The organism is Neobacillus drentensis, assembly GCF_036965245.1.
GTDB classification, from domain to species: Bacteria; Bacillota; Bacilli; order Bacillales; family Cytobacillaceae; genus Neobacillus; species Neobacillus drentensis_G.
Window position 1 is genome coordinate 1 of sequence record NZ_JBALPG010000041.1, and the last position, 42522, is coordinate 42522.

General features: G+C 38.3%; 43 protein-coding genes and 1 pseudogene. 30 read left to right on the plus strand and 14 right to left on the minus strand.

Annotation, left to right across the window (positions count from 1 at the left end):
* Positions 1 to 192: 192 nt before the first annotated feature.
* The 3 genes from V7150_RS10245 to opuFB all read left to right on the plus strand — a co-directional run bounded on the left by V7150_RS10245 (position 193) and on the right by opuFB (position 3239).
* Complete coding sequence (locus V7150_RS10245; RefSeq protein WP_335517182.1) at positions 193 to 507, plus strand: thioredoxin family protein; 315 nt, start codon at positions 193 to 195, stop codon at positions 505 to 507.
* Positions 508 to 760: 253 nt separating this feature from the next.
* The gene (locus V7150_RS10250; protein ID WP_335517185.1) at positions 761 to 1729 is read left to right on the plus strand and encodes an ABC transporter ATP-binding protein; all 969 of its coding nucleotides are present in this window, start codon (positions 761 to 763) and stop codon (positions 1727 to 1729) included.
* Positions 1722 to 3239, plus strand: a complete 1518-nt coding sequence (opuFB, locus tag V7150_RS10255) for an osmoprotectant update ABC transporter permease/substrate-binding subunit OpuFB (protein ID WP_335517188.1) — start codon at positions 1722 to 1724, stop codon at positions 3237 to 3239. Before V7150_RS10250 ends, opuFB begins: the two co-directional genes overlap by 8 nt.
* A gap of 141 nt (positions 3240 to 3380) precedes the next feature.
* Here opuFB and V7150_RS10260 read toward each other — a convergent pair whose 3' ends face one another.
* From V7150_RS10260 to guaC, 3 genes are all read right to left on the minus strand, one after another.
* Positions 3381 to 4064 carry a diphthine--ammonia ligase gene (locus tag V7150_RS10260; RefSeq protein ID WP_335517192.1) on the minus strand — a complete coding sequence of 228 codons (684 nt, stop codon included), beginning with the start codon at positions 4062 to 4064 and terminating at the stop codon, positions 3381 to 3383.
* A gap of 209 nt (positions 4065 to 4273) precedes the next feature.
* Positions 4274 to 5257: a ring-cleaving dioxygenase gene (locus tag V7150_RS10265; RefSeq protein WP_335517195.1), complete on the minus strand. Its 984-nt coding sequence runs from the start codon at positions 5255 to 5257 to the stop codon at positions 4274 to 4276.
* A gap of 299 nt (positions 5258 to 5556) precedes the next feature.
* Positions 5557 to 6540 (minus strand): GMP reductase, encoded by a 984-nt coding sequence (gene guaC / locus V7150_RS10270; RefSeq protein WP_335517198.1) that lies wholly within the window; start codon positions 6538 to 6540, stop codon positions 5557 to 5559.
* A gap of 247 nt (positions 6541 to 6787) precedes the next feature.
* Here guaC and V7150_RS10275 point away from each other — a divergent pair, with 247 nt between their 5' ends.
* From V7150_RS10275 to V7150_RS10290, 4 genes are all read left to right on the plus strand, one after another.
* The gene (locus V7150_RS10275; protein WP_335517201.1) at positions 6788 to 6922 is read left to right on the plus strand and encodes a hypothetical protein; all 135 of its coding nucleotides are present in this window, start codon (positions 6788 to 6790) and stop codon (positions 6920 to 6922) included.
* A 39-nt stretch (positions 6923 to 6961) separates the two neighbouring features.
* Positions 6962 to 7111: a hypothetical protein gene (locus tag V7150_RS10280; RefSeq protein WP_335517204.1), complete on the plus strand. Its 150-nt coding sequence runs from the start codon at positions 6962 to 6964 to the stop codon at positions 7109 to 7111.
* A 30-nt stretch (positions 7112 to 7141) separates the two neighbouring features.
* Positions 7142 to 7333: a hypothetical protein gene (locus tag V7150_RS10285; protein WP_335517207.1), complete on the plus strand. Its 192-nt coding sequence runs from the start codon at positions 7142 to 7144 to the stop codon at positions 7331 to 7333.
* Between the two features lie 88 nt (positions 7334 to 7421).
* A complete protein-coding gene (locus V7150_RS10290; RefSeq protein ID WP_335517211.1) occupies positions 7422 to 8423 on the plus strand; it encodes an LLM class flavin-dependent oxidoreductase in 1002 nt (333 codons plus the stop codon).
* Between the two features lie 132 nt (positions 8424 to 8555).
* Here the strand turns inward: V7150_RS10290 and V7150_RS10295 are convergent, their stop codons facing one another.
* Entirely contained in the window at positions 8556 to 9404 is an 849-nt protein-coding gene (locus V7150_RS10295; RefSeq protein WP_335517214.1) for an EcsC family protein, read from the minus strand.
* Between the two features lie 97 nt (positions 9405 to 9501).
* Here V7150_RS10295 and V7150_RS10300 point away from each other — a divergent pair, with 97 nt between their 5' ends.
* Positions 9502 to 9666, plus strand: coding sequence for a hypothetical protein (locus V7150_RS10300; protein ID WP_335517216.1), 165 nt, complete (start codon positions 9502 to 9504; stop codon positions 9664 to 9666).
* Positions 9667 to 9730: 64 nt separating this feature from the next.
* Here the strand turns inward: V7150_RS10300 and serC are convergent, their stop codons facing one another.
* A complete protein-coding gene (serC, locus tag V7150_RS10305) occupies positions 9731 to 10828 on the minus strand; it encodes a 3-phosphoserine/phosphohydroxythreonine transaminase (RefSeq protein ID WP_335517219.1) in 1098 nt (365 codons plus the stop codon).
* Positions 10829 to 11012: 184 nt separating this feature from the next.
* On the opposite strand from serC, the gene V7150_RS10310 reads away from it, so the two are divergent.
* From V7150_RS10310 to V7150_RS10330, 5 genes and pseudogenes are all read left to right on the plus strand, one after another.
* Positions 11013 to 11207: a hypothetical protein gene (locus tag V7150_RS10310; RefSeq protein WP_335517222.1), complete on the plus strand. Its 195-nt coding sequence runs from the start codon at positions 11013 to 11015 to the stop codon at positions 11205 to 11207.
* Positions 11208 to 11387: 180 nt separating this feature from the next.
* Entirely contained in the window at positions 11388 to 11927 is a 540-nt protein-coding gene (locus tag V7150_RS10315; RefSeq protein WP_335517225.1) for an HXXEE domain-containing protein, read from the plus strand.
* A 653-nt stretch (positions 11928 to 12580) separates the two neighbouring features.
* Positions 12581 to 12871 (plus strand): annotated as a pseudogene (locus V7150_RS10320) (DUF169 domain-containing protein); the annotation flags it as partial.
* 80 nt (positions 12872 to 12951) lie between these two features.
* Entirely contained in the window at positions 12952 to 14508 is a 1557-nt protein-coding gene (locus tag V7150_RS10325) for a class I adenylate-forming enzyme family protein (protein ID WP_335517228.1), read from the plus strand.
* Between the two features lie 37 nt (positions 14509 to 14545).
* A complete protein-coding gene (locus tag V7150_RS10330) occupies positions 14546 to 16114 on the plus strand; it encodes a class I adenylate-forming enzyme family protein (protein WP_335517231.1) in 1569 nt (522 codons plus the stop codon).
* Positions 16115 to 16222: 108 nt separating this feature from the next.
* Here the strand turns inward: V7150_RS10330 and V7150_RS10335 are convergent, their stop codons facing one another.
* Positions 16223 to 18361: a sigma 54-interacting transcriptional regulator gene (locus V7150_RS10335; RefSeq protein WP_335517234.1), complete on the minus strand. Its 2139-nt coding sequence runs from the start codon at positions 18359 to 18361 to the stop codon at positions 16223 to 16225.
* Positions 18362 to 18669: 308 nt separating this feature from the next.
* Here V7150_RS10335 and V7150_RS10340 point away from each other — a divergent pair, with 308 nt between their 5' ends.
* The 11 genes from V7150_RS10340 to V7150_RS10390 all read left to right on the plus strand — a co-directional run bounded on the left by V7150_RS10340 (position 18670) and on the right by V7150_RS10390 (position 28862).
* A complete protein-coding gene (locus V7150_RS10340; protein ID WP_335517237.1) occupies positions 18670 to 19455 on the plus strand; it encodes an enoyl-CoA hydratase/isomerase family protein in 786 nt (261 codons plus the stop codon).
* 17 nt (positions 19456 to 19472) lie between these two features.
* Positions 19473 to 19691, plus strand: coding sequence for an acetyl-CoA carboxylase biotin carboxyl carrier protein subunit (locus V7150_RS10345; protein WP_335517241.1), 219 nt, complete (start codon positions 19473 to 19475; stop codon positions 19689 to 19691).
* A gap of 19 nt (positions 19692 to 19710) precedes the next feature.
* Positions 19711 to 21075 carry an acyclic terpene utilization AtuA family protein gene (locus V7150_RS10350; RefSeq protein WP_335517244.1) on the plus strand — a complete coding sequence of 455 codons (1365 nt, stop codon included), beginning with the start codon at positions 19711 to 19713 and terminating at the stop codon, positions 21073 to 21075.
* A 3-nt stretch (positions 21076 to 21078) separates the two neighbouring features.
* Positions 21079 to 21429, plus strand: a complete 351-nt coding sequence (locus tag V7150_RS10355) for an AtuA-related protein (protein ID WP_335517247.1) — start codon at positions 21079 to 21081, stop codon at positions 21427 to 21429.
* 3 nt (positions 21430 to 21432) lie between these two features.
* Positions 21433 to 22581, plus strand: a complete 1149-nt coding sequence (locus tag V7150_RS10360; RefSeq protein WP_335517250.1) for an acyl-CoA dehydrogenase family protein — start codon at positions 21433 to 21435, stop codon at positions 22579 to 22581.
* Between the two features lie 19 nt (positions 22582 to 22600).
* Positions 22601 to 23749 (plus strand): acyl-CoA dehydrogenase family protein, encoded by a 1149-nt coding sequence (locus V7150_RS10365; protein ID WP_335517253.1) that lies wholly within the window; start codon positions 22601 to 22603, stop codon positions 23747 to 23749.
* 44 nt (positions 23750 to 23793) lie between these two features.
* Complete coding sequence (locus V7150_RS10370; protein ID WP_335517256.1) at positions 23794 to 25332, plus strand: acyl-CoA carboxylase subunit beta; 1539 nt, start codon at positions 23794 to 23796, stop codon at positions 25330 to 25332.
* A 35-nt stretch (positions 25333 to 25367) separates the two neighbouring features.
* Positions 25368 to 26885, plus strand: coding sequence for an o-succinylbenzoate--CoA ligase (gene menE / locus V7150_RS10375; RefSeq protein ID WP_335517260.1), 1518 nt, complete (start codon positions 25368 to 25370; stop codon positions 26883 to 26885).
* Between the two features lie 20 nt (positions 26886 to 26905).
* Complete coding sequence (locus V7150_RS10380) at positions 26906 to 27343, plus strand: MaoC/PaaZ C-terminal domain-containing protein (protein ID WP_335517265.1); 438 nt, start codon at positions 26906 to 26908, stop codon at positions 27341 to 27343.
* 192 nt (positions 27344 to 27535) lie between these two features.
* Positions 27536 to 28312 carry an enoyl-CoA hydratase/isomerase family protein gene (locus tag V7150_RS10385; protein WP_335517268.1) on the plus strand — a complete coding sequence of 259 codons (777 nt, stop codon included), beginning with the start codon at positions 27536 to 27538 and terminating at the stop codon, positions 28310 to 28312.
* A gap of 256 nt (positions 28313 to 28568) precedes the next feature.
* Positions 28569 to 28862: a hypothetical protein gene (locus tag V7150_RS10390; RefSeq protein ID WP_335517271.1), complete on the plus strand. Its 294-nt coding sequence runs from the start codon at positions 28569 to 28571 to the stop codon at positions 28860 to 28862.
* Between the two features lie 153 nt (positions 28863 to 29015).
* Here V7150_RS10390 and V7150_RS10395 read toward each other — a convergent pair whose 3' ends face one another.
* The 4 genes from V7150_RS10395 to V7150_RS10410 all read right to left on the minus strand — a co-directional run bounded on the left by V7150_RS10395 (position 29016) and on the right by V7150_RS10410 (position 32691).
* Positions 29016 to 30230 carry an amidohydrolase family protein gene (locus V7150_RS10395; protein ID WP_335517273.1) on the minus strand — a complete coding sequence of 405 codons (1215 nt, stop codon included), beginning with the start codon at positions 30228 to 30230 and terminating at the stop codon, positions 29016 to 29018.
* Positions 30231 to 30236: 6 nt separating this feature from the next.
* Positions 30237 to 31325, minus strand: coding sequence for a hypothetical protein (locus V7150_RS10400; RefSeq protein ID WP_335517275.1), 1089 nt, complete (start codon positions 31323 to 31325; stop codon positions 30237 to 30239).
* Between the two features lie 268 nt (positions 31326 to 31593).
* Complete coding sequence (locus tag V7150_RS10405) at positions 31594 to 31758, minus strand: hypothetical protein (RefSeq protein ID WP_335517277.1); 165 nt, start codon at positions 31756 to 31758, stop codon at positions 31594 to 31596.
* 330 nt (positions 31759 to 32088) lie between these two features.
* The gene (locus V7150_RS10410; protein WP_335517279.1) at positions 32089 to 32691 is read right to left on the minus strand and encodes a cell wall hydrolase; all 603 of its coding nucleotides are present in this window, start codon (positions 32689 to 32691) and stop codon (positions 32089 to 32091) included.
* 670 nt (positions 32692 to 33361) lie between these two features.
* Between V7150_RS10410 and V7150_RS10415 the strand changes: the two genes are divergently transcribed.
* The 3 genes from V7150_RS10415 to V7150_RS10425 all read left to right on the plus strand — a co-directional run bounded on the left by V7150_RS10415 (position 33362) and on the right by V7150_RS10425 (position 35408).
* Positions 33362 to 34171, plus strand: a complete 810-nt coding sequence (locus tag V7150_RS10415) for an MBL fold metallo-hydrolase (protein WP_335517281.1) — start codon at positions 33362 to 33364, stop codon at positions 34169 to 34171.
* A gap of 214 nt (positions 34172 to 34385) precedes the next feature.
* Positions 34386 to 34727, plus strand: coding sequence for a flagellar basal body rod protein (locus V7150_RS10420; RefSeq protein WP_335517284.1), 342 nt, complete (start codon positions 34386 to 34388; stop codon positions 34725 to 34727).
* A gap of 21 nt (positions 34728 to 34748) precedes the next feature.
* The gene (locus V7150_RS10425; protein WP_335517287.1) at positions 34749 to 35408 is read left to right on the plus strand and encodes a PspA/IM30 family protein; all 660 of its coding nucleotides are present in this window, start codon (positions 34749 to 34751) and stop codon (positions 35406 to 35408) included.
* 135 nt (positions 35409 to 35543) lie between these two features.
* Here the strand turns inward: V7150_RS10425 and V7150_RS10430 are convergent, their stop codons facing one another.
* Positions 35544 to 36047, minus strand: a complete 504-nt coding sequence (locus V7150_RS10430; protein WP_335517306.1) for a DUF421 domain-containing protein — start codon at positions 36045 to 36047, stop codon at positions 35544 to 35546.
* On the opposite strand from V7150_RS10430, the gene V7150_RS10435 reads away from it, so the two are divergent.
* Positions 35962 to 36150 (plus strand): hypothetical protein, encoded by a 189-nt coding sequence (locus tag V7150_RS10435; protein WP_335517308.1) that lies wholly within the window; start codon positions 35962 to 35964, stop codon positions 36148 to 36150. The genes V7150_RS10430 and V7150_RS10435 overlap by 86 nt on opposite strands.
* Before the next feature lie 310 nt (positions 36151 to 36460).
* On the opposite strand, the gene V7150_RS10440 is transcribed toward V7150_RS10435, so the two are convergent.
* Positions 36461 to 37243, minus strand: coding sequence for a Cof-type HAD-IIB family hydrolase (locus tag V7150_RS10440; protein ID WP_335517290.1), 783 nt, complete (start codon positions 37241 to 37243; stop codon positions 36461 to 36463).
* Positions 37244 to 37424: 181 nt separating this feature from the next.
* Between V7150_RS10440 and V7150_RS10445 the strand changes: the two genes are divergently transcribed.
* Entirely contained in the window at positions 37425 to 38699 is a 1275-nt protein-coding gene (locus tag V7150_RS10445; RefSeq protein ID WP_335517293.1) for an L-cysteine desulfidase family protein, read from the plus strand.
* Between the two features lie 168 nt (positions 38700 to 38867).
* Here V7150_RS10445 and V7150_RS10450 read toward each other — a convergent pair whose 3' ends face one another.
* Together V7150_RS10450 and V7150_RS10455 are read right to left on the minus strand one after the other, a co-directional pair.
* The gene (locus V7150_RS10450; protein WP_335517296.1) at positions 38868 to 39071 is read right to left on the minus strand and encodes a hypothetical protein; all 204 of its coding nucleotides are present in this window, start codon (positions 39069 to 39071) and stop codon (positions 38868 to 38870) included.
* Positions 39072 to 39231: 160 nt separating this feature from the next.
* On the minus strand, positions 39232 to 40299 hold the full coding sequence (locus tag V7150_RS10455; RefSeq protein WP_335517298.1) for a sulfite oxidase: 1068 nt from the start codon (positions 40297 to 40299) through the stop codon (positions 39232 to 39234).
* A gap of 438 nt (positions 40300 to 40737) precedes the next feature.
* Here V7150_RS10455 and V7150_RS10460 point away from each other — a divergent pair, with 438 nt between their 5' ends.
* On the plus strand, positions 40738 to 42378 hold the full coding sequence (locus tag V7150_RS10460) for a M4 family metallopeptidase (protein WP_335517303.1): 1641 nt from the start codon (positions 40738 to 40740) through the stop codon (positions 42376 to 42378).
* Positions 42379 to 42522 lie beyond the last annotated feature (144 nt).

The window sequence follows — 42522 nt, forward strand, 5'->3', positions numbered from 1 at the left end:
AATTAGAATTATAGCTCGAGTCCCATTATAGGGATTTTCGGTATTTAACAAAGTGGTTTTTATAAATGGTGCAAAATCGAAAAAAGTAATAAGTTTTTTTCAAAAGAAGGTTCAATTCCTTGCTTTCTATATAAAATGATTTTAAGCTAAGACAGAGCTTAATAATATACAATGAATTAGGGGAGAAAGAACATGAAACAAGTAGCAACTGAGCAAGAATACCGTGAGCAAATCACAAAAGATGAACTAACCGTGGGTATTTTTACAACTACATGGTGTCCGGACTGCAAACGATTAGCGATGTTCATAGATGAAATTATCGAAGAGAACCAAGACAAACAATGGATGAAAATTGACCGCGATGAATTTCCGGAAATTTCTGAAGAACAAAATGTAATGGGAATACCTTCTTTATTAGTATTTAAAAATGGTGAAAAATTGGCCCATTTACATAGTGCCAACGCCAAAACACCGGACCAAGTTAGAGAATTCTTAAATAATCTATAATTGTACCCTCATGGGGTGTTCTTGAGAACAAAAAAGTGCCAGGTAACCTCAAAAAAATTGAAAGGTGCCTAGCACTTTTTTTACTGAAACAGAAGATAAAAGGGCAATTCTTACTTGTGCTTGGCTATAGACCCTCAACGGAAATCGTATTCTTTTACTCAACGACTATTTCCCTGTTATCTTAGTAACAAGAATAAATTTCCTTGAAAGGTGATGAAATCCAGTATAACAAGATTGAACGAGGAGTGAGAGTATGATCCGCTTTGAAAAGGTAACAAAGCGATACCAAGATGGCACCACTGCTATCAAGTCCATTAATTTGGAAATTAAGGAGGGGGAGTTTTTTGTCATCATTGGGCCTAGCGGCTGTGGGAAAACCACGATTCTCAAAATGATGAACCGACTAATTGAATTAACTGACGGCACCATTTTTGTCTATGATAAAAAAATTAGTGACTATAACATCCACGAGCTCCGCTGGAACATGGGATATGTTCTCCAGCAAATTGCGCTATTTCCTCATATGACGATAGAAGAAAATATTGCGATTGTCCCTGAATTGAAAAAATGGAACAATGAGAAGATTCGGCAGAGAACCGATGAATTGATGGAAATGGTTGGTTTACCGCCTGAAAAATTTCGAGGCCGAAAACCAAAAGAACTTTCTGGCGGCCAACAGCAAAGAGTCGGTGTGATACGTGCACTAGCCTCGGATCCCGGAATTTTGTTAATGGACGAACCATTCAGTGCGCTTGACCCTATTAGCAGAGAAAAATTACAGGATGACATCCTTGAAATACAGCGAAAAATTAATAAAACGATTATTTTCGTTACCCATGATATGCAGGAGGCAATCAAGCTTGGAGACCGAATTTGCCTCATGAAGGATGGAGAAATTGTTCAAGTTGGGACAACTAAAGAAATTATCGAGAGTCCGGCCAATGATTTTGTCCGAGATTTTGTGGGGGCTCAATCAGTTGCAATAAAGGAGAATGTCCAGTTAGAAAACATTTTCGATCAACTCATGACGACACAAGGCTCGTCAACTCCTGCCGTAACTATTCCGATATCGACCTCGCTAAGAGAGGCCCTTATATTGTTAACTGAGCATGAACAATTGTCAGTGGAAAAAGAAGGTCAAATAATCGGTACAATAACAAGACAAACAGTAATAAAGTATATGGCGGATGGTTTGCAGGAAGGAGGTCAAGGCAATGGATAATTTTGCAGATGTTTTCAAAGAAAGACAATCGCAATTGTGGAGTGCCTTGCTTGAGCATATAGAACTATCCCTTATTGCCTTGTTTTTTGCAATCCTTATTGCGATTCCCCTCGGAATCTATTTGACTAAAAAGCAAAAGATTGCGGAAGCGATTATCGGCATTACCGCCATCCTTCAAACGATTCCATCATTAGCCCTTTTAGGCCTATTAATTCCTTTGTTTGGAATCGGAAAAGTACCCGCGGTCATTGCCTTAGTGATTTATGCACTGCTTCCAATCCTTAGAAATACATATACAGGAATCAAAGAGGTAGATCCCTCGCTAATTGAAGCAGCTAGAGCGATGGGGATGAACAGAAGACAAAGATTATTAAAGGTAGAACTCCCTCTTGCCACTCCCGTAATAATGGCCGGAATACGTACGGCGATGGTTTTAATAATAGGAACAGCAACATTAGCTGCGCTCATTGGCGCTGGAGGATTAGGAGACATAATCCTTCTGGGGATTGACAGAAACAATTCATCCCTGATTATTCTTGGAGCTATTCCGGCAGCAGTTCTTGCCATTCTTATTGACGTATTCTTGAGGCAATTTGAACGAGTATCTTTCAAAAAGTCATTGATTACTTTTGGCGTAATGGCAGCGGCTGCAATCCTGATTATCGCCATTCCGTCCATAATAAATCAGGACCAGAAAAAAATTGTCATTGGCGGGAAACTTGGTTCAGAACCGGAAATATTGATTAATATGTATAAACTGCTAATCGAGGAAGATACAAACCTAAGTGTTGAACTTAAACCAGGACTGGGGAAAACTTCGTTTGTTTTCAACGCTTTAAAGTCTGGCAGTATTGATGTGTACCCTGAATTTACTGGAACGGCCATTTCAGAATTTTTAAAAGAGACAGCTGTAAGTACAGACAGAAGACAGGTGTATGACCAAGCACGGACTGGCTTGTTAAAAAAATATAATATGGAAATGTTGGAACCAATGAGTTACAACAACACGTATGCATTGGCTGTCCCAAAGCCATTGGCTGAAAAGGAAGCTTTGAGGACGATTTCTGATTTGCATAAGATGAAGGACAGTGTAAAGGCCGGTTTTACCTTGGAGTTTGCTGATCGTGAGGATGGATATCGAGGGATTCAAGAACTTTATGGAATCACATTTGATAACGTCAAAACTATGGAACCGAAACTCCGTTACAATGCGATTAAATCAGGGGATATTGACTTAGTCGATGCGTACTCAACAGATAGTGAATTAAGGCAATATAATCTTTATGTTTTAGAGGATGATCAGCATCTTTTTCCTCCATATCAAGGTGCACCTTTATTAAGGAAGGAAACCGTTCAACAATATCCGGAAATCAAGGCCGCATTAAATAAGCTTGCTGGAAAAATCACTGACGATCAAATGCGCGAGATGAATTATCAAGTAAATGTAAACGGTGAAAGCGCCAATGAAGTTGCCAAGAAATTTTTACAAAAAGAAGGGTTAATTAAATAAATATCCGAGACCTAAAGAACTTATCATGAGTACAGAAATGAGGAGGTAAAGTTAAATCCTGGAACCATAGTTATAGTATAAACATCGTAAAAACAGCAAGAATGAGCTTGGAGAAATGTTCTCTAAGCTCATTCCGTTTCTCTACTTACTACTTTCTACAAGACGATAACCCTTAAACTCCAGTTTCTTGGTTGTTTCAAGTTGAATTACTTCCCCTTGCTCCAATTGGACCCTTTTTGAAAATAAAGGTCCGTCAAATACAAAGGAATGATATTCACCTGATTCTCCCATTGGGCAAATTGTTGTCTTTTGTACATCTAGTAAGAATGATTCATTGATAATCCTGCCGAGCCAGGATTCATCCAATACATCTTCCCGTACACGAATAACGACTGCTTCATAGCCAGAGCGGATATAGGTTTCAAGCGCTTGAAATGACGCTTCCTTTTCCATCCAAAGCGGATAGATAGCCTCAACACCAGAGGCGTCAGCAACTTTTTCACCCCATTCACGGTGTCCTTCTAAGTATAAATCTCCATATGCGATGCCAGTAATTTTTTCTTGTTTTTTCAAAAATTGTACAGTTTTGACAAATTGATCGGTATAGTCTTCGTAGGAGCATTCGATAAAATAAACAGGAATAGAAAGTGCTTCTCCTTGTAATTTAATCATTTCTGTTCGTTCTCCATGACCAAAAGTTCGACCATGTTCTGTTGGTACGGTTGTGAGTAAGTAAACAATCTCATATCCTTGCCTAATAAGAATATCTAAGGCTAAACAACAATCTTTTCCGCCACTCCAAGATAACACAATTCGTTTTTTCAAGAGGTATCATCCTTATTCAACATTTATTTGTTTTATTAGATAGGTAAAATAATTTCTATTAAACTACTATATCAGATTTACCGTTTTCCTGTACTAACTGAGAAATGGGGGAAAGCTACTCTTAGCTGGACAATTCTCAAAGTTCAATGATATAAATTCTAATAAGATAAAAAAAAACGGAGCAAATAGCCCCGCATGATGTTGAATGTTTAATTGTATTCTTTCACAAATTCCTTTGTACTCCTCACAGTATCAATCGGGCGAACAAATTTTTCAATTTGACTTCGTTTTGGTTCTAAAAATGGAGGTAAAGATAATTTTTCTCCAAGTGTTTCATAAGGTTCATCTCCCATAAATCCAGGGCCATCTGTGGCAAATTCAAATAAGATTTGTGGAGCAACTCTTACGTACAATGACCCGAAAAAGTAGCGATCGATAAAACCGGAGGTACCGAATCCAAAGCCTTCTATCCGTTTCATCCATTCTTCCAAAACCGTACGGTCTTCAACACGGAAGGCCGCGTGGTGAACGGTACCAAAACCTTGTTGTGCTTGTGGCAGAATGGCATTGTATTCGACAACTACTTGGGCACCGTTGCCGCCTTCACTAACTTCAAATAAATGAAATGAGCCCTCTAGGGCGATTTCGTTAAATAAGAGTACTTTTTCCATCATTTCCTTAAAATAATCAAAGTTTGCCACGCGAACAAAGAGGGGTCCTAAACCAGTTATCGCATATTCTAATGGAATTGGTCCTTTTTTCCATGGTGAACCGCTCGCAACACCTTTATTGTTTTCATCTGAAATTAATTGGTATTGTTGGTCATCAAAATCAACAAAAGAAAGCGTCTTTTTGCCAAATAGTTCTTTGATACCTGTATGCTTTATTTCTAACCGATCAAAACGTTTTACCCAATACTCAATGGCGGCATCGCTTGGTACGCGGAAGGACGTTTTTGAAATTTCATTCGTCCCATGTACCCCTTTAGGAATGCCAGGGAAATCGAAGAATGTCATATCTGTACCGGGACTGCCTGCATCATCAGAAAAAAATAAATGATACGTTTGGATGTCATCTTGATTTACTGTTTTCTTTACCAATCGCATCCCTAACACAAATGTAAAAAATTCATAATTCTTTTCTGCGCTGCTCGTTATCGCAGTAACATGGTGAATTCCTTTTAAACCGTTCATTTTATACCCTCCAATGTACTTGATTTTGTGCATATCCATATTATTTTCACTTTAAGCATGTTCACTACTCAAGAAATAGGTCATCCCTTTACTAGACTCAAAATAATAAAAAAATGAAAATTTGATCAAGTGATTACCTTTAATTTAAATATCTTTAATTCGAGATAAATTGTATCATGCTTCATTTTAACTGTCAATGGATATGATGGGGAAGGAGAGTATCCCAAAATAAAAAGATGAGCAAGAACTGAAGAATCTTGCTCATCTAACAATAAATGATAATTTTTCAAAATAGACCATTAATAGATCTTATCACCGTTAAAGATAGAATTTTTCACAACAACATAATCTACATTGCGGATTGCTTCTAACTTGTTTCCACCGGCATAAGAAATCGATGATTGAAGATCTTGTTCCATTTCTGTCAAAGTATCGATTAATGATCCCCTGTACTCGACATACATTTTTTTACCTTCAACATTTTTCTTTTCGCCTTTTTGAAACTCTGAAGCGGAACCAAAGTATTCTTTAAAGAGTTTGCCATCTTTCTCAATAGTTTCTCCTGGAGATTCTTCATGACCAGCAAATAAAGAACCAATCATGACCATGCTAGCCCCAAATCTGACAGATTTAGCAATATCCCCATGTGTCCGAATACCACCGTCAGCAATAACAGGCTTACTTGCTGCCTTTGCACACCAGCGCAGTGCAGCTAATTGCCAGCCGCCAGTTCCAAAGCCAGTTTTAATCTTAGTAATACATACCTTTCCTGGTCCAATTCCTACTTTTGTTGCATCTGCACCTGCATGTTCCAATTCTCTTACAGCTTCGGGTGTTCCGACATTTCCTGCAATAACAAAGCTTTGAGGTAAATGTTGCTTTATATGCTTAATCATCTCAATTACTGCATTTGAATGACCATGGGCGATGTCAATCGTAATGTATTCCGGTGTAAGCTGTTCATCTGCTAATTGTTGGATAAATTGATATTCTTCCTCTTTGACGCCCACGCTAATAGAGGCGAACAATCCACGTGATTTCATGTCTTTAATAAAAGAAAGTCGCTTCTCTGGTTCAAAACGATGCATGACATAGAAGTAACCATTTTCCGCTAAGTATATGGATAGCTTTTCGTCGATAATCGTTTGCATATTTGCAGGTACTACAGGTAATTTAAAAGTATGACCGCCTAAGGTTACGGATGTATCACACTCAGATCGGCTATTAACTATACATTTTGCTGGAATCAATTGAATATCTTCATAATCAAACACATTTTCCATGAATCGCACCCCTAAACACGAATATTTAAGTATAATAATATATAATTGTTCGTACATTTGCTAATTTACATCATTTTTATTACTATGTCAAAGGTTAAAATGTTTATTTTTATAAAAATTACAGCCATATTATAAAAAAAACCTCCGAACATACTGAATCTAGTGATGGACAACATAAAAAATTAAAAAGTTATCAATACTAATCGTGATTGCAGCCCGAGAAGCAGTCATGAAAGGAGAGGTGGGAATGGATCAAAGGGATAAAACTAACGATCATGCCACAGTAGAATTAAATAAGGCACTTAGTAAAAGTAAACCTAGGAACAACATAAAAATGAGTGAAGCAGAGTTACGGATGAAAAATCAAGGAAAGAAAAGCTAAGGAAAAAGCTCAACAAACTTTATTAACTGGAGGAGAACTATGGAAAGTAGAAATCCAATTGAGTTTACTGGGAAGGTCCTAGATCAAAGAAATACCCTTACTGGTCCTGATGATTCGGGAAAAGGGTCGTATCCAAAACGCCCTATACATGTCTCAATTCAGCAGTCAAATAATAAAAAGGGTAAATAGCATTTCGGTGAAAGTCGGGAAGACTGGATAATGGTTTTTAAAGAGGGGGGATGCCTCCTCTTTTTGGTTGGAACCATGGCAGAACTTTGTAGAAACAAAACAATAAGAGAAAGATATCCAATAAATAGAGTTATTGGAGCCCGCTTCGAAGAAAAAAGCAAGAGAAAGGTATCCAATAGAGACATTGCGACAAAAAAATCAACATATCCAAATGTAGTATGATTCGACCATGGGCAGATAAATGTAATTCCTGCATTTCAATTGTTACTATAGTAATAGTGAATCTCTAAAAGAAAGGACAAATGTAAAAATGGCAACTATTCATTTACCTGTTTCTGTCTTAAATCTAGCCCCTATCCGTAAGGGGCAGGGTCCAAAACAAGCGATTGATGCCATGGTGGATCTTGCACAAGCAGTCGAAAAAATGGGATATCAACGATATTGGATTGCAGAGCATCATAATACTCCAACACTTGTCAGTTCTGCTACGTCTATTTTAATCAAGCATACATTAGAACATACCAATCACATTCGTGTTGGGTCCGGCGGTGTCATGCTGCCTAACCATTCCCCATTAGTAGTGGCTGAACAATTCGGAACGATGGCCACAATTTATCCAAATCGTGTCGACCTGGGGCTAGGCCGTGCGCCTGGTACAGACATGATGACCGCAAACGCCTTAAGACGTTCGACAAATGATTCTGTTTATACATTTCCAGATGATGTTAATGCCTTGCTCACTTATTTTGGCCCGGAAGATCAGCAAAATTATGTAAGAGCCTATCCTGGAGTTGGTACGAATATTCCAATCTTTATCCTCGGTTCGTCTACCGATTCAGCATACTTAGCAGCAAGATTAGGTCTGCCATATGTATTTGCTTCCCACTTTGCACCGAGGTATATGGAAGAAGCGATTTCGATTTATCGTGACCGCTTCCAGCCATCTGAGTACTTGGACAAGCCATATATGATGGTATGTTTAAATGTGATTGCCGCGGAAACCGATGAAGAGGCAAAATGGTTAGCGACAACAATGCAGCAATTTTTCCTAAATGTGGTACGTGGTTCGAGGAATCAGCTGCTTCCGCCTGTTGAGAATATGGATGAGGTATGGAATTCCATGGAAAAAGAAATGGCCGCATCAATGTCAAATGTAACGCTGATGGGAAGCAAAGCGACTGTTAGACAACAATTGACTGGTTTTCAAGAAAAATATAACGTAGAAGAACTAATGGCTGTGTCATATATTTATGATCCTGAAAAACAAAAACGATCGTATGAAATATTGAAGGAAATTGTGGACGGGAAATAGTGAGTAATTTGAATATTAAAATCGAGTGGGGCCCTAGCTGATGAGGGATTAATCGCTCTTATTCAAAGGAATTTAGTTAAACGAAAGGCATGTACATTTCATTGCGTACATGCCTTTTCGTTGAGTTATGGATTATTCATTCTCAACTACTGTTTTTGCCTGCAGTTTTTCTAATTGATTTATCCGCTCTATTATTCTCCGTTTTCGGTATAGCATCATTCCTGTTTCGGCAACATCGCCAATAGATGATCTATTTATGATTGCACCAAAAATGATTCCGGTAATCGGGATCATTTGAAAAAGTTTTTTCCAGCCAAAATTATCTCGAAAAGTAGTAACAACTTCACGCCATCCTTGCAATTGAGAAATCATTTGTTCGTTCTGCTTGTCTTGATCAAATGTGGAAAGGTCCTCTAAAATAGCCTTTTTCCCAACAATATCTGAAGAGGTAAACTGCAGACATTTTACAATGAATATTCTTTCCGACTTTTCTTTCGGGTCATACCCATAACATAGGGAAATCTCTTGTAAAACTTTTAGTGATAATCCAAGGAGGAGTGGGATATCAATTGCCAGGGTAAACAATCCGCCAATCCCTGTTGTTGCCCCTTGGATAGTTGCCATTTTTGTTCTAGAGTTTCTTACTTCATTTGCAACCTCATCCATCGTGCTGATCGGTAACTGCTCTAGTTGATCGATGCTTGTGATATTCCCTTCCATTGAAGAATCCTTGGAAGTAAACTTTTTTAGAATACTTTTCTCACTTATTAAATATTTCCCACCGGTCTGTATGAAACTACCTAATTCATCAATCAACAGTCCAATTTTTTCTTGAATAAATTTTGGAGTTAGTTTATCAAGGAACACGAATGGTAATCGTCCAATTTTCTCCCAAAACCACAAACCCTTTTGGTTCTTTTCCCATTTTTCTATCTTTTTCAATTCTTTCTTTAAATAATCAGCTGATTCAACTTTTGTCAAAACATATCAACTCCGCATTCGTCATTAATAAATATCTTTAAATGGATATACGGACAATAATAAAACTAGTTTCAACTTTATAAGGTGAAATATTCTTTTGTCACAATTGTTTTTTCATAATGATAGGAATAACCTAAAGGTTAGGGAACAAGTACTTTTAGACGTCCATGAAAAGGCTGTGGAAGGAACAGCTAAGAAGGATAAATTACGGAGAATGGAGAAAGTTCTTTCTGATGAGGTGAATATTAACTTAATTCATTAGATAAGTGGAGGCAATTCATTTTAAAGAATGCCTCCGTTTTGTTGATTAGTAGGGTTTGAAAAGTTTAGTTATGATCCTTTTGGAATTGAATCATAAACTCACTGAATGCTTTGCACGCCTCAAAAGGAACAGCATTGTAAGCTGATACGCGGCATCCGCCGATGGAACGATGGCCATTTACTCCTATAAAGCCTTCTTGTTTAGCTTGCTCTAAGAATTTCTTTTCTAAGTCCTTCGTTTTTAAAGTAAAGGTAATATTCATAAATGAACGACTATCCGGTTCAGCATGACCACTGTAAAAACCATTACTAACATCGATTACGTCATAAATCAGTTTTGCTTTTTTGTCATTTTGCTCAGCAATTGAAGTTAATCCACCTATTTCACGTGCCCAGTTAAGGACCTCTCCCAGCATGTAAATGCCAAAGGTTGGGGGTGTGTTATACAAGGAATTGTTCTTAGCATGCGTACTGTACTTTAACATTGTTGGGATATTTGTGTTCGCTTGTTCAAGCAAATCCTTGCGTATAATGACAACAGTCACACCAGATGGGCCGAGATTTTTCTGTGCACCGGCATATATTAGGGCAAACTTGCTGACATCAATCGGTTTAGAGAGAATATCACTTGACATGTCTGCGATTAATGGAACATCCCCAGTTTCAGGGAAGTCCTTCCACTGTGTCCCAAAAATCGTATTGTTTGAAGTGAGATGTAAATAAGCATCACCAGTATGATACTGCACATCATCAATGTTCGGAATCCGGCTATAGTTGCCTTCTTTTGTGGAAGCAGCATGGTAAACATCGCCAAATAATTTTGCTTCGGAGAATGCCTTTTCCGACCAAGAACCGGTCATAACATATCCAGCTTTTTTCCCTATTTGTAAAAAATTCATAGGGATCATTGAAAACTGAAGACTAGCTCCCCCCTGTAGAAAAAGAACTTCATAGGTATCCGGGATAGATAGGAGTTCCTTTAAGCTGCTAATCGCCTGATTATGTACTTCCTCATAGGCGATGCTCCGGTGGCTTAACTCCATAACTGACATTCCTGTACCACGAAAATCAATCAATTGTGCCTGAGCTTTCTCCAGGACGGAAATAGGTAAAGCGGATGGACCAGCATTAAAATTGAATGCTCGGTGTGTTTGCAGTTTCATTTTTCCTCACTCCATTTTTTATTTACTTGAATATATCATATTTTTTTAATATTAGGAAAATTAAAGCGGTTACATTATAAAAATAAATATTTAAGGTGTAGGATATGTAACATAGATAGGTTATTCGCGACCGAAGGTGAAAAAAGAGTGGTGATTTTTGAGAGGGTCTACGTGACTGAAACAAATGAAAAAGGGATTGAATGGTCACATAGAGAGGGTCTACGGGGCCGAAACCGAGGAAAAAGAGAGGGTATGGTCAATTAGGAAGGTCTACGTGACCGAAATTGATGAAACTGGATACGTTTGGTCACGTAGCAAGTTTTTACCTGACCGAATCAAAAAAAGAGAGATTGTTAACTTTAACAAGGTTCTTGGTTAAATCGGGATGCGATCCAGCATATAAATAATAGATTTGTTCTTGGAAAAAAGGTATTTTTCAAACCATTTTATTACATATAAACTATATAATAGGAGAGGGGGATTTGATTACGATACAACTTCATTTAGAAATGCCAATTAATCTTTTGAGAAAATAATTAATTAAGGAGAGATGCAGAGAATGTTAGATTGGGTCAATTCGAAAATAAGCCTCGAAACTTTGATATGGCTGTTTCCAATTACTTTTTTATTGCATGATTTTGAGGAAATTATTTTTGTTGAGTCATGGTTTAAAAAGAACTACGCAAAATTAGAACCAATGGTACCTAAAAGAATGAAATCGGTGTTTCAAGACTTATCAGAAACAACTGCGGCAAGATTTTCTATTCCCGTCTTTATGCAATTTATTGTCTATATCGTTGCTTCCTATCTCGCAGTTGAACAACAATATTATGATGTATTTTTGGGTTTAAATGTACTATTATTTCTCCATGTTTTTACACATCTTGGGCAGTCCGCACTTTTTCGTTGCTATGCCCTTGGAGTAGGTACAGCACTATTGATTACGTTGCCCTATTCCCTTTATTTGTTTTATAGGCTTTTAAATGAAGCCATCATTGGATTTGATGGTTTGATATTCAGCCTCCCTTATGGATTGATTACCATTTTGATTGTTTGGTTTGGCCATAAGATTGCACCGAAAATTCTTCCTAATATTTAGAAGGAATGATTAGTATGTAACCGAATCTTCTTGAAAAAAGAACCTCGTAATATATTCTAGTTAAAATATGAGTGTAATTTACTTCCCGGTTATTATTATTTGACATCCTTAATGCTCGCAAACTCTTTAAAGTCGATATCTTGCCTGTCACATTGGTCACAAAATGATTTATACCCTCCTTACAAGAATAGTATAAAGCATTATTAACAGAATCCTTTCCCTGATGCAAAAACAATTTACACTGTTTGCAAAATTGTACAGCTGTTGTTTTTTCTTAACATTTGTCCAAATAGAATTATCATTTCAAGCGGTCAAAGAGTTTATCATCTCCATGTACAAGGCAATGAAATCTATCATGGAAATTAAGTTTTTCTTCATTTGCTAATGTCGCAAAAAGGCATGTTTGTCTACCATGTAAGAAAGATTTTTTCTTATATTTTCTATAGTGAAGCCCGGCTTCATGGATGGCTTAAGGAAAGGTTGGTACAATTCTTGCATTCCCTTTTGTAGGTCGCAAACCCCAAACTCTATTTTGTGTTGTGTAAAATTATGAAATTCCACAATCCAGAAATATTTAGGGGGAAATTTTAAACAAAGGAGGAATCACTCGAGTGTAAGAATGGAAGAAAACCGTTTCTGATTTACAAGAGCCTTTAAAAATTAAAATCGTGCCAATCGGGATGAAATTATTTCAATCTCGGGCAGAAATGGAAGCGGTTCCAAAAATCAAACGGTCCAAGCAGGTTCATACAACTGACCAAATTGTGGCTCAAGCAGCCAGACTCGGCTGGACGGTGGGGATCACGAATGAGGATTTAGTAGGTGCTCAATACGGCGCAGCTATTGGTCTTCACGCGCAAGATGAAAAATGGCCAATTGAAGGGATGAAGAATATGAGCCGAACGTTATCCGATTCCTCAATTCGGTATTCAGCAGGATGTTAGGAGCGGTCTTGAGGTGAGTAAAGGCAAAATGAGTTCGTTTTCCAAATTTAATTCAAAAAAACCTAGGGGTGAAGGCTAAAGTGAGTGAGATTACAATCTTAAATCGTGTTGCAATTGGTGATATTGTTCGCAGGACTGCCGCAAAAAGTCCTGAAAAAACGGCGATTATTTCCGGTGAAAGAAGGATTAGCTATAAAGACTTTAACAATGATTGTAACCGATTTGCCCACTACTTATTAGACCTTGGATTAGAAAAAGGAGATACAGTGGCAACGATTTGCAGTAATTCCTGGCAGTTTCTTGTTGCTATTTTCGGAATTGCCAAGGCTGGTTTAGTATGGGTTCCGCTTAATCCTGGAGTTTCTTTCAATGAAAAATCATATATTCTTTCGGAAGTTCAAGCAAAAGTGCTTATATGTGACGAGGTATTTTTACAGGGGAAAAAAGAAGAATTTTCAAGTATTTGTCCTGAATTACTTGTAATTGGCAGTGGGGCACTTGAAACAGAAAAATTTGAAAATACACTGCAAACCAATAAAACAGATGAACCGGAAGTAGATATTGGTGATCGGGATATTGCCCAGATTATGTTTACGAGTGGTACCACTGGAACACCGAAAGGAGTACTCATTAACCATCAAGCGGTGTTCATTGCCAGTCTATCCAATATTATCGAGGCTGGATTGGAGAAAAAGGACATTGCTACACTATTGATGCCCGTGTTCCATTGCGCTCAACATGCACTTGTTGCTGCCTTTTTCCATCTGGGTGTTACCGTTGTAATCATTCAAGGGTTTGAGCCAGAATCATTTATGAAAACGGTTGAAAAAGAAAAGATTACATGGATGTTTGCTTTACCAATGATGTATAGAGCGTTTCTCTATCATCCTTCTTTTAAAAAATATGATTTATCAAGCTTGCGCTATTGTTTATATGCGATGGCACCAATGGATCGGAATACGCTTGAAAAAGGGATCAATGAACTTGGCTGTGACTTTGCACTTGGGTCTGGGCAAACGGAAATGTATCCGGCTACCTGTGTTTTCAAACCAGAGGACCAGCTAAGTAAATCCGGACCTTATTGGGGTGTACCATCCATAATTACGGATATAGCGATTATGAATGAAAACGGGACATTACTCGGAAAAAAGGAAGTCGGTGAAATCGTTCATCGCGGCCCAAATGTTATGGCTGGCTACCTCAATAATCCAGAGGAAACGAATAGAGCAAGACAATTTGGCTGGCATCATACTGGGGATTTAGGTTACTTTGATGAGGATGGGCTGCTCGTCTTTGTCGATCGAAAGAAAGATATGATTAAGTCGGGAGGAGAAAATGTTGCTTCCATTCAAGTTGAACAGGTGCTAATTTCCTATCCGAAAGTATTAAATGCAGTTGCTGTGGGTCTTCCACATGAGCGCTGGATTGAAGCCGTAACGGCATTTGTCGTCTTAAAACCAGGGGAGGAAGCGACGAAGGAGGATATCATTAACCACTGCAAAGAACATCTGGGTTCATTCCAAGTTCCAAAAGAAGTGTTAATTGTATCGGAGCTCCCACAGACAACTACGGGAAAAATTCAAAAGCACGTTCTAAGAGAAAAGTATCATAGCCTATATTCTAATCACCCGGTTTAATCTCCGTTTTTTACTCTAAAATGGGAAGGTGACAGTTTTGCAAGATTGGATTGTTCATAAAGTCTTAGCGGATGCAGCTGCAAAGTATCCTGATAAGCCTTTTTTATTCTGCAATGGACAAAGCATCAGATATCGAGAGCTTGATGAAATTACGGATGTTTTAGCTTCAGCACTGCTTCAGGAAGGATTTACAAAAGGAGACACGATTGCGATTTTGGCATTAAATCAGATTGAGTGGATCTATACCTATTTTGCAGCCGCAAAAATTGGCGTGGGTGTAGTGGCCTTAAATGTCCGCTATCGTGGAACAGAATTAGAATATATGCTGAACAATTCAAAAGCAAAAGGTATTGTTTCAATCTCCGGCTACAAAGGATTTAATTTTTCAAGTTTCTTTGAAAACTATCAAGAAAAGGTACCAACTGTTAAAAAGTATTTTTTCATAGAAGCTGGTTTTGAAGGAAGTCTATCTTTCGAGGACTTATTAAATCGCCCTATTGAAAAAGGGAGGCTAGAGGATTCTAAAAAATCAGTAAAGGGAAATGATACAGTTATTGTCATCTACACATCCGGTACAACAGGAAAGCCAAAGGGGACGATGATTACAAACCGAAGTATTTTAGAGTCCGCAAAAGCACAGGCAGAACACTTATCATTCGGGGAAAATGATTGCGCTGTTGGGAATTTGCCGCTCAACCATGTTGGCGGAATTACCTGTACCGTACATGCCCTGCTGTTAAGTTTTGGAAGTATTGTATTGATTCCCGAATTTATTCCGGAAACTGTGCTGCAAGCAATTCATCAAGTGAAACCCACGATTTTTGCCGGGGTGCCTACTATGTTTCTCATGGTACTTAATCATAAAGATATTGATAAATATGACCTAAACTCGATTAAAATTTGCATAGCTGGTGGATCTAATGTCGATCCAAATCAATGTGAAATGATTCAATTCCACTTCCCAAATGCCAAAATTATAAATTTATATGGCCTCAGTGAAACATCCGGTGCTTGTATATTGACGAAATTGACAGATTCTCTTGAGAAGGTGCAGGAAAGTATAGGAGTGCCAATAGGAGATTTCAAAATTAAGATTGTCGATAGTCAACTAAATGAGGTACCGAATGGTGAGGTTGGAGAAATTACGGTAAAAGGGAATTGCCGGGCAACAGGCTACTACGGGCTTGACGAAGAATCAAAATTAGCATTTTCAGATGATGGCTGGTTATATACAGGTGATATTGGCTATCTTGATCATGAAGGGTATGTTTATTTAAAAGGTCGGAAGAAGGAGATGTATATTCAAGGAGGATATAATGTATATCCCACTGAAGTGGAAAACATTCTTATGACCCATGCAAAAGTTTCGTTTGCAGCAGGAATTGGAGTCCCAGATCCATTTCTTGGTGAAGTCGGCTTATATTATATTATCCCAAAAGAAGGTGAGTCTATATCGGAAGAGGAAATAAAATCATTCTGTAGACAGAATTTGGCCGATTATAAAGTCCCAAGGCAAATTGTTTTTGTGAAGAAGCTGCCACAGACACCAGCAGGGAAAATACAAAAGTCAGTTTTAAAACAGGAATATATGAAACAATTGCAATAAGAAGACAAAAAACAACCATATGGCCAGCTGCCCATATGGTTGTTTCAATTATCATTGGACTATGAGGATTTTCCAGCTCCAGCGTCCAGTCAAGGCAATTTCGCATTTCTAGGTTGAGGTTATCTTAAACTCAAACTCTTCTATAATTTTATATTTTTTCATTTTCTGGTAAAGCGTTGTCCTGCTGATTCCCAATATTTCTGCAGTTTTTGTGCGGTTTCCGTGGCATTTCTTTAAGGCCTGGAGGATAATTTCTCTCTCAGTCTGGCTAATGGATTGCTTCCTATTAATAGTAAAATCGGAATCTGTCTTTTTTAATAATGGAGGAGAAGCTGGTCCATCAATTAAATTCAACTCTTTAGGCAGATGCTCCAACTGAATCAAATTGGATTGACAAAAATAGAATGCTCGTTCCAAAACATTTTCCAATTGCCTTATATTCCCTGGCCAATGGTATTGCTGAAAACTCTTAATCACTTCTTGGGAAACACTAATGATGTTTTTGCTTGTTTTACGATTAATCTTATTGATAAAATGATTGCACAATAAGGGAACATCATCCAGCCTGTCTTTTAAAGGCGGGATGTGTAAATGGATAACATGGATACGGTAATAGAGATCCTCTCTGAATTTTCCTAGTTTAACTAGCTCGGCTAAGTCTTTATTTGTTGCTGAAATAATTCGGACGTTTACCTTTGTTGTTTTGGTTGCACCAATTCTTTCAAACTCTTGTTCTTGTAGGACTCTTAATAGCTTTACTTGTAAGGATAGAGGCATATCCCCAATTTCATCTAGAAAAAGCGTTCCATTATCGGCTAATTCAAATTTACCAGGTTTGCCCCCTTTTTTCGCCCCAGTAAAAGCGCCATCCGCATAACCAAAGAATTCCGATTCCAATAATTCTTCAGGGATGGCCCCGCAATTAACCTTAATAAAGGTTCCTTTTCGACCAGATATCGTATGAATGCCTTCTGCAAACAATTCTTTGCCAGTGCCACTTTCACCAGTTATCAAAACATTGGATAAAGATTTTCCGGCGATGACAGCATCTTGTTTAAATTCTTTCATTTGAGGATTCTGTGAGATGACATGGGCAAATGAGTTCGTATCTTTAGAGATACGGAATAATTCACCACGGTAATAAGAAATTTCGCTTTCTAATTTTTCCATATGTAACAGGATATCTCTCCAAGCATCCAGCTGCCGGAAGATGATTTTAAATATAGCCCCTAGTCTTTGCCCATCTTGATAAATGGGCATTTGCGCAACAATGCATTTTTTATCATTGATTTGAATGAGTTCACCATCAATTTCTTTATCAAACATCAGACTGAGGTGCGAGGGGATCTGTGGTGCAACTTTTGTAATAGGGGTTCCAAGGATTTCATCCTGATAATCATTAGCGAAGAGATCCTTGAACCCTTTATTGACCATGGTAATATGTCCATGTTGATCGGTAACAGCCACCCCGTCATAAGCCAGTTCAAGGGCACTGTCCAAAATTTTCTTTAATCGGTTGGTCGTTTCTAATTCATTAGCAATGATTTCATAGGAAGTGACATCCCGTAATACGACCATTGCCCCGGTAACCTTGTTCATTTCTCTGATGGGGATAAAAGATGCAATGACGGATAGGTCTTCAAAACTGATTCTTTTTGCATTCTGAATTTCCCCGGTTTTCAACGTTTCAATCAACCATCTTCTAAAATGGGGAAGAAACCGATCAATAGGTGAATTCATTAATGACTTGCCATTTAGTCGAAGCAGGTCGAGGGCAACTTGATTAAACGTTGTAATTTTCAAATTTGAATTAACTGAAATGACAGCATCCTGAAGGTTTTCAACTAGAGACTTCATTCGGTGCAGGGTATCAGCTAATACAGTCATGTTAGAGTTTACCAAATCTAATTTCGACATGATGCCATATACTTTCTGATGTTTGTCAAGAACTACAGCTTGGCTGACATTTCCTTCGATCATTATCTCTCTTGCTTCTAATAATGACTGATCCTTTTGAATGGTGACAACATTTTTTTTGATAAGTGGTCGAATAGGAGAATCGAGTGGGTAATTATTCAGCAATGCTCGGTAAATGGCATTTTTATGAATGATGCCGAGTAAATTCTTGTCAGTGGTTACACAGCCGATGTCCACCCGATGTGTAAGAAATGCTGATATGGCTTCACGAATCGTACTATCAAGGGTTAAATTGACAAAATTAACGGTTGTAAAGCTGCTAACATTCAAAAATCCATCACACCTTTAATAGTCTGAAAATTATTATTTTTCTTATAACAATTATTATAACGGCTACATGAAATTTATACAAACGCTACATTGTAAACTTCTCTTAACACCTGTTCACTTTTGTACGCAAGCGTTCACACCTCATTATCTTTCTTCATGGTTTGTAAAAGAAGTTTTGGATGAAATTCACGATTATAGCATGAGTTGAGGGCAATAGAGGGAAGGAATGATTTTACTAAAAATTGGCACAGTTATTGCAAGATAAATGGATAGTGATGTAACAACATCAAAACGAAAGAGGTGAGTGCATGATCTATGAAACAATCCTTTATGAAGAGTTTGAAAGCGTTGCTAAAGTGACGTTGAATTTACCTGAAATGAGAAATCCACTAACTGAAAAATCGACTAAAGAACTAATTCATGCCATCACGGAAGCAGACAAGGACCCAAATATTAGAGCCATCATCCTTACGGGGGCCGGAAAAGCCTTCTCTGCCGGAGGAAATATAAATGAGTTCAAAAAAACCCTAGAAAAAACGGCCCCGGAGCTTTATGTTGAAGGGCGGGAGAGTACTGAATTGTTCAAGCTGGGTACTGAGGTCACAACCCCATTAATTGCAAGTGTAAATGGTCCGGCATTAGGAGGAGGAACGGGGCTTGTCGCGATGTGCCATCTTGCCGTCGCCTCAACCACGGCAAAGTTAGGGTTGACGGAACTTAAGCTCGGGCTGGTTCCATTTGTCATCATGCCTTGGGTACGGCGTGCCGTAGGTGAGCGAAAAATGATGGAGATGATGCTCACTGCTGAAATCTTGTCAGCAGAACAGGCAAAAGAAATTAACTTGGTTCATCGGGTTGTCAATCCGGATGATCTTGAGACCGAAACAATGAAACTTGCAAACAAAGTCGCCAGTTTCAGTCCACTGGCAGTAAAGTTAAGTTTTGATGCATTTTTCAATACAGAACAGATGGATATGCAGAAGTCATTTGATTATTTAACGACATTAAGACTAGTGTCCTTTATGAGTGAAGATGTAAAAGAAGGGGCAACTGCTTTTCTTGAAAAGCGGGAGCCAATATGGGGCGGAAAATAAAAGAGGGAGTGATTGAAATGGTAGAAATTTTATCTAATATGGCAGGAAGCGTGTGGAAAATTAAGGTGAAAGAAAATGATGTGGTGAAGGAAGGCGATGTATTAATCATTCTGGAGTCAATGAAAATGGAAATCCCGATTGAAGCGACACACAGCGGGGTGGTAGCTTCGATTAGCACCAAAGAAGGAGAGTTTGTCCAAGAAGGTGATTGTCTTGTAAAGATTAGTAACGATTAATAGCGGGAGGGCATATTTGATGAAAAAAGTAAGGATCGGTGCTGCCCAAGGGTTTTATGGAGACACCATAGAAGCTGCTGTTGCAACAGCGGTGAAAGGTGACGTTCAATACCTTTGTTTCGATGCTTTAGCTGAACTGACAATGGCTATTTTGGTAAAGGATAAACGGAAAAATGAAAACGCTGGTTTTACAAAAGATATCCCACAGCAGATGAAAGATTTGCTTCCTTATGTTAAGGAAAAAGGGATTAAGCTTTTAACAAATGGCGGTGGAATTAATCCAATAGGAGCCCAACAGGAAATCCTGCGGGTCGCAAGGGAATTGGGAGTGAGCGGTTTAAAAGTCGCTGTCGTAACAGGGGATAATGTATTGGACAGAATCCCAGAATTTCTTGAGAAAGGGCATCCCTTGAATCATTTAGAAACGGAGAAATCGATTGAGGATGTAAAAGAAAGGCTCGAATTTGCTAATGCTTATATCGGGGCAGAGCCAATTGTTAAGGCATTGGAAGGTGGTGCTGATATCGTTGTAACAGGAAGGACAACTGATACTGCCCAGTTCCTTGCTCCGCTGATTTATGAATTTGGCTGGAGTCCGGACGAGTGGGATAAGCTGGCAAGCGGAGTCTTTATGGGGCATTTATTGGAGTGTTCAGCACAATCAACAGGTGGAAATTTTAGCGGAAACTGGTGGGAAATTGAAGGATTTGACCGAATGGGATATCCGATTGCGGAGGTTTCCGAAAATGGTAATTTTATCATCAGTAAAGTAGAAGATCGAGGCGGTTTAGTAACCGTTGATACGGTTAAAGAACAGATGCTCTATGAGATACATGACCCTTCGGCCTATATTACACCAGATGTCATCGTCGATTTAACCAATGTCAAATTAGAAAATGCTGGAGCCAATAAAGTCAGTGTAACAGGAGTAAAAGGAAAACCAAGGACGGATACCTTGAAAGTAGTCATGGGTTATGAAAATGGCTATGCAAGCCAGGTCATCGTCGGATTTTCATGGCCTGATGCAATGTTGAAAGCGAAGAAAGTCGATGAAATCATTCGTATCCAATTGGAGAGATATGGCTTGAATTATCAGGAGGTTAGAACAGATTTTATGGGCTATAACTCCTTGAGTGGTCCTCTTGCACATGACAGTCAAAGTGAATTAAATGAAGTATTCTTACGAATGGTTGTTCGTGCAGAGACAAAGCAGGAAGCAGCCCGTTTTAGCCGACTCTTTCCTCCAATCGCATTAAATGGTCCTCCATCCATGAGTGGATTTGCAGGTAATGCTTCTCCAAGAGCTTTGATAGGTATGTGGTCAACGCTGCTTCCACGGGAAGAGGTTGAAAATCAAATGAAAGTAGAAGTCGTGGAGGTGTAATGAATGGCAATTGTAAAGCTGAAGGATATTGCCCAAACACGGTCTGGCGATAAAGGGAACACAGTGAATGTCGGAGTATTTGCTCCAAATCAAGCAATCTATCAAGTTTTTTTAACAGAGTTGACAGCTGAAAGGATAAAAGAACATTTTACTGGACTTGTAGAAGGAGAAGTTATTCGTTACGAATTGCCTAATATCCTTGCTTTGAATTTTGTTTGCACTGAGGCATTAAATGGTGGGGGCTCCACCACTCTCCGGCTCGATAACCTGGGAAAATGCTTTGGCGCCAATATGCTTCGGTTAGAAATTGAAATAGATGATCAATTATTGAAAGTAAAAAAAAGAGGTGAGTAGGGTATGCCGTATGAACCATATTTTACAGAGGAACATGACCAGCTAAGGAATATGATCCGAAAATTTGTTGAAAAGGAGATTTCCCCTTTTGTCGATGAATGGGAAGAGGAAGGCATTTTTCCACGGTCCGTATTTTCAAGAATGGGTGAACTGGGATTATTAGGACTGCATTATCCAGAGTCGGTTGGCGGTCAAGGAGGAGATTATTTTTCCGGTCTTGTCCTTGCCGAAGAATTGAACAAATGCGGCTGCGGAGGATTGCCAATGGCAATCGCTGTCCAAACAGATATGGCAACCCCTCCTATCTATAAGTTTGGGACGAAAGACCAGCATGAGCGTTTCTTGAAACCTGCCTTAAAGGGGGAGAAGATTGCAGCTATTGGTATTTCAGAACCCAACAATGGCTCGGATGTAATGGGTATCCAAACGAGAGCAAGGCGTGTTGGAGACGAATGGGTTATCAACGGGACAAAAACGTTTATAACGAATGGAACGAGGGCAGATTTTGTGACCTTGGTTACAAGAACTTCTGACGATCCTGGACCAAATGGAATCAGCCTTTTCCTTGTTGAAACAAATCGCCCCGGATTCTCTGTCGGTAAAAAGCTGGATAAAGTGGGAATGCGTTCCTCTGATACCGCAGAACTAATTTTTGATAATGTGCGTATTCCACATGAAAATTTATTAGGAGAAGAAGGCAGAGGTTTTTATCAAATCATGTGGCAGCTTCAAGGGGAGAGAATGATTGGAGCAGCTGGTGCAATTGGTTGTGCCGAGCATGTTTATGAAATGGCATTGAAGTATGCGAAGACCAGGAATGCCTTTAAGCAGCCAATTGGAAATTTTCAAGTGATTGCCCACTTGCTGGCAGAAATGAAGACCCAAATCGAGGTTTGCCGTGAACTGACTTATGCGACCGCCTACAGGTTCTCAAAAGGAGAAGTTCCTTCAAAGGAAATTTCGATGACTAAATTGGCTGCCGCCCAAATGGGGCATTGGGTAGCGGACAGAGCACTGCAAATATTTGGAGGCAATGGTTATATGGATGAATACCCAATTGAACGAGCCTGGAGAGATAGCAGATTGGCTCGAATTGGCGGCGGTACCGATGAAATTATGAAAGAGATTATCGCAAAACAAATCGGTTTGTAAAAAAGGGAGAGGGGTATTCATGTCGCATTGGATGTTTACTGAAGAACATGAAATGTTTCGTAAAAGTGTCAGAGCATTTATTGAAAAAGAAGTGGTTCCAAATGTCGAGAAGTGGGAAAGAGACGAGGAAACACCAAGAAGTTTGTATAAAAGAATGGGAGAATTAGGATACCTAGGCATCAAGTTTCCTGAAGAGTATGGCGGAAGCGGGCTGGATTTGATGATGGAAGCCGTGTTCACGGAAGAGTTGGCAAAATGTGGTGCAGGTGGAGTTGCAGCAGCAATTGGATCCCATACGTCGATTGCAATGACGAATATTTGGAAATATGGAAGCCATGAGCAAAAACAAAAATACTTAGTTCCAGGAATTAAAGGTGAATTAATTGCAGCACTTGCCATAACAGAATCTAGTGGTGGATCAGATGTATCTGCAATTAAAACAACAGCTAAAAGAGATGGCGATTATTACATCTTAACAGGATCCAAAACATATATCACAAATGGAGTCAATGCTGATTATGTGATTGTTGCAGCAAGAACGAGGGAGGATCCTGTCCATCGAAATGTGAGTTTATTTATTGTTGAAACGAATTCAGAAGGATATTCCGTTGGTAAAAAGCTGAAAAAATTAGGGTGGCGTTCATCTGATACTAGCGAAATTTTCTTTGAGAATGTGAAAGTTCCAAGGGAAAACTTAATCGGAAATGAAAATGAGGGTTTTCTTTATGTAATGAAAAATTTTCAATATGAAAGAATGACGATGGCTTTGGGCTGTATCGGTGCAGCAGAGAAAGCTTTAGAGCTGGCCATTAAATACAGTAAAGAAAGGATTCAGTTCAAACAGCCGTTATCAGAGTTCCAAGTGATTCGCCATAAACTGGTGGACATGGCGGTTGATATAGAAAAAGCGAGGAACATCACTTATCGTGCAATTTACTTATACAACAAAGGTGAAAACTGTGTGACGGAGGCAACAATGGCAAAAGTGTATGCAACGGAAATGGTTAATCGAGTGGCTGACCAGGCATTGCAAATACATGGAGGGAATGGCTATATGATGGAATACCCGATCCAGCGGATATGGCGTGATGCCCGTATCCAAACAATTGGAGGCGGAACAACACAAATCATGTATGAAATTTTGACAAAACGGTTGGAAATCCTCTAATAACCAGCCTATGAAAATAGTAATTTAATATATGAAAAGGGAAGGTGTATGTATTGGAACGGGAACAAAAATTGCTTGCGGTAAGAGAGCGAATTTATCAGGGTGGACCTGATCATGAAAAAATCAAGAAATTGGGGAAATTATTTGTTCGTGATCGATTGAAACTTTATTTTGATGATGAACAGCCCTATTACGAAACTGGATTATTTGCAAATGCAAATAAAGAAAAGCTCCCTGCAGACGGAGTAGTAACAGGAACGGGAAAAATAGATAATCGCTTAACTTTTTTTATGGCGAGTGATTATACGGTCAAGGCAGGGTCAATTGGTAAATACCATGGTGAAAAAATATTGAGAATTCAGGAGGCAGCAATCCGCGGGCGCCGTCCGATTGTATACTTAATTGATTCTTCTGGCGGTCGTATTGACGAAGCAGTCGGCTACCATGTAGAGAAATACTCGGCAGGTAAAATTTGGTACAACCACAGCATGCTTTCAGGTCGTGTCCCACAAATCGCTGTCCTTTATGGACCATGTTTCGCAGGAACGGCCTATATGCCTGTATTTTCTGATTTTGTAATTATGGTCGACAAAATTTCAGGAATGGCGATTGCATCACCGAGAATGGTTCAAATGGCAACAGGGCAAGAAGTTGATATTGAAGAGCTCGGTGGTGCGACGATGCATACATCGAAGAGCGGCTCGGCTGATTTTATTGCCAAATCTGAAGAGGAAGCTGCCGAAATTGTAAAAAAACTGCTTGCATATTTACCTGATCATTTTGAGGCAAAAGCGCCTAGTTTTCCTGTAGTAGAACCAAGCCGAAATCCGCAAGAAATAGACCACATTATTCCGATGGAGCCTAACCGAGCCTATGATGTTCGTAAATTAATTGAAGCAATTGTCGATGGTAATAGTTTCTTAGAGGTGAAAGCAAATTATGCCAAAGAACTAGTTACAGGTTTTGCAAGATTGAATGGGAAGACAGTCGGAATCGTCGCTAACCAACCGATGCAAAAAGGAGGAGCAATTTTCCCTGAATCGTCGGATAAAGGGGCAAAATTTGTTTGGACATGTGATGCCTACAATATTCCACTTCTTTATTTATGTGACACTCCTGGCTTTATGGTCGGAACGAAGGTGGAGCAGGAGGGAATCTTAAGAAAAGGGCGGAATTTCATTTATGCTAGTTCCACTGCAAATGTTCCGAAAATGTGTGTTATTGTTCGAAAAGCATATGGAGCAGGTATTTATGCGATGGCGGGCCCAGCGTATGAACCGGATACAACGATTGCGCTGCCGTCTGCTGAAATCGCAATAATGGGACCAGAAGCAGCAGTCAATGCGGTTTATTATAATAAAATCAAGGCGGTAACTGATCCACAAGAAAGAGCCGCACTGGTACAAGAACTACGAGAAGAATACAGGGCAGGATATGACATTGTTAAGTTGTCAGGGGAGCTTGTTGTTGATGATCTTGTTATCCCAAGTGAATTACGAAAAGAACTAATCAGGAGATACGAGACGTTTGAAAATAAAGACTTTCCACTTCCAGCAAAGAAACATTCCACCATTTTAAGCTAGTAGTATAGAAGATTTCAATTAGGAGCTGATGAGAAATGGTTAAGGGAATTGGAAACTGGATTGTTAAGCATAGTAAGTCACGCCCAGACAGTATGGCAATTGTTTACAATGAAAAAAGATATACTTATGCAGAATTAAATGAAAGGGTAAATCGTCTTGCCAATGCACTCCTTTCTTTGGGGGTAAGAAAAAGTGACCGGGTCAACGCGCTTTTATTCAATACGAATGAGATGCTTGAGTCAATGTTTGCTTGTGCAAAAATTGGCGCTATCTTTGTTCCTATCAACTTCCGATTGAGTGTCGATGAAGTCCACTATATTGTAAATGATTCAAGGGGCTATCATTTTATATATGATGGCAGGATGAAACCATTGGTCGATCAATTGCGGACCCAAAATTCAAGTTTGCTAGAATACATCCACGTTGGCAGCGATCCTCATGAAGAGGATTCTGTCTACGAAGATTTAATTGCTGACGCTGCAAATGAAGAACCTGAATTTGATATCCGACTAGATGATATTCATATGATGATGTATACATCTGGTACAACAGGCAGACCGAAAGGCGCCTTGTTATCTCATGGGAATACGCAGTGGAATGCTATTAACTTCATTAATACTATTGCATTTGATTACAGCGATAGTACCTTATCTGTTGCGCCATTGTTCCATATCGGTGGAATGAGTGTCATAACAACACCATTACTTTATGTAGGTGGCACCATCTTTTTGGAAGACCAGTTTGTTCCAAATCGCGTGATGCAAAAAATTCATGATGAGAGAATCACCAGTATTTTCCTCGTTCCAGCTATGTGGCAAGCGTTAACAACCGTCGAAAATTTTGGAGCATACGATATTTCTTCACTCAGATTGGCAGTTTCTGGAGGCGCGCCATGTCCGATAACGGTGATTGAATTCTTTCAAAAACGGGATATTCCGTTTTATGAAGGCTTTGGCCTGACAGAAACAGCTCCATTTGTCTGTATCCTCGACAAAGAAAATACGGTTCTCAAAAATGGCTCAGTCGGAAAAGCGCCAATCCATACCAATGTCCGTATTGTTGACCCAAATGACCGAGATGTGCCACCTGGAGAAGTTGGTGAACTAATTGTTAATGGTCCAAACGTGATGGTAGGATACTGGAATAAACCGGCAGAAACGAAGGAGGCCATTAAAAATGACTGGTTTTATACAGGTGACTTGGCGAAATTCGATGAAGAAGGTTTTATTTATATTGTCGACCGCAAGAAGGATATGATCATTACAGGCGGGGAGAACGTCTATCCTATTGAAATTGAGCAGCTTTTATTTCGTCATCCGAAAATAAAGGAGGCTGCTGTTGTTGGTTATCCAGATGAAAAATGGGGAGAATCGATTAAAGCAATCATTGCTTTAAAAGATAGTAGTCAGCCATTATCCGCCTTAGATGTGGAAACCTTTTTATATGGAAAAATTGCCAAGTTTAAAATCCCTAAGAAGATAGAAATTGTCGATGCTTTGCCGCGCAATGCAACTGGAAAAATTTTAAAAACAGTCTTAAGACAGAAAGCTTAAGTGGGAGAGAGGGGATTAACATGTACGATAAATATTTTGAAAATTACGAAATAGGAGAACGATGGAAGTCCAGAGGTCGGACGATTACCGAGACAGATATCGTCATGTTTTCATCTCTTACGGGTGACTTTTACCCATTGCACACGGACATAGAATACGCAAAGAATTCTTTTTTTAAGCAAAGGATTGCCCATGGGATGTTGGTTCTTTCTTTTGCAGTAGGTCTAACGAAAATGGACCCGGATATCGTTGTAGCGAATTATGGAATTGATAAGCTTCGGTTTATTCATCCAGTATTCATTAACGATACCATCCATGTAGAGCTAGAAGTCATCGACCTTATGGATAAAGACAACGGAACAGGAGTTGTGACAGTAAAACAGACTGTCCTCAAGCAAACAGGTGAACCGTGCATCATTGGAATCTCAAAAGCATTAATAAACAAAGAAAAACAGTAAGCCTGTATAGAGGATGTGACAAAGTACTCTAATGGTTGTTTGTGTCTTTTTATTCCTAACTGCTTATTGGGAGGAAAGTAGAATGAGAGATAGGACACCAGTCTATAGTTGAAACACATTCATTTTAAAGCAATGATTCCCTAGTGATAAAAAATATGCAAATAGAATTTAAGAAATCAGGAGGAATCTCGGATGGAACCACCTGTATTATTTAAGAAAGTAGGAAATAAAGCGTATATTACTTTTAATCGTCCACATGCATTGAATGCAATGACACCGGAAGGTTTTGAAATGGTTGGCAGTTATTTTCTTGAGGCACAGCATGACAGTGATATCCGTGTTATCATCCTGACTGGTACAGGAGAAAAAGCATTCTGTTCGGGTGCGGATTTGAAAGAAACCATTCCATTAATAATTGAAGGAAAACTTGATCCAGAAAAAACAGAATCTGCGGTACTAAAAAATGTTCCTGTTTGGAAACCAATTATTGCAGCGGTTAATGGTTTTTGCCTTGCAGGTGGGATGGAAATATTGGAGGCAACCGATATACGGATTGCATCCGAGGAGGCACGATTCGGTCTTCCTGAACCTAAATGGTCAATCATGGCTGCGGCTGGCTCACTTGTAAGACTAGTAAGGCAAATTCCATATTGCCGAGCAATGGAAATCTTGATTACAGGAGAACAGATAACCGCTCAAGAGGCAAAAGAAATTGGTCTAATTAATAAAGTAGTACCAAAGGGAAATTTAATGGAGGAAGTAGAAAGAGTTGCTGACATAATATGCAATAATGGCCCAATAGCCGTCCAAAACACAAAAAAAGCAGTCCTCCGTTTACTAAATTTACCGATGGATCTTGCTTTCCGTGAAGAGTGGAGATATTCAGAGGAGGCATTTAAGAGCGAAGATTCGCGTGAAGGAATCCGGGCTTTTGCTGAAAAGCGTACACCGAATTTTATTGGGAAGTAGTAATGGATCAAACACCTTATTAATATTAGGATTTTCTGGAACAGGAACCACTCAGTGGGGGGAGAATAGTCGATGGAATTTAAAAAATTAGATAAAATTTTCACAGCTAAATAAAACAAATAATTAAGGGACCGTTCAAGGAAGGTCCTATTGCTTTTGCCTTAAAAATACATGAGAATTTTTTTATTGGAATGATACTTCATTATCACCTGTCCATTATTTCTAGAATAGTATATAGAAAAGGTGGTGATGAAAAATGAGCGTTACACTCTCAGGCTGGATGCTTTATACAATGTGGGCAGTATTTGGACTTATGAGCATTAATCTTCTTATCACTTTATTACAAACATTTATGAAGGGGTCTTTCGATTTATCTTTTGTATTAGATTATTTGAAGGATGTTTTATACTATGTCTTGCCATTAAACATTATTGCAGCAATGACTCCAATGGATCCAACTAACTGGACACTTGTTATTTTTTATTACATTGGCGGTATCGCTGTTATTCTCAAGTATTTAATGGACATCAAAAATAGTTTCAATAAATAATAAGGATTGTGGGTCTTCCTTCATGGAAGGCCTTTTTCATTGTTAATTAAAAGCCGAGTGGTCAAAAGTGCTTTACCGAGCCTGCCATTATTAGCTTTTGAAACATATTTGTTAGATGTAATTATTTTTCTGGAATATGCAAAATATGGATCACTATCCACGATCAATCAATTTTACTCCCCGATAAAATACTTTTTTAATTTGATCAATCTCTGTTATTTCTAACCCGGGTATTCCCTCAGCAACTAAAAAATTTGCCTCCAATCCAGGTTCCAGCCGTCCAAACACATGATTTTTTCCAAGAATAGTAGCTGGGTTAGCAGTTAGCAATGCTAAGATCTCATTTTCTTCAACACCTTGATGCTGTAAAAGATGCATAGTGGGGTGGGCAATGAGCATTAAGACTTCTGGACCTTTTAAGGTTTGGTCTTGAAAGGGTAGCCAAGATACACCCTTATATGGAGGAAGATAAGAATCTGTTGATATAGATACAGGAATTTTCTTATCTACAAACCTTAAAATTTCTTCAGGAGAATTTGGCGGCAGATGGGTACCTCCCATTGGTGTAGCCACAATCTTGACCCCTTGTTGGGCCACACTTTCTATTTGCTTAGCCGTAATACCATGTGCATGGTGCAAAACATCAATCCCTGCCTTCAAAGCCAAATCGATGCCTTCTTCACCAGCGACATGACAGCCAATTTGTTTTCCAAATCGGTGATAGATATCGACAATCTTTTTTAACTTATCTAATGAATAAATAATTTCTCCTGCTCTTGGAACTTCCTTTTCAGTGAAATTGGCGGGAGTTGCATTTATGAAGATGTTTTCACCGGGATAATCACTTGCTGCAGCGATTTTTGTTACGATAGACGTATCGATTAAATCCTTTTGTTCAACTGCTTTTGACTGTGTCACTGACGTAAAATGAGCAAATTTTTCAAAACCGATGGAGATGCTTGTCGTAGCGAACGAAACATCAATCGGCAATTGTTTCACTGCATTTTGATAATCCTCTATTGAAAAATCACAAAGTGGATGGCCGCAGATTTGTTCACCAAGTGCCGTAATTCCACATGATAAGGCATGGAAAAGGATGGATCTACCTGCCCAAAAATGCGTCTCGGGTGTCACCGGGTATAGTGAACTTGGGGCGAATTCCAATAAATGGGTGTGACAATCAATTAAAGCTGGGGTAATGATAGATTCAGAGCAATCAATTACATCTATTGTCGGGAATTTTTCCTTCAAACTCTCCCAGTGTCCAACCGCAATAATTTTACCATTATAAATTATCATGGCTCCTTGTTCAATGGTACCAAGGTTACTCACTGTCACCATTTTCTTTCCGCGTATCATGTATGTCATCATTTCTCACACCAAAAATGGAGTTAAAAAGTATCCGAGTACACATGCAGTAATAAAACGAAGAACCATTCCAATAATCGCTGCTCCCAATACTTCTCGTTCATTGAGTCCGGATGATTCAGCCCATGTGACTGGAACCTGGCCAAATATAACCGATAATGGCAAACCGGAATTGGCTAACACAAAAGAGCCGACAACTAACCGCGGGTCAATGGTGCTGGCAAGGTCCGCGAGCTGGGCAACGGCAAGTGTTGGGGCGGCGAGAATGGAGACAATTCCTGTGCTTGGTTCAATACTTAAATAAGTGAGCAGGGATGATAAACTTGATTCAATAACACTCCAAATACCAATAAATTTTAAGGCACCGATAAAGAAAAACACTGCCGCAACTGCTGGAATGATGATTAAGAATAAAAGTTCGGCCCCTTCTTTTGCAGATGAAAAAATGGTTTGCAAAGATCTGGTGTTTGGTGTGAAACGAGGCAATTCCTCAAGGTCGACTTTCTTGGTATCACGGTAGATGGTCCTTGATAAAATAAACGGTACGACAATTATTGGAACAAAGATGGATAGAATTACGAGCGGAAAGGCAGTAATATTGAAGGCAGTTAGTGCGATCAGTCCTAATACAAAGGTGGCAAACGACTGTGGAGATTGAATCATCGCAGCGACTGCAATTTTTTGTTCTGCTTTCGTTGCCTTCGCTTTGACAAGGATCGGACCGGCAATTTTTCCAGCAGCGTTAATATCACCAAGGATATTGTACACACTTGGAATAATTACCGAGGGATTTATCTTAAACCACTTCATAATAGGCACAAAAATTCGAATTAAACCATCTGTAAATCCTAATCTTTCCAAAAGTCGGCCAACGATCACGCTTACAATAATGGCAATGCCAACTTCGCTTGTTAGAAAAATATCGACGACGATTGGTTTGACTTCTTTAATTATGGTATTAAATAACTCGGACAGTGAATGAGGTGCGAATAAGAGAAGAAATAAGGAACCGAAAACTAATAGTATCCCAATCACTTCAAAGAGCTGCCACTTGGACCTAGTGGTTTTTGGGATAGGGGCTTGGTTTTTCTCCATAAACAGACCTCCCAGACATTTTAAAATAGCCTATGTATGGGAGAGAATGATGTGTATGTCTAGGCAGGAAAATATCTCATGGAAAAACAGCGTATTGGAACCCAGCTCCTGTTATTCTAGCCTGTTATTTACTAAAAAATATCGGACAGTAAAAAAATTTGGTAGGACTATTTTAATGTTTATGTTGAACTTGAAGATATTCATTTCTATTGAGTTGGAAAAAAGACCGAGACTGGTCTTTTTTCCATATTCATTCCAGCGTTAATTGTTATTGACCAGACTCACTAGAATTATCTTCAGTTTGAGAACCATCATCGGTTTGTTCTGTTTTCGTATCATCCGTTTCCGAACTAGTGTTAGAGCATGCAGTTGCAGCTCCAAGAACCATCAATGCTGACATCAAAGCAAATAACCACTTCTTTAAAGTTTTCATTATTATTCCTCCTTGATCGCTTGAAATTTTTAATACAGTAGTATCATACAAGCTTTCGAGGAAAAAAAGAGCTAATTTTCCATATCTTTACACTACGTAACCGTATCATTAATTTTCTGTCATATTTCTAACTGTATATTTACAGATTTTTCACGCGATTTACAAATGATTTAGTCTTAGAAGGGAAATAAGTATTGTAAAAATTGGTATGGAAATCATGCTTTCTATACATGGGATTCTTGACAAGTTTCATAAACCTGAGGAATGATATTTGTTCTACAAAATAATTGAAAGGATTTCTTTTTTTCTCTTTTTCAAATCGTACAGAACCTATTGTTTAAAAACATGATTACCAATAACGAGAGTTGTTTCTCTGGAATCGAGCCAACGACTAGTAGCAATGTCCGGATTATAGAAGAACAACGATCCTGCTGCTACATTTCGGTTCTCTTTCACTGCCTCGTGTACTGCTTTGATAGAATCCTCATCAGCAGGTTTATTAATTTGCCCATTTTGAACCGGCTGAAATTGCCCCTTTTCATAAATGACTTCTTTTATCGTGTTAGGAAAGGACGGGTTATCCACTCTATTTAAGACTACGCAGGCAACAGCAATTTTTCCTTGATAAGGTTCACTCTCAGCTTCAGCCCTAACCAATCTTGCCAGAAGGTCTATTTCGTACTCAGAGTATCCTACTATTATTTCTGGTTTTGCCGGTTCCGGTTCTGGATTATTTGTATGAACAGTTTGACCAACAAAGATCAAATCAAGATTTTCAATTTGTGGGTTAAGCCTTGATAATTCTTGTAAAGTTAGATTGTTTTCTTTGGCAATCTTTGTCATCGTGTCCCCACTTTTAACGGTATAAGCAAAAGTTGGAGATGCAAATAAGAGTGTTGCTAGTACTGTTAGTATGGCAATTAGTTTTTTCATTGTTCTATTCCTCCTAATTGATTTCTAATGAATCTCTTATTAGTTTCTATTTCTATGAATTTAAGCAATAGAATAGTATTACAGTTTTATTACATAGAAAAAGAGAATCTCTTTTTAAGCTAAAAGGAACCGATGGCTATTGACGTTAATGCATCTAAAAACCAAGCAGGATGAAAATAGAGGTACCCAATAGGAGTATTGGAGCTCGATTTGATGAAAAGAGCGAGAGAAAGGTATCCAATAAGGGTTATTGGAGCCTGCTTCGATAAAAAAAGCGAGAGAAGGGTTTCAAATAGGAGTGATTAGAGCCCGTTTCAAAGAAAAAAATCGAGGAAAAGGTATCCCATAGAGGCTATTGGAGCCTGTTCGTTGAAAAAAGTGAGAGAAAGGAATCCAATAGGGTTGATTAGAATCCGAAACGAAATTGCAGGAAAAAACTCTGTTACGAATAGAAGTCATTATGGGTAGATTTTTTCACAAATGCCAAAACGTTATTTAGAAAATGAATCTAAACGAATGATTGATTATTCATTCATTTTCGGGTACTATTAAATAGATAATTCAGAATATTATAAATGAGTTATAAATCCAATTTCATCCAGCTACTAGCCCAAGGTGACGGTGAATCCCTCGAGGTTAATTCATGAAAAAGGAGTGAACATGAAGAATCATGATACAAGTGTTTACCAATGAAGATGTTATGTGTTTAAAGGGGGATATTAAAAGTTCGGGACTTATATTAGGAACGGTTTATTCTTTTTTAGTTGATGGAATGTTAATTGATACAGGGCCACAGCGTCTGGAAACAAATCTCATACCTTTTTATGAGAATCTTTGCTTTGAATTGGTAGCATTGACTCATAGCCATGAGGACCATTCTGGTTTAGCCCCTTGGATTCAGAAGTATAGAAATGTTCCAATATTTGTACATCCAAAGGGTATCAGAATTTGTGCCGAACCTAGTCCCTATCCAAAGTATCGCCAAATTACCTGGGGAGTGAGGTCAGAATTTAATGCCTTGCCGCTTGGAGATGTGATTCAATCGCGCAGTCAAGAATGGAAAGTCATCTATACCCCAGGCCATGCTGATGATCATGTCGCTCTTCTTGATGTAGAAAGAGGCCGATTGTTTTCAGGTGATTTATTCGTAACTAAGAAAACGAAAGTCATTATGGACAGTGAATCTATTCCCATCATTATCGATTCCATTCGCAGGCTGCTTACCTATGATTTTCAAGCGCTGTTTTGCTCTCATGCTGGATACATCCAAAATGGAAAAAGCATGATGAAGCAAAAGTTAGATTATCTTGAGAATCTATCCGGTGAAGTGGGACATCTTTACAAGGAAGGTTGCTCGATCGAGGAAATTAATCAAAAGATCTTTCCGAAAAAATACCCAATTGTGGCTTTTTCCGAAGGACAATGGGATTCGCGGCATATTGTTTCTTCTATTGTTTCTGGAATTAGCAATGGAATCTAATAAATGTTAATTCAAGGACTAACCAATTTAGGGGTGGTCCTTTTTCTATGTTGTCACTGGAACCACTCACAGTTTGTTAGTCCTGCATCAGCTACGTCTCAGGTCCGATAGAAAAATCAAGCTCAAGCGCAATTATGAAACGTGTTGGAAAAAGGTAAGATGGAATCAAGATAAGGAAAAATAATTGATTAGCAATATAAAGGAGGAAAATAAAATGAAAAAATTTGGTTTACTTTTAGCTGGTGGCCTTGCAGCGATCATCTTAGTCGAAACGATTGGCCCCATTGTTGGATTACTTATTAGTCTGGCGATTCTATATTTCATTTTTAAACAGTTTTTAAAGACGGAATCAACAGGTTGGAAAATCGGGTTAATTATCATCGGCTTAATGGTACTTTCAGCGACGATCTTCCAAATACCAGCTCTTATTGGAGTGGGTGCTGCCTATGTGCTCTATCTTGTTTATAAAAATTGGAACAAAAAGGCGGCTTCGAAAATTGAAACGGATCCATTTGTTAGTTTTGAAAAACAATGGAACGAAATAAAAAAATATTAATTATAAAAGGAGAATTTGAACATGACAAACCTATTTACAAGAATAAAAGATATCATCATTGCTGATTTAAATGAAACTCTTCATCAAAAAGAAAAACAAAATCCGATTGTTAAACTCAATCAATACCTTCGCCAATGTGAGCAGGAAACAGCAAAGGTTGGCAAATTAGTTGAACGTCAATCCCAATTAAAGGATGAATTCACTAGAGAGTATATCCTGGCAATGGAAGTAGCCGAAAAAAGAAAGTACCAAGCGGAAATTGCCTTAAAAGCAGGGGAAGAAGAGATCAGCCAATTCGCAGCAACAGAGCATCAGCAATATTCAGAGCGTGCGCAGCGCCTAAAAGCTTCACTAGCACAAGTATCCGAACAGTTAAGTGAATTAGAAAGAAAACATGAAGAAATGAAACAAAAATTAAAGGATATGCATCTTCGCCGGATGGAATTAATGGGCCGAGAAAATGTAACACGTGCTAACCTCGGCATGAACCAAGTGTTAGAATCTGATTCATACTCACCACAATCTAATTCAAAGTTTAAGGACATTGAAAACTATCTAGACCGATTAGAACAGAAGGTGAACAGTTCCTTCCACCGCAGCACCATTGATGCAAAATTAGCGCAGATAGAAAAGGAAATGGTTAGTCAGGATAGCAAACCTTTAAACCTAATAAAAGATTAAACATTGAATGGACTGTGATGATCGGACTCACAGTCCTTTTTCTGGCTTGGCTGTCCTTGGTGGAAAACTCGAGTGTTTACTTTAGTCAAAGTATTCTTAATAAATTTATGTGATTGCGGTAATTGAAAACAGCTTCTATTCAAGATCGATAGCCGAGGTTAATTTATCATTATATATATCAATAAATAAAGTACCTGTAGAGGAAATGACGGCATATTGAACATCCTTAAGCTCTAGGTTTCTTTGATTTAATTGGTTAATGAGCCAATTATTGGAATGATGAGCGTTAAAATTCTTTTCGATCATTTTTCCATTCATGATGAGCTCTTTCGGAATGATGACATCATTATTTTTTATAGTAGGATTAAAATCTTGTTTCGTCGTATTCTGATATTTTGTCTTCTTCATAACAGATAACTTTCCGCTCACTTCCAAGATGGCAAACTCCACTTCAACTATATCAAATATTCCCAATTCTCTCAGCTGTTGATTTAAATCATCAAGGGTATACCTAATTTTTTTCATGTTACAATCGAGGATTTTTCCCTTATCAATGACAACAGTAGGCCTACCCGATAACCATTTTCGAAATATCCTATTTTTGGAAGAAATAAGAGAAAATGAAAAAAAGAGCAGAATTAGTGTAAAAAAAGCAGTGAGCATAGGCAAAAATTTTAATTTTAAATCAAATCCCATGTTGGCAATAAAAGAACCTAAAGTAATTGAAAATGCAAAATTATAAAGGTTAATATGTGAGTTGATTTGTTTTCCAAACCATAAAAAACAAGTCATTAAGATTAAGATGGATACGACTGTGCGGAGTATTGTATAAACTACCTCTTCCATTACGATTCATCCTCAATGTTTAATCATGAATATCTTTCCATTACGTACTTGAAATAGAAAATTACATCCCAGAAATTCGTTTTTATTGTAGGAAAATCCAATGATAAATAAACCTTTTTATTTAATATGTGCCGATTAGCTACTATTTATTTTGTGTTTTCTTTTTGATTTTATGAACCCTTTTTTGTTTTGGAAATGCCGATAAGTTAAATTAAACCAATACGTTCTAAACCGTATCGTACTCCATCTTCTTCGGCGGAAAGTGTGACCATATTGGCTGCTTGTTTCACTTCATCCTGGGCAGACCCCATGGCCACTCCCATTCCTACAAAAGAAAGCATTTCAATATCATTCAGACCATCCCCAAATGCAACTGCTTCATCAGGAGCAATGCCGAGTTTTTCTAATAATTTTGTAAGACCCACTGCTTTGTTTGATTTGGTTAAATTCACATCACATGTTCTAGCTCCAATAGAGGTCCACCTTCTGAAATCTAATTCCGGAATCTTTGATTGGTAGGTTACCTCTTCCTCTACATCACAATGAAGGAACAATTGATAAATATCTTGTTCCATCCAAAATTGAGGCGGCGCAAGTTCAGGCTTCCATGGATTTTGGAGATACGCCTCCAATACGAATGGATGGCTTAAATCAGTAGCTTTAAAGCTCCTACCACCTAAAAAAGTAAGTGGATGATGATAATCATTAGACAAAAGATGTATCTTATATAATATTTGTTTCTCAATTGCACTCTTGTAAATCTCTTTTCCTTCATGGTAGACATAGGCACCATTAAAAAAGACCAAAGAGTCTACTCCTGTTTCCTCAATAATTGACCCTGAAAAATAAGGGGGTCTCCCCGTAGCAATGACAACTTTCATATTTTTATCTCTTAACTGCTGGATCGCATCCTTTGTGGGATGACTAATTGATTTTCCATGTGGAAGGATGGTTCCGTCTATATCTAAGATGACAACCTTGTAGTTCATAAAACACTCTCCTAAGATGTTAATCTTGCTTTGTTAAGTATGAATATCCCAAGCAAGTATAACATTTTTTCATAAAAGTTTGAGAATCAAGGATCATATATAAGCAAAGAAAAAGACTAAAAAACTAAGGTGCTATTATGATAAAATGTTAGAAACGTTATCTTGAAGCAGGGGGCTCGAAATGGGGAAGCACAAAATATTGGCCGTTTTAGAAAAAGAATTAGTAATTGCACTTGGTTGTACAGAGCCAGTTGCAATTGCATTGGCAGCAGCAACGGCAAAGAGCAATGCAAGTGGTCAAATTCAGGCAATAAGTGTTAAAGCAAGCGGAAATATTATTAAAAATGCAAAATCAGTTGGGATTCCGGGAATGTCAGCAAAAGGTCTTGAATTCGCAGCTGCCCTTGGAGCCGTTGCTGGGAATCCAAATAAAAAATTAGAAATTTTAGATGGGCTCACTAAAGAGGATGAACGGACGGCATTAAATCTCATTGAAGCAGGTAAAGTAACTGCCGGTCAAGCGGATACACCAAAAAGACTTTATATTGAAGTCATTGTAGAAACAGATCAGAAGACCTCTAGGGTGGTAATTTCTGATAATCATAGCAATATCACCTTAATCGAAGTAGATGGGAATGCTGTGTATCTTGGCGGATGTGAGAATATCGGAATTCAAACCGATGAAGAGGAATTGGAAGCCCTGACAATTGATGAAATATATGAATGGGTGTTAACTGCGGACCTTAACGATTTAGCTCTTGTAAGAAAGAGTATCGAATTAAATAAAATTATTGGATTAGAAGGGCTTTCTGGAGATTATGGTTTAAATGTTGGTAATACGATAAAAGAAAATGTAAAAAAAGGAATTCTATCTGATGATTTGGCCACTGCGGCAATGTCCCTTGCCGCAGCAGGTTCAGATGCGAGAATGGCAGGTTCAACACTTCCTGTGATGGCGAATACCGGGAGTGGAAATCAGGGTATTGCTGTTACACTTCCTGTTGTTGCCGCAGCCGAAAAGCTGCAAGTATCCGAGGAAAAGATGATTCGAGCTGTTGCCCTTAGCCATCTAATAACCATTCATATCAAATCTAATTTTGGCCGTCTTTCTGCATTATGCGGTGTAACCGCTGCCGGGATGGGGGCGAGTGGAGCGATAGTTTATTTACTAAATGGAGGTCTTCAGCAAATTAAGGCAGCGATTCAAAATACAATTGGCAATGTATCAGGAATGATTTGTGATGGGGCTAAGGCCGGCTGTGCCATGAAGGTCTCAACGTGTTCAAATGTTGCTGTCCAGTCAGCTCTATTAGCACTTAATCATCAAGAAATAAAATCAACTGATGGTTTTATTCACGATGATGTTGAAAAAAGTATTGAAAGCTTCTGTAAACTTGGAAACGAAGGTACACATCAAACAGATGAACTCATTTTAAAATTAATGCTGGAAAAATAATGGCATGGTTATTTTTTACTTTGATATTGTGATTAGAAAGTAGAATATTCAAAAGGAATATGAAAATGATTTTTTCGAAATGTCAATGGAGCTGACGTTTCACGATCGTCTAGAATCTCCAAAATGGAAAGCCTTTTTTATGCAAAAGAGCACAAAAAAGGCTTTTGTTTACTTTTTTATGGGGGGATTGTTGATATCAACATGAAAAGGAAGAGAATGGTCTTCTTTGTCAGGTCCATAAAACTGCTCTTGAATTTCCAGATTTGCAGTATCTACTTCAGAATCTCCTTTAATATTCCTGTATCCAGAATCATAAAAAAAATCATCCATTTTTTGATTTGCCTCAATCGCTTCATTTTCCTTATTTTTCATGCACAAACACCTCCTCAAATTAATTTTTCCCATTCTACTGTAAAAGAACAATTTTTTTATTCTTCCTATATAGTTTTACAAACAAAAAAACACCGTGGTGTCTTTGGTGTCCGCTAATTAAAGCCTTTGTAAAATAATTAGATTGACATAGAAACGAAAGCTATTTTTCTATTTGTATCTTAACCATTGAAACTTCATTATATCCGTATCCATTACGATTCCAGAATGCTTTATCAGGCTGTGATCGGCCAAATGAATCAAAGGCACGTACCATGATGTTGTACTCGTAATTTTTTTCGAAAACATAGGAACAAGACCACTTCACCCATTGATATTTTTGAGGTGTGTCATGAAGGTGGATGGTTTTCCAAGTTTCTCCATTATCAAAACTGATCTCAACAGAAGTAATTACGCCTTCGCCTGTCCAAGCTAAGCCAGTTATCTCATGTATTCCAGGTTTTAGGATTTGCAGGTCACGCGGTTGTTGAATGATGGAATTAACACGGTTAGTAGTCACAGGAAATGAATTTTTATCTTGATCCTTATGAGGATAATAGACATAGTCATTTGACTGGAAAGGACCGGAAAAATGATGATTCAATACACGTATTGTTTTTAACCATTTCACTGATGCCATCCCATACCAGCCTGGAACAATTAATCGAAATGGAAAACCGTGTTTTGGACTAAGCAGGTTCTGATTATGTTCCCATGCGACAATTACATTAGGCTCGAACGCTTTTTCAAGCGGAAGACTTCTTTCAAAATGAACGCGCTCTTCATTCTTAAGTCCGGAATCTTCCCCTAGAAAAGCAACTTCACGTGCTCCGGCATTGATTTCAGTGAAGGATAGGAGATAAGAGAGCGGTACCCCCTTCCATACACCTTGGCTTATTGCTCCCTCTGTCCATTGTTCACCAAATACCTTTGGCTCGAAATAAGCCCGCTTGTTTCCGGAACATTCTATTAAGGAGGTCACGGTTCGGGAGGGCATAGAGATGATTTGATTGTAATGTAAAGTAACAGGGGTTTTTACATAACCTGTGATGGTTAGAAAGTAAGGCTGAATCGGAATCGCAGGATATGGAAAATGATTTCTTCGAAATGTTAAAGGACTTGGAGTTACATTTTCTTTTAGAAAATGAATAGGAGTCTCCTGGTTTTCGGGACTTAAACTACGTGTGATCAGGTGCGGCTTTGCATTAAAAATGCGATCACTTTGATACAAAAAATCCTCTCCTTTCTATTTTAAAATGTATTAGACAAATAAGAATATTATCCTTATATTCCTTTTTAAATCTAAATATAAATCTAGCACTTTAATGTTATTTGAGTTTACGCTCGAATCAGGTCAGTCACCCGCTTTTATGAAGAGTGGCTTTTTATATGCTTCAGGGATTTTCCTGCGTTCTTAAGCTTTAATGCACTGGGAGACAAGTCCCGTTTTTAATAGTTCTTTCTTTACCTATTTTTCTCCTTAAAATAGGTCGCTGGATTTATCTCAGGGAACATAAATGATCAATTTATGAGTATTTGTCCTTCATTTTTCATATAAAATGCCTTTCTAACGAAACTAGTAATTTGTAATAAGATAATTCTAATTAATCATGCAATTATGAATATTTAGTTTTATACTAATTTTAATTTACGTTAAGGAGGTAATTTTTTGAAGAAGAAGTTAATTATTCCAGTTGTGTTATCAACAGCACTTTTAGCAGGGGCCATTCCATTTAGTAATGTACTAGCTAAACAACCTGAGGCAAGCGTTATACAAAAATGGAATGAAAATGCGAATGTACCGATTTTTGTTAAAGAGAAGCATGTAGAAAAACGCACTACTAGTAATGCGACTGATGCCCTTAACTATTTAGAAGAAAAGAAAAATAAAATAGGAATCAGTAATCCCAAGACGATTTTAAAAGAAAAAACTGCGTTAAAAGATAATCTCGGTATGACACATGTTCGTTTTAATCAAACCAAAAATGGAGTACCGGTAGAAGGTGCTGAAGTTATTGTCCACTATAATGAAAAGAATGAGGTAGTCGCGGTAAATGGTTCCGTAAACAAGGATGTAGATGAAGGATCACTAAATATAACACCAGATGTAAGCAGTGAAAAGGCATTGGAGGCAGCGAAGTCTTCTGTTGAGGCTCCAGCTCAATTGCAATATGATCCCACAACTGAACTTGTAGTCTATCCATTTGAGGGGAAATATAATTTAGCCTTTAAAGTTAATGTCAACTTCCTGGGTGAAAAGCCTGGAAACTGGTTTGTCTTTGTGGATGCACATTCAGGAGAGGTCATTGATCAATATAATGCCATAATGGACGCAGATGATATCAAATCGCAAACTGGAAATGGGACAGGAGTATTAGGAGCACATAGACTTCTACATATATCTCAAAGTAAAAATCCTAATGAAGGTACAGTCTTTCAATTAGCAGATTATGCCCATGAAGGCTTAGGTGGAATATTTACCTATGATGCACCAACAGGTTCATTATTTACTAGTAATAGTGCATCATTCAAAACGGATTATGACCGAGCTGCAGTCGATGCTCATTATAATTCAGAAAAGGTCTACGACTATTACCTTGATGAACACGGCAGGAATTCGTTAGATGATAAAGGCATGGCCATCAAATCTTTTGTTCATTTTGGAACGAACTATAACAACGCTTTTTGGGATGGTCGTCAAATGACATATGGTGATGGAGATGGCTCATTCATGATTTCTCTTTCGGCTGGCCTTGATGTAGCTGCTCATGAAATGACACATGGCGTTACGACGAATACGGCTAATTTACAATATCGTTTTCAGTCTGGGGCACTAAACGAAGCTTTTTCTGATATCTTTGGTGCATTAATCGATGATGCCAATTGGGAAATTGGCGAAGATATTATGGGTCCCGGTGCCAAAGCTAGCGGCAGAGAATCGTTGCGCAGCTTAAGTAATCCAAGTAAATATTCAGTGAATGCAGCCTATGTACCATATGGAAATGGAAAAGGGAAATATCCTTCTCATATGAATGAGTTCTATGATCTTCCACGTAATTTAGATAATGGCGGAGTTCACATTAATTCCTCCATCATCAACCATGCTGCCTACCAAACGGCACAGGAAATTGGACGTGAAAAACTTGGTAAAATTTACTACCGAGCCCTAACTACTTACTTAACCCCAACTTCTAATTTTAGTCAGGCCAGAATGGCAATCATTCAATCAGCTGCCGACCTTTATGGTGAAGGAAGTTCTGAAGCAGCAGCTGCTGCCAGTGGTTTTGATAAAGTAGGAATTTTAGAATAAATAGTAGATTTCCAAAGCTTAGGGAACAGTGATAGTGACTGTTCTCTAAGCTTTTGTTATTTATTTAAGAGGATTGTCATTTTTTTATTACAAAAGCTGTTAGAAGATTTAAGTTTTCAAAAAAACTAGCTGAGTATATAGAAC

What these genes read in the sequence shown, in the direction of transcription:
- V7150_RS10245 (WP_335517182.1), top strand. Translation starts at nt 193, where the DNA reads ATGAAACAAGTAGCAACTGAGCAAGAATACCGTGAGCAAATCACAAAA.
- V7150_RS10250 (WP_335517185.1), top strand. Translation starts at nt 761, where the DNA reads ATGATCCGCTTTGAAAAGGTAACAAAGCGATACCAAGATGGCACCACT.
- opuFB (WP_335517188.1), top strand. Translation starts at nt 1,722, where the DNA reads ATGGATAATTTTGCAGATGTTTTCAAAGAAAGACAATCGCAATTGTGG.
- V7150_RS10265 (WP_335517195.1), bottom strand. Translation starts at nt 5,257, where the DNA reads ATGAACGGTTTAAAAGGAATTCACCATGTTACTGCGATAACGAGCAGC.
- guaC (WP_335517198.1), bottom strand. Translation starts at nt 6,540, where the DNA reads ATGGAAAATGTGTTTGATTATGAAGATATTCAATTGATTCCAGCAAAA.
- V7150_RS10275 (WP_335517201.1), top strand. Translation starts at nt 6,788, where the DNA reads ATGGATCAAAGGGATAAAACTAACGATCATGCCACAGTAGAATTAAAT.
- V7150_RS10280 (WP_335517204.1), top strand. Translation starts at nt 6,962, where the DNA reads ATGGAAAGTAGAAATCCAATTGAGTTTACTGGGAAGGTCCTAGATCAA.
- V7150_RS10285 (WP_335517207.1), top strand. Translation starts at nt 7,142, where the DNA reads ATGGTTTTTAAAGAGGGGGGATGCCTCCTCTTTTTGGTTGGAACCATG.
- V7150_RS10290 (WP_335517211.1), top strand. Translation starts at nt 7,422, where the DNA reads ATGGCAACTATTCATTTACCTGTTTCTGTCTTAAATCTAGCCCCTATC.
- serC (WP_335517219.1), bottom strand. Translation starts at nt 10,828, where the DNA reads ATGAAACTGCAAACACACCGAGCATTCAATTTTAATGCTGGTCCATCC.
- V7150_RS10310 (WP_335517222.1), top strand. Translation starts at nt 11,013, where the DNA reads ATGAAAAAGGGATTGAATGGTCACATAGAGAGGGTCTACGGGGCCGAA.
- V7150_RS10315 (WP_335517225.1), top strand. Translation starts at nt 11,388, where the DNA reads ATGTTAGATTGGGTCAATTCGAAAATAAGCCTCGAAACTTTGATATGG.
- V7150_RS10340 (WP_335517237.1), top strand. Translation starts at nt 18,670, where the DNA reads ATGATCTATGAAACAATCCTTTATGAAGAGTTTGAAAGCGTTGCTAAA.
- V7150_RS10345 (WP_335517241.1), top strand. Translation starts at nt 19,473, where the DNA reads ATGGTAGAAATTTTATCTAATATGGCAGGAAGCGTGTGGAAAATTAAG.
- V7150_RS10350 (WP_335517244.1), top strand. Translation starts at nt 19,711, where the DNA reads ATGAAAAAAGTAAGGATCGGTGCTGCCCAAGGGTTTTATGGAGACACC.
- V7150_RS10355 (WP_335517247.1), top strand. Translation starts at nt 21,079, where the DNA reads ATGGCAATTGTAAAGCTGAAGGATATTGCCCAAACACGGTCTGGCGAT.
- V7150_RS10360 (WP_335517250.1), top strand. Translation starts at nt 21,433, where the DNA reads ATGCCGTATGAACCATATTTTACAGAGGAACATGACCAGCTAAGGAAT.
- V7150_RS10365 (WP_335517253.1), top strand. Translation starts at nt 22,601, where the DNA reads ATGTCGCATTGGATGTTTACTGAAGAACATGAAATGTTTCGTAAAAGT.
- menE (WP_335517260.1), top strand. Translation starts at nt 25,368, where the DNA reads ATGGTTAAGGGAATTGGAAACTGGATTGTTAAGCATAGTAAGTCACGC.
- V7150_RS10380 (WP_335517265.1), top strand. Translation starts at nt 26,906, where the DNA reads ATGTACGATAAATATTTTGAAAATTACGAAATAGGAGAACGATGGAAG.
- V7150_RS10385 (WP_335517268.1), top strand. Translation starts at nt 27,536, where the DNA reads ATGGAACCACCTGTATTATTTAAGAAAGTAGGAAATAAAGCGTATATT.
- V7150_RS10390 (WP_335517271.1), top strand. Translation starts at nt 28,569, where the DNA reads ATGAGCGTTACACTCTCAGGCTGGATGCTTTATACAATGTGGGCAGTA.
- V7150_RS10395 (WP_335517273.1), bottom strand. Translation starts at nt 30,230, where the DNA reads ATGACATACATGATACGCGGAAAGAAAATGGTGACAGTGAGTAACCTT.
- V7150_RS10400 (WP_335517275.1), bottom strand. Translation starts at nt 31,325, where the DNA reads ATGGAGAAAAACCAAGCCCCTATCCCAAAAACCACTAGGTCCAAGTGG.
- V7150_RS10405 (WP_335517277.1), bottom strand. Translation starts at nt 31,758, where the DNA reads ATGAAAACTTTAAAGAAGTGGTTATTTGCTTTGATGTCAGCATTGATG.
- V7150_RS10410 (WP_335517279.1), bottom strand. Translation starts at nt 32,691, where the DNA reads ATGAAAAAACTAATTGCCATACTAACAGTACTAGCAACACTCTTATTT.
- V7150_RS10415 (WP_335517281.1), top strand. Translation starts at nt 33,362, where the DNA reads ATGATACAAGTGTTTACCAATGAAGATGTTATGTGTTTAAAGGGGGAT.
- V7150_RS10420 (WP_335517284.1), top strand. Translation starts at nt 34,386, where the DNA reads ATGAAAAAATTTGGTTTACTTTTAGCTGGTGGCCTTGCAGCGATCATC.
- V7150_RS10425 (WP_335517287.1), top strand. Translation starts at nt 34,749, where the DNA reads ATGACAAACCTATTTACAAGAATAAAAGATATCATCATTGCTGATTTA.
- V7150_RS10435 (WP_335517308.1), top strand. Translation starts at nt 35,962, where the DNA reads ATGACAACAGTAGGCCTACCCGATAACCATTTTCGAAATATCCTATTT.
- V7150_RS10440 (WP_335517290.1), bottom strand. Translation starts at nt 37,243, where the DNA reads ATGAACTACAAGGTTGTCATCTTAGATATAGACGGAACCATCCTTCCA.
- V7150_RS10445 (WP_335517293.1), top strand. Translation starts at nt 37,425, where the DNA reads ATGGGGAAGCACAAAATATTGGCCGTTTTAGAAAAAGAATTAGTAATT.
- V7150_RS10450 (WP_335517296.1), bottom strand. Translation starts at nt 39,071, where the DNA reads ATGAAAAATAAGGAAAATGAAGCGATTGAGGCAAATCAAAAAATGGAT.